Origin of the sequence: Sphaerisporangium sp. NPDC005288, assembly GCF_040607475.1 — a bacterium.
GTDB classification, from domain to species: Bacteria; Actinomycetota; Actinomycetes; order Streptosporangiales; family Streptosporangiaceae; genus Sphaerisporangium; species Sphaerisporangium rhizosphaerae.
Genome location: NZ_JBEXGT010000014.1, coordinates 139,301 through 185,505 on the forward strand (window position 1 = coordinate 139,301; position 46,205 = coordinate 185,505).

General features: G+C 72.2%; 39 protein-coding genes and 1 tRNA gene (1 of these 40 cut by a window edge). 20 read left to right on the forward strand and 20 right to left on the reverse strand.

Annotated elements, in window-relative coordinates; all coding sequences use genetic code 11:
* Together fxsT and ABZU32_RS15845 are read right to left on the reverse strand one after the other, a co-directional pair.
* Positions 1–701: the 5' portion of an FxSxx-COOH system tetratricopeptide repeat protein gene (gene fxsT / locus ABZU32_RS15840; protein WP_354922506.1), read on the reverse strand. 3,214 nt of this gene lie to the left of the window's left edge; 701 of the gene's 3,915 nt are visible here — the first part of the coding sequence; its start codon is at positions 699–701; its stop codon lies off the left edge, out of view.
* A complete protein-coding gene (locus ABZU32_RS15845; RefSeq protein ID WP_354922509.1) occupies positions 694–1,992 on the reverse strand; it encodes a TIR-like protein FxsC in 1,299 nt (432 codons plus the stop codon). Before ABZU32_RS15845 ends, fxsT begins: the two co-directional genes overlap by 8 nt.
* Positions 1,993–2,542: 550 nt before the next feature.
* Here ABZU32_RS15845 and ABZU32_RS15850 point away from each other — a divergent pair.
* The gene (locus ABZU32_RS15850; protein ID WP_354922512.1) at positions 2,543–3,337 is read left to right on the forward strand and encodes an alpha/beta hydrolase; all 795 of its coding nucleotides are present in this window, start codon (positions 2,543–2,545) and stop codon (positions 3,335–3,337) included.
* A gap of 54 nt (positions 3,338–3,391) precedes the next feature.
* Here the strand turns inward: ABZU32_RS15850 and ABZU32_RS15855 are convergent, their stop codons facing one another.
* Positions 3,392–4,555 (reverse strand): TIR-like protein FxsC, encoded by a 1,164-nt coding sequence (locus ABZU32_RS15855; protein WP_354922515.1) that lies wholly within the window; start codon positions 4,553–4,555, stop codon positions 3,392–3,394.
* Positions 4,533–6,938: an FxsB family cyclophane-forming radical SAM/SPASM peptide maturase gene (locus ABZU32_RS15860; protein WP_354922517.1), complete on the reverse strand. Its 2,406-nt coding sequence runs from the start codon at positions 6,936–6,938 to the stop codon at positions 4,533–4,535. The genes ABZU32_RS15855 and ABZU32_RS15860 overlap by 23 nt, the downstream gene beginning before the upstream one ends.
* A 703-nt stretch (positions 6,939–7,641) precedes the next feature.
* Between ABZU32_RS15860 and ABZU32_RS15865 the strand changes: the two genes are divergently transcribed.
* The 4 genes from ABZU32_RS15865 to ABZU32_RS15880 all read left to right on the forward strand — a co-directional run bounded on the left by ABZU32_RS15865 (position 7,642) and on the right by ABZU32_RS15880 (position 10,961).
* A complete protein-coding gene (locus ABZU32_RS15865; RefSeq protein WP_354922520.1) occupies positions 7,642–8,577 on the forward strand; it encodes a DUF4231 domain-containing protein in 936 nt (311 codons plus the stop codon).
* Between the two features lie 109 nt (positions 8,578–8,686).
* Entirely contained in the window at positions 8,687–9,193 is a 507-nt protein-coding gene (locus tag ABZU32_RS15870; protein ID WP_354922523.1) for a hypothetical protein, read from the forward strand.
* A gap of 233 nt (positions 9,194–9,426) precedes the next feature.
* Positions 9,427–9,786 (forward strand): VOC family protein, encoded by a 360-nt coding sequence (locus ABZU32_RS15875; protein ID WP_354922526.1) that lies wholly within the window; start codon positions 9,427–9,429, stop codon positions 9,784–9,786.
* 290 nt (positions 9,787–10,076) lie between these two features.
* On the forward strand, positions 10,077–10,961 hold the full coding sequence (locus tag ABZU32_RS15880) for a DMT family transporter (RefSeq protein ID WP_354922528.1): 885 nt from the start codon (positions 10,077–10,079) through the stop codon (positions 10,959–10,961).
* A gap of 44 nt (positions 10,962–11,005) precedes the next feature.
* Here ABZU32_RS15880 and ABZU32_RS15885 read toward each other — a convergent pair whose 3' ends face one another.
* On the reverse strand, positions 11,006–12,160 hold the full coding sequence (locus ABZU32_RS15885) for an FAD-dependent oxidoreductase (protein WP_354922531.1): 1,155 nt from the start codon (positions 12,158–12,160) through the stop codon (positions 11,006–11,008).
* Positions 12,161–12,215: 55 nt separating this feature from the next.
* Between ABZU32_RS15885 and ABZU32_RS15890 the strand changes: the two genes are divergently transcribed.
* Positions 12,216–12,797 (forward strand): TetR/AcrR family transcriptional regulator, encoded by a 582-nt coding sequence (locus tag ABZU32_RS15890; protein ID WP_354922534.1) that lies wholly within the window; start codon positions 12,216–12,218, stop codon positions 12,795–12,797.
* A 140-nt stretch (positions 12,798–12,937) separates the two neighbouring features.
* On the opposite strand, the gene ABZU32_RS15895 is transcribed toward ABZU32_RS15890, so the two are convergent.
* Positions 12,938–13,531 carry a GNAT family protein gene (locus ABZU32_RS15895; RefSeq protein ID WP_354922537.1) on the reverse strand — a complete coding sequence of 198 codons (594 nt, stop codon included), beginning with the start codon at positions 13,529–13,531 and terminating at the stop codon, positions 12,938–12,940.
* A 229-nt stretch (positions 13,532–13,760) separates the two neighbouring features.
* On the opposite strand from ABZU32_RS15895, the gene ABZU32_RS15900 reads away from it, so the two are divergent.
* The 4 genes from ABZU32_RS15900 to ABZU32_RS15915 all read left to right on the forward strand — a co-directional run bounded on the left by ABZU32_RS15900 (position 13,761) and on the right by ABZU32_RS15915 (position 18,662).
* Positions 13,761–14,753 carry a phosphotransferase family protein gene (locus ABZU32_RS15900; protein WP_354922540.1) on the forward strand — a complete coding sequence of 331 codons (993 nt, stop codon included), beginning with the start codon at positions 13,761–13,763 and terminating at the stop codon, positions 14,751–14,753.
* Positions 14,754–14,806: 53 nt separating this feature from the next.
* Entirely contained in the window at positions 14,807–16,024 is a 1,218-nt protein-coding gene (locus ABZU32_RS15905) for an acyl-CoA dehydrogenase family protein (RefSeq protein ID WP_354848327.1), read from the forward strand.
* A 168-nt stretch (positions 16,025–16,192) separates the two neighbouring features.
* Entirely contained in the window at positions 16,193–17,371 is a 1,179-nt protein-coding gene (locus ABZU32_RS15910; RefSeq protein WP_354848330.1) for an acyl-CoA dehydrogenase family protein, read from the forward strand.
* A gap of 37 nt (positions 17,372–17,408) precedes the next feature.
* Positions 17,409–18,662: an acyl-CoA dehydrogenase family protein gene (locus tag ABZU32_RS15915; protein WP_354922543.1), complete on the forward strand. Its 1,254-nt coding sequence runs from the start codon at positions 17,409–17,411 to the stop codon at positions 18,660–18,662.
* A 440-nt stretch (positions 18,663–19,102) separates the two neighbouring features.
* Here the strand turns inward: ABZU32_RS15915 and ABZU32_RS15920 are convergent, their stop codons facing one another.
* A complete protein-coding gene (locus tag ABZU32_RS15920; RefSeq protein ID WP_354922546.1) occupies positions 19,103–19,741 on the reverse strand; it encodes a TetR/AcrR family transcriptional regulator in 639 nt (212 codons plus the stop codon).
* Between the two features lie 225 nt (positions 19,742–19,966).
* On the opposite strand from ABZU32_RS15920, the gene ABZU32_RS15925 reads away from it, so the two are divergent.
* Complete coding sequence (locus ABZU32_RS15925; protein WP_354848339.1) at positions 19,967–20,731, forward strand: nuclease-related domain-containing protein; 765 nt, start codon at positions 19,967–19,969, stop codon at positions 20,729–20,731.
* A gap of 208 nt (positions 20,732–20,939) precedes the next feature.
* Here the strand turns inward: ABZU32_RS15925 and ABZU32_RS15930 are convergent, their stop codons facing one another.
* Positions 20,940–22,322 (reverse strand): VWA domain-containing protein, encoded by a 1,383-nt coding sequence (locus ABZU32_RS15930; protein ID WP_354922549.1) that lies wholly within the window; start codon positions 22,320–22,322, stop codon positions 20,940–20,942.
* A complete protein-coding gene (locus ABZU32_RS15935; RefSeq protein ID WP_354922552.1) occupies positions 22,319–23,182 on the reverse strand; it encodes a MoxR family ATPase in 864 nt (287 codons plus the stop codon). Before ABZU32_RS15935 ends, ABZU32_RS15930 begins: the two co-directional genes overlap by 4 nt.
* Before the next feature lie 96 nt (positions 23,183–23,278).
* On the opposite strand from ABZU32_RS15935, the gene ABZU32_RS15940 reads away from it, so the two are divergent.
* Positions 23,279–23,355 (forward strand) — tRNA-Lys (locus tag ABZU32_RS15940).
* Positions 23,356–23,547: 192 nt separating this feature from the next.
* Positions 23,548–24,102 carry a sigma-70 family RNA polymerase sigma factor gene (locus tag ABZU32_RS15945; protein ID WP_354922555.1) on the forward strand — a complete coding sequence of 185 codons (555 nt, stop codon included), beginning with the start codon at positions 23,548–23,550 and terminating at the stop codon, positions 24,100–24,102.
* 111 nt (positions 24,103–24,213) lie between these two features.
* Here ABZU32_RS15945 and ABZU32_RS15950 read toward each other — a convergent pair whose 3' ends face one another.
* Positions 24,214–25,311, reverse strand: a complete 1,098-nt coding sequence (locus ABZU32_RS15950) for an alpha-hydroxy acid oxidase (RefSeq protein WP_354922557.1) — start codon at positions 25,309–25,311, stop codon at positions 24,214–24,216.
* Between the two features lie 111 nt (positions 25,312–25,422).
* Here ABZU32_RS15950 and ABZU32_RS15955 point away from each other — a divergent pair, with 111 nt between their 5' ends.
* The 3 genes from ABZU32_RS15955 to ABZU32_RS15965 all read left to right on the forward strand — a co-directional run bounded on the left by ABZU32_RS15955 (position 25,423) and on the right by ABZU32_RS15965 (position 29,257).
* The gene (locus ABZU32_RS15955) at positions 25,423–26,772 is read left to right on the forward strand and encodes a cytochrome P450 (protein WP_354922560.1); all 1,350 of its coding nucleotides are present in this window, start codon (positions 25,423–25,425) and stop codon (positions 26,770–26,772) included.
* A 75-nt stretch (positions 26,773–26,847) separates the two neighbouring features.
* A complete protein-coding gene (locus ABZU32_RS15960; RefSeq protein ID WP_354922563.1) occupies positions 26,848–27,864 on the forward strand; it encodes a hypothetical protein in 1,017 nt (338 codons plus the stop codon).
* A 10-nt stretch (positions 27,865–27,874) separates the two neighbouring features.
* Entirely contained in the window at positions 27,875–29,257 is a 1,383-nt protein-coding gene (locus tag ABZU32_RS15965; RefSeq protein ID WP_354922566.1) for an ABC transporter substrate-binding protein, read from the forward strand.
* Positions 29,258–29,282: 25 nt separating this feature from the next.
* Here ABZU32_RS15965 and ABZU32_RS15970 read toward each other — a convergent pair whose 3' ends face one another.
* Positions 29,283–32,801: a WD40 repeat domain-containing serine/threonine-protein kinase gene (locus tag ABZU32_RS15970; protein ID WP_354922569.1), complete on the reverse strand. Its 3,519-nt coding sequence runs from the start codon at positions 32,799–32,801 to the stop codon at positions 29,283–29,285.
* A gap of 286 nt (positions 32,802–33,087) precedes the next feature.
* Between ABZU32_RS15970 and ABZU32_RS15975 the strand changes: the two genes are divergently transcribed.
* Both ABZU32_RS15975 and ABZU32_RS15980 read left to right on the forward strand, forming a co-directional pair.
* The gene (locus ABZU32_RS15975; protein WP_354922572.1) at positions 33,088–35,340 is read left to right on the forward strand and encodes a SpoIIE family protein phosphatase; all 2,253 of its coding nucleotides are present in this window, start codon (positions 33,088–33,090) and stop codon (positions 35,338–35,340) included.
* Complete coding sequence (locus ABZU32_RS15980) at positions 35,337–35,930, forward strand: DUF5709 domain-containing protein (RefSeq protein ID WP_354848367.1); 594 nt, start codon at positions 35,337–35,339, stop codon at positions 35,928–35,930. The genes ABZU32_RS15975 and ABZU32_RS15980 overlap by 4 nt, the downstream gene beginning before the upstream one ends.
* A gap of 87 nt (positions 35,931–36,017) precedes the next feature.
* On the opposite strand, the gene ABZU32_RS15985 is transcribed toward ABZU32_RS15980, so the two are convergent.
* Positions 36,018–36,260, reverse strand: a complete 243-nt coding sequence (locus tag ABZU32_RS15985) for a hypothetical protein (protein WP_354848369.1) — start codon at positions 36,258–36,260, stop codon at positions 36,018–36,020.
* 270 nt (positions 36,261–36,530) lie between these two features.
* Here ABZU32_RS15985 and ABZU32_RS15990 point away from each other — a divergent pair, with 270 nt between their 5' ends.
* On the forward strand, positions 36,531–37,466 hold the full coding sequence (locus ABZU32_RS15990; protein ID WP_354922574.1) for a PrsW family glutamic-type intramembrane protease: 936 nt from the start codon (positions 36,531–36,533) through the stop codon (positions 37,464–37,466).
* A 48-nt stretch (positions 37,467–37,514) separates the two neighbouring features.
* Positions 37,515–38,864 carry a PP2C family protein-serine/threonine phosphatase gene (locus tag ABZU32_RS15995; RefSeq protein ID WP_354922606.1) on the forward strand — a complete coding sequence of 450 codons (1,350 nt, stop codon included), beginning with the start codon at positions 37,515–37,517 and terminating at the stop codon, positions 38,862–38,864.
* Positions 38,865–38,921: 57 nt separating this feature from the next.
* Here ABZU32_RS15995 and ABZU32_RS16000 read toward each other — a convergent pair whose 3' ends face one another.
* The 8 genes from ABZU32_RS16000 to ABZU32_RS16035 form a co-directional block, all read right to left on the reverse strand.
* A complete protein-coding gene (locus tag ABZU32_RS16000) occupies positions 38,922–39,866 on the reverse strand; it encodes a UDP-glucuronic acid decarboxylase family protein (RefSeq protein ID WP_354922577.1) in 945 nt (314 codons plus the stop codon).
* Positions 39,860–40,804 carry a glycosyltransferase family 9 protein gene (locus ABZU32_RS16005; protein ID WP_354922580.1) on the reverse strand — a complete coding sequence of 315 codons (945 nt, stop codon included), beginning with the start codon at positions 40,802–40,804 and terminating at the stop codon, positions 39,860–39,862. The genes ABZU32_RS16000 and ABZU32_RS16005 overlap by 7 nt, the downstream gene beginning before the upstream one ends.
* A 12-nt stretch (positions 40,805–40,816) precedes the next feature.
* The gene (locus ABZU32_RS16010) at positions 40,817–41,497 is read right to left on the reverse strand and encodes an SDR family oxidoreductase (RefSeq protein ID WP_354922583.1); all 681 of its coding nucleotides are present in this window, start codon (positions 41,495–41,497) and stop codon (positions 40,817–40,819) included.
* A gap of 33 nt (positions 41,498–41,530) precedes the next feature.
* Positions 41,531–43,021, reverse strand: a complete 1,491-nt coding sequence (gene rfaE2, locus ABZU32_RS16015) for a D-glycero-beta-D-manno-heptose 1-phosphate adenylyltransferase (protein ID WP_354922586.1) — start codon at positions 43,019–43,021, stop codon at positions 41,531–41,533.
* Positions 43,018–43,569 (reverse strand): SIS domain-containing protein, encoded by a 552-nt coding sequence (locus ABZU32_RS16020; RefSeq protein ID WP_354922589.1) that lies wholly within the window; start codon positions 43,567–43,569, stop codon positions 43,018–43,020. Before ABZU32_RS16020 ends, rfaE2 begins: the two co-directional genes overlap by 4 nt.
* A gap of 88 nt (positions 43,570–43,657) precedes the next feature.
* A complete protein-coding gene (locus ABZU32_RS16025; RefSeq protein WP_354922592.1) occupies positions 43,658–44,689 on the reverse strand; it encodes a glycosyltransferase family 9 protein in 1,032 nt (343 codons plus the stop codon).
* Entirely contained in the window at positions 44,686–45,666 is a 981-nt protein-coding gene (locus ABZU32_RS16030; RefSeq protein ID WP_354922594.1) for a glycosyltransferase, read from the reverse strand. The genes ABZU32_RS16025 and ABZU32_RS16030 overlap by 4 nt, the downstream gene beginning before the upstream one ends.
* On the reverse strand, positions 45,663–46,205 hold a 543-nt coding region (locus ABZU32_RS16035; RefSeq protein WP_354922597.1), incomplete at its 5' end, for a carbamoyltransferase C-terminal domain-containing protein. The genes ABZU32_RS16035 and ABZU32_RS16030, both read right to left, overlap by 4 nt.

Below are 46,205 nucleotides of genomic sequence, written 5' to 3' on the forward strand. Positions count from 1 at the left end.
AGCTTTTCCTTCTCGCCCTCGTCTATGCGCATGGGGACCGGCAGGATGCGGATGTTCCGGCTGCGGTAACGGTTGTTGATGTGCTGAGCGACCGCCGAGGCGCCCTCGATGCTCTGGTCGCTCATCGTGAAGCACATGACGAGAGTGTCCGGGAATTGAATCGTACAGATGTCCGCGATGTCGCTCAGGCCGGTGCGGCTGTCGATGAGGATGTAGTCATAATGGCGCTTCATGTTGGCGCGCAGGGCATCGAAGAAGTGGCCACCGCCAAGTCGGCCGTAGAAGTTGTCCCAGTCGAAGGTGGCCACGAGCGAGGCGTAGTCGCGATTCTGACGACCCGCCGAGACGAAATCGAGCGTACCCTCGTCGGGAAATCCGTCCCAGTCGAGGGACACCGCGTTGCGCTGTACCGCGGCGTACTGCAGGTGCCAGTCGGGCGGCCGTGGGCCAGCCTGAAGGGTCGCCAGGGCGTACTCATTGATCATATCGATGACGCCGGCGGCGCCGTCTACCCTGTCCGCATCCAGGAAGGGGTGGAAGAACTTGTGCAGGCCGGGCGACTCGAGGTCCCAGTCGAGGGCCAAGACTCTTTTACCGTTGCTCGCCAGAATCCATGCCGTGTTGGCGAGGGCCATGGTCCGGCCGGTGCCCCCCTTGTACGAGTAGAACGTGATGACGTGGCCCTCGGGGGCGTCACTCATTGCCGGGCCTCCGCGTCGTTTCTATGGGGAAGAACTTAGGGCCTTGCAACCTGGGGCGCTCCATGAAGGGGCGCGCTTCAGGCGGGTATGTCGGTGCATGCCGGAGATATCGGCTTACGACTGACCGGGTCACCTCAGGCACTGCTCTGCAGAATCGCTCGAACGTGGCGATGTCATTCGCCGGCGAACGCTGCAAAGGAAGCCCTTCGGCGAGCTTGTCGCCGAGAGCCGTCTGCAGGAGAGTTCTGAGCCGGTATTCGGCCTGCGTGGTCTGCGGGTCGTTCTCGTTTCTCGGGATGATGACGCTGATCCAGGGTTTATCGGCCTGGGCCAGGCGGCGGAGTGGCTCGAGCAACTTCTCCGACATGGCGGCCCAGGTGTCCACCAGGACCAGCCCTGGACTCGTCGGTGGTTCATCACCGAAGAGGTGGTCGTAGTGATCGTCAAGTGATCCGACGTCGGCACGGAAGCCGAGGGTACGCACCAGATCGGCGGCGTACCCGGCCAAGGGCTTGCCGATGTCGGGCCGGTAGGGGTTCCACTCTTGGGCGGTGAGCCCGTAGTGGTAGGGCGTTCGCCCCTCGGGCAGGTTGTGGATGTCGGGTGCGATCACGGTGATCCTGACGCGGTGCCCGCTACGCGAGTTGGAGTCGGGGTAGCCGAAAGCGCTGCGGAGGGAGTCGTAATCGGGCGGCTCGATCGGGGTGAGCTGGGTCGACTGCCCGACCTCGACGATGCGGCGCGCGAGGTTGTAGACCGCCATGTGGTAAGCGCTGCGGTACTGCCGGAGTTTCATGATGCCGTAGAAGCCGTGTTCGATGTACCGGGATCCCAGGCTGGCGTGGTTGAACTGAATGGACCGCGCCACGTCAGGAAGATCTTCCGAGGGTACCGGAACCCAGATGGCCGGGATGATCGTCTCAACCTGCTCCCATTTTCGTGCGCGATGGTACTGAATGCGTCCGGAGAACGCGGTCCATTCTTTCCCGCATTGCTCGCTTTCGAAGTAGCGCCTGGAGTACAACGGGACGAAGACTCTGCAGGTGGCCAAGCCCTCGGCCAGCCGATCAGGCCAGTAGCCGCCTGATTTGAGCTCGCGATCCATGAATCCGGGCAGCGTGCCATGCTCAAGGCCGCTCAAGACCATCACATGGCGGCACAGGTCGGTGAAGAGCTTTTCCACCCATTGGTCCGGATCATGTCGATCGTCTGCGTCGTGCCTGGGGGTATGCGCGTAGCTCAGGAAAAAGTAGGGGCCAGGCTGAGTGGCATCTGACACTTGCAGACGCACCTCCCGCTGATGCCATGGGGTTTCGATTGTAGAACGCCGCGACAGGCTGTATGCCCCCGAAGGGGGAGATGGGAAGGCGAATCCGTCCTTTCGTGATTATACTCTGCACTAAACTGCGGTTTCGGTCCGCATCAATGGTTTGCGTGACCGGCTTCCGGCGCATAGGTTGGCCAGCGAAGGCGGTAAGCGGCGGTTCCATGACAGGTCGGCGGCTGCTGTGGCTACCGGCTGGTGTGAGACGAAGATTCGAGAAACCTCTCTGATGAGTATCCGGAGTAGTGGCGAAAGGATGGAGATGAAACCGTGCTCTCCGCTCTCGTCGCCGCGAGCAATGAATATCGTCCTTCGTCGTCCGCCCCGGCCTGCCGAGTGGTGACATGGTCGGTGTGGTCATCTCGTCCGCGGGAGGCAGACGTTGACGAAGAGCGCGCGTACGATCGATTCTGGGGTACTTGCGGTTCGGGAGAGCGAGGAGCCCGCGAAGGTTGTACGCACCGCTAACGGGAGGCGGCTCGCTGTCGACGAGAGAGGGAAACTCGACGGGGATCCGGTGTTCCTGCTGCATGGCACACCGGGGAGCAGGATCGGGCCATGCCCGCGAGGGGCGGTCCTCTACCGGCTCGGCGTGCGATTGATCACTTTCGACCGTCCTGGTTATGGCCGGTCGGACCGGCTGATCGGACGGTCGGTGGCCGCCGCCGCCGAGGATGTCGAGGCCATCGCCGACGCGCTGGAAATCGACCGGTTCGCCGTGGTGGGCCGCTCGGGTGGCGGCCCACATGCCTTGGCCTGCGCGGCGCTGCTGCCCGCTCGCGTGACCCGTGCCGCGGTTCTCGTGGGTCTCGCACCACATGCCGCTGAAGGGCTCGACTGGTTCGGCGGCATGGCTGCCTCCAATATCACGGAGTACACCGTTGCCCTCGCAGGACGAAGTCGTTTCGCCGACTGGCTCGCTCCGACGGCCCAGGAGATCCGCGCCGACCCAGGGAGCCTGATCGCTGATCTGTACGCCGAATTGCCCGAGGCCGATCGCCGTATGGTCGCGAACCCGGGCGTGCGTGCCATGCTCCTGGCGAACTACGCCGAGGCGCTACGCCACTCTGAGGATGGGTGGGTCGACGACGCGATCGCATTCTGCTCGCCATGGGGCTTCGACCTGACCGTCATTCAAGCACCCACTTTGCTGTGGCATGGCGGGAAGGACCGTTTCTGCCCAGTGGATCACTCACACTGGATGGCCGCCCGCATCCGCACGGCCATCATGCGAGTTGAACCGGAGGCCGCGCATTTCGGCGCGCTGGAGGCGCTCCCCGACCTGTTGCCATGGCTGGCCGGAAAAATGTGAGCCGCTGGACGGAAGCCAGGGACATCCGAGGGCGGGACCGCTTTCTCGTACCATTCAGGCTGGCATGGGGTGTCTCACGGTTCGGTCCCTCACGAAGAACCACGATGGGCCCTGGAGTTTCGGGCGTTCGGTGGAGGACACGCCCTGAGACCGGGGAAGGGGTGGTGCATCTTCACCTGAGAGAGTCGAGCGTACGAGGTGCGGCCGCGCTGTGGCCTCGACACCATGACTCTGCGAAACTCTGAGGGCGGTCCACGGCCTCTCTCGATCGCTGCGGATCGGTAGTCTGATGACGTTCTCGGAGAACACGGCCGCTGCGAGGGACGGCGCCACCGGGGTGAGCGGCTTGTCCGCCTCGAACGGCATGGTGGAGCTTTCTACGCTGCTTGTTGTGGCAGGCGCCTCGGCGTGGCGACGCGTAGGTGTGGCGTAGGGAGGATGTTCGACATCAGACGGTCGAGGCCGGCGCGGCATCTCTGGGAGGCGCTGCCGACGTTGCCGGTCTGACGGGAGTCTGCCGGCCATCCACGCGACCTCGGCCTCATCCGGCAGGTCAAGTGTGCCTGGAGCGGTGAGTGCCGGCCTGAAGGCGTTATCGAAGCACCTGTGGTCGAGTGGTGCTGAGACGCGCAGGGGTGAGCTCTCTCCTGCCCGGACAATACGATTCGCCAAGGTGTAGACGGCGGTCTCGTAATCCTCTTTGAATCGATTGAGCGTCGACAGGCCGTAGAAACCGTGCTCGCGGTACTGCGGGCCGAAGTCGGGGTCGATGAACTGGATATCGCGGGCCACTGCAGGAATAGTGTTCTCGGGTACGGGTACCCAGATGGCGGGTATGATCACCTCCATCTTGCCCGCGCTATTAGGCTGTGCCTGCTCGATTCGGTGCTGGAAGGTACTCCACTGTCTGCCGCACGCGTCGGTGTTGAAATAGTGGGCGGAGTACAAGGGGACGAACACTTTGCAGGCGGCGAGGTTGGTGGCGACATGCTCCGGTCGCCGGGCGCCCGCGCGAAGACGGCGGTCCATGAAGCCGGGTGTTCCTCCATGTCCCATGCCGCTGAGCACGATGACGCATCTGCACAGGTCGGTGAACAGCCTGAATATCCCTTCATCGGGATCGTAGGAATCATCACTGTCGCACGAGGGGGTCGGAGCATGGCTCAGATAGAAGTAGGGCCGGGAATCATCGCTGTCACGTGACGTTATCAATGCCACCTCCGGCCGGTGATACTTCTTGAGTGTAGGACTGCGGGGCGGGGCGGGCAATGAGGGCGCGACCGGGCTGCCTTTGAGCTGTTTCAGGTGACGCCTGAAATGCGACGGGTTCGGACAGCCAGGGCTGTATCGTCTGGCGCATGATGTCGATGAATCGTTCGCCGGTCGCGGTCAACGCACCTGAAGCGGCGAGGGTCTCGATCGCCTCGGTCGTCAAGGAGCGCCAGCGTGTGAACCGCACGGCCGCGCGCCGACCGGCGTCGCCCTGATCGACCATACGACGGACCCGCCAGAAGTCTGTGACGGCCAGATGGGCGTAGGTGCCCTGGAGCAGCCCTTCGAGCGGGCGCGGGTCAGGGCGCCAAGGCGCGTAGTACAGAGCGGTGTTCTCCGGGTCGTACAGGTTGTGTATGTCGAGAATGGCGCCCATCTTGACATGCTGAAACTCGTGGATCAGTAGCAGCGCGAGCGAGGTGGCATCATCGGGCAGCGCCGCGGCCACGGCGCCGAAGGCGTCACGGGCGGTCGAGCTGATCTCGGAGCCGTCGGGACGCGGCGCGAGCGGCATGACGACGCCGAGACCGGCGCTCAGCCCCGGTGCGTACGCCGCGTGGTCGCGCCGGATGAGCGCCCATGCCGCGGCGAACATGGCCTGCCAGCGGGCGAACGACACCTCGCTCAGTCGGTCGGCGGCGGGCCACTGGTGGCAGTCGCGGTAGAGGTCGACGTCATCCAAGGCCACGGTCCAACTGCTGGCCTTCAGACGGCGCACCGGTGACCAGGCGGGCTGGTCGTTTGGAGCATCTAGGTCGATCGACCAGCGGCGGTCCCCGGCCTGAACGGTGAATCGTCGCTCGCCGGTCTCCACCGTGGCCTCGGCCACTTTCCCGGCGTCGAGGCGGCCGAGGGAAGGCAGGCAGAGAGCGCCATCTCGGACGGGTATTCGCAGGACGGCCGGGACGCCGGCGCGGATGGCGGCGGCGGTCGCGATCGAGCGCAGGTGGCCGCCGTCGGCATCACCCTTGAGGCGGCGGACGGCCCACACGCGCACGTACGGGTGTGCCAGCACGGCGTCGAGGGCCGGGCGCGCCTCCCGATCGAGGAGCGTCAGCAGGCGCCAGGCGTCCGTGTCGGCCGACGCGCCGCCTACGCTGGCGATGAGGGTACGGCGAAGGCTCTGTTGGCCCTCGTCGAGTCGTGCGATCGCCTCCGTCCCGCCGTACCCAGAGGCCAACTCGGCGAAATCGGCCCGGGAGAGGGTGTGTTTGGTCTGGGCGATCTCCCGCACCCTGTGCTGAATGTGCATGATGAGCCGCAGTAAGCCGGCGCAGTAGACGCTGGGGTTGAGGAATCCAGAGCCGGTACGGTAGCGGTGCGCGTAGAGGCCACCGCCGCACGAGGAGACGACGGAGCATGCCTGACACTGGTCACTCAAGCCAACCATGCCGATCTGGCGGCTCGTAATGCCGGGGTGGGCGGCGACGACGTCCAGCGAGTGATGCTCGACGTCGAAGCCGGTGGTCGGCGCGCCGTCGTAGGCGGTCTTGAGCGAGTCGGCCTGCTCGTAGGACCCGTCGGTTTCGATCACCACCAGGTCGCTGGGCTCGAGCCCGAGCGACTCGGTGAGACTGCTTCTGTTACGCAGGGTGCGCAGAGCCGACTCGAAGAGGCGTACGCTCATCGGCCTGCCGTCGGTGAGCCATTGGTCGAAGATCTGCGCGAGCCAGTCGCCGTACGCGACCGGATCACCTGCGGGAGGCCGGTCCCAGGTAGCGTGCGGGAGCAGAAAGTCCACCCGAGGCGGATCGAGTTCGGCCAGCGCCTCGTAGACCGTGACGGGATCGTTGGTGATATCGACCGTGCACAGAAGTCCGGAGTACAGATCGGGGCAGCGGTCTTTGAGCAGGGTGACCGCGCGGATCACCTTGTCGTAGCTGCTGCGACCGTCGGCGTACCTGCGGTGGCGGTCGTTGGCGACGCGGTCACCATCAAGCGAGATGCCGATTTCGATGCGGTGAGTGGCGAACAGTTCGCAGAATGCCGCGTCCAACAGGACACCATTAGTGTGGATCTTGAGTGAGAGTTCGCACACGCCGTTAAGCGCGCGGTTCAGTTCGTCTGCGTAGCGGCCGATTCGGTCGGGCCCGGCCAGCAATGGCTCACCACCGTGCAGGATCACATCGACGCGAGGCAGCCCGTGCTGTCGCGCGTGTTCCGCGATCCTGTGGGCGGCCGATGCCATCAAGCGATCGGACAAGAATGTGGGATGTCTCCGCCAGCTTTGATCGGCGTGCTCGTAGATATAGCAGTGATCACACGCGAGGTCGCATCGACCGGAGACCTTGAGCACGAATTGCCGGAACGGCAGGACGGAGACAATCACAGGTGCTCAGACGGAAGAAGCGAACGCAGCGACACTCACCTCGGACGACGCCGACGGAAGGCGCTCGCTATCGACGATGCCTGCCCTGACAAGAGTGCCCAGTGTGCCGAGAGGGAGATCACGCACATCGGCGAGGTCCTGCATGGTCGTAGATCGAGGATCTGCCGCTTTGCCTCTGCTCATGTTGACCACCTACCGGCTTGTCATGGGACTGAGCAATCATCGCTGACTCTGAGAGATCGCGTCGTAACGCTACGTGCCATGTGCTTTCCCGTGCACCCGTGGAAGCAGTATGCAGGTTACGCCTTCGACTGGCGACAATCGCAGGAACTCGCTTTGGGAATTACATCACTCCCGAGGGGTGTCGGAGGAGTCCGGTCGAGGATTCCGTGCCGATTGCGTGTCCCCGAGTTCACATCTCAACGTCTCACGTGGGTGGGCCGATCGCACGTATCGGCCAGATGTCCGTAATGTACGCTTTGGGGTGCTGGGACCCGCCGTTCGTATCTGCGGTCGGCGGCGCGGCGATGGGGATAAGGGGTATGCCCTAATTAGGATATGTGTTGGCGAACAGCGGGTTGATCGATGACCCGTGGTCGATATAGCCGCGGTCGCGCCGTGATCGTCGATAGACAGAATTGTGTGGCGGCTTCGATACGACCACCTCTTGACATGTGGAGGAGTGGCGGGTTCCAGTGAAAGCGTGGTGGCCAGTAACCCGGAGACGGGGTTTCCGGCGCTTTATCGCGCCGCCGATCGAGGTGCCATCGTGGGACAGCGCAGGCTGCTGACCGCGACGGGAGTACGTCTCACATCGTTGGTGGTCGCGGCGGTGTTCGGATCGTTCTCGCTGACGGCCGGGCGGGTCGACGCCGCGGCGCTCGTCGCTGCCGGGGCTCTCGCCACGGCGCTGGTCACCGAGGTGTACCTGCTGACCGCCCGACCCGACCGGCAGTGGTACGAGGCTAGGGCGGCCGCCGAGTCGGCCAAGACGCTCGCCTGGCGTTACCTCGTCGGTGGAGCGCCGTTCGGGCGGGACGGCGATGAGAGGAGCGGCGGCGATAGCGGTGGCTCCGGCGGTAGTCGCTCAGGCGATGGCGAGGTCCATGTGGACCTGCTTCTGCACCAGCGCTTCTCCGAGCTCACGAGAGGTATCCACGGGTTCGCCCCCGTGCCGCCGATGGAGGAGGAGTCCCAGGTCACAACGATGATGCGCGAGATCAGGGCCCTGTCGCTGGAGGAGCGCAAACAGCACTACATGACGGGCCGGATCAACGAGCAGCGCACGTGGTACGGCGCCAAGGCCCGCTACCACGACCGCCGCGCGTCGCAGTGGTCGGTCGCGCTGGCGGCGCTGGAGGCCGTTGGCCTGATCGCCGCCATTCTCAACGCCGACCAGGTGATCGACATGGATCTGCCGGGCATCGTCGGCGCCATCGCCGCTGCCGGCATCGCCTGGCTCCAGACCCGCCAGCACCAGCAGCTCGCCACGTCGTATTCCATAGCCGCCCTGGAACTGAGCGATATCGTGTCGCGGGTGGAGTGGCCTCGGACGGAGACTGAATGGGCCCATTTCGTGGACGAGTCCGAGGAGGCCATCGCCCGTGAACACATGCTGTGGTGGGGCTCGCGGAGCTGAGGAGGATCGTTCGCGGGCGGCCCAACCCGCGGCCGCGGCCGTGCTGGACCAGGGCGGCCTCCACCGTCCCACCCCCCGTCCGCCGGTCAACGGCCGCAGCAGCCCCGCCATGAACCCGTCCGGCGGTGGGGGAGACACGCAGCGGCGCATCGCGATCTCCGGGCATCGGGGGTTGCCGGCGTCCACCGTCACGCTCGTCGAAAAGGCCATTCGCGGCATCCTCGCCCGGCACGCGCCCGAGATCAGAGGGGTGTCCTGCCTGGCGGACGGGGCCGACCAGATCTTCGCGAGGGCGGTCGTGGACCTCGGCGGGACGCTGGAGGCGGTCGTCTGCTCGCAGCGCTATCGCGAGGACCTGCCCCCGGACTCTCTGGACGAGTACGACACGCTCATGGGAGCCGCCGAGAAGGTGCACCGACTGGGGTACGTCGAGTCCACCGGCGAGTCGCACATGGAGGGCAGCAAGCTCATGCTCGACCTGGCCGAGGAACTGTACGCCGTCTGGGACGGCAAGCCGGCCCGCGGCTACGGCGGCACGGCCGATGTGGTCGCCGAGGCGCGCCGGCGTGGCATCGAGGTCCATGTCATCTGGCCCGACGGCGCCCGCCGGGAGTAGCCCATCGTGGGCCGGTGCCGGTGCCGGTGCCGGTGCCGGTGCCTGTGCGGGTGCGGGTGCGGGTGCCTGTGCGGGTGCTGGTGCCGGGGCGCAAGACCGAAGCCGGGGGAGTGGGCCGGTGGCCCGAGGCCATGGGACGGCGGCCCGAGGCCGTGGGACGGGAGCGTCGCGGTGCCGGAACTCGCAATCTGTACCTGACGCTGGATGACAGGTATGCCGTCCACGATGGACCCATGACCACGAAAGCGACTCTCATCGCCACGACCATCGACTGCGCCGAGCCGAAGAAGCTCGCCGAGTTCTATGCCGCGATCACCGGCTTCGAGGTGCAGTACGCCGAGGACGAGTACGCCGGCATCGGGGACGGGACGACGAGCATCTACTTCGGCCGGGTCCCCGAGCGGGAGCCGGCCGCCTGGCCCGGGCCGGGCAAGCAGTTCCACCTGGACTTCCGCGTCCCGGACGTCGGCAAGGCCGTCCAGGAGTACCTCGAACTCGGCGCCACCAAGCCGGACTTCCAGCCCGGTGACGGCTGGGTCGTCCTGGCAGACCCGGAGGGGCACCTGTTCTGCGTCTGCCCCGAGCGCTCCTGAGGCCGCGGCTCGCCGGCCCGTCGCGGGTTCACGGGCGGCGGGCCGGTCGCCCGCTCGTCGGCGGTGATCCGATTACCGGGGCCTTCTTTGGGCAGCGGTAGTCGCCATGTCCGAGAAGCACCATCGGAGCGCCGGGGACGGTGCGGGCGGCGGCCGGGCCACCCCTGTTCATGGGGCAATGGGGCGATCGACAACCGCGTTCCAGGCATTTGTCCTTAAGCTGGCGGGGTGCTCCCTCTGATGACCCCACATGTGCTTCCCGCTGCCCGAGTCCTGCCCGGGGCCGCGTCATGATCTGGCTCGGCGTGTCGATCGCGCTGGTCGGCGCGCTGGGGTACGCGGGAGGCGCGGCCCTGCAGCAGTACGAGGCCGTCCACGGGGGGGCCAACCTCAAGCTCGTCCGCAGGCCCCGCTGGCTGATCGGCGGGGTCATCGGCCTGCTCGGCGCCGGCCTGCACGCCGTGGCGCTGAGCTTCGCCCCGCTCGTGCTGATCCAGCCGGTCAGCGTGGCGACGCTGGTGTTCGCCGTTCCCCTTGCGGCGGTGCTGCACGGCAGACGTCCGCACAAGGCGGAGATCCTCGGCTCGATCGCGGTGGCCGCCGGGCTGCTGGGGCTCATGCTGCTGATCCCGCAGAGCAACACCCGCCCGGTGCTTTCCACCCCGGCGGCGCTGGCCTTCCTGGCGGTGGTGGGCGTGGTGGTCGCGGTGTGCAACTTCGCGGCGCGGCGCGCCAAGGGCGCGTCGAAGGCGCTGCTGCTGTCGGTCGGCGCGGGGTCGGTGACCGCCTCGGTCTCCACGTTCGTCCGCGTCGTGGGCGGGGGGCTGGGCGGCGACCTGTCGCGCCTGGTCCACTGGTTCACGGTCGCGATCCCCGTGCTCCTCGTCTGCGCCATCGTGCTGCTGCAGAGGTCGTACGCGGTGGGGTACTTCGGCATCGCCTACGCCGGGGTGCAGGTGGTGGACCCGATCACCTCGGTGATCGCGGGGGCGGTGCTGCTCGGCGAGCCGCTGCCGACCGGCGTCGGCGACGTCATTCCGGCCGTTCTCTCGGCCGCGGTGCTGATCGCGGGAACGATCACGCTGAGCCGTCTCACGCCCGAGGCCACCCAGGCCGTCACCCCTCCGCACGCCGAACTACCCGTCCCCATCTCCACCCGCGCAGGCGTCCGCTAGAAACTCCATCCCGCCGATGTGCGCCGGCGCTCGGGCTGAGCGGGTCAGGCGGGTGGGCGCCAGGTGAAGACGTCCTGGAACTGGCGCAGGGTGAGGTCGTCGCCGAGGCGTCCGGTCAGGGCCATGGCGGCGTTCCTGGCGCGGACGGCCAGGGGGTTGGACCACCGGGTCACGCGGCAGATGGTGCGCGACCTGCGCATGATGGTGCTGGTGCGGCGCAGCCGGGCCGCGGTGTAGGCGGGGAGGTCGCCCGCGAGGTGGGCCAGGACGACCGCGTCCTCGATCGCCTGGCAGGCGCCCTGGCCGAGGTTCGGGGTCATCGCGTGGGCCGCGTCCCCGAGCAGCGCCACCCTGCCGGAGTGGAAGGCGGGCAGGGGAGCGACCAGGCAGCGGATGTCGTGCCGCAGAATCGTCTCCTCGGGAGCCGCCTCGATCAGCCGGGGAATCGGGTCGTGCCAGTCGCCGAACAGCCTCAGCAGCTCGGCCTTGCGCGTCCCGGCGTCCCCGCCGCCCTTGTCGTGGTGGTTCGCGCTCGTGCCGCTCGGCGGGACGGGGGCGGTGGCGTAGGAGTACACCCGGCCGCCGGCGAGCGGCGTGATGCCGAACACCTGGCCGCGCCCCCACGACTCGCTGCCGCGGAACTCGCCCTCCGGCCGGTCGGCCAGGAGCCGCCAGCTCGTCACACCGGCGTGCACAGCACCGGGGTGCCGGGGGAACAGCGAGCGGCGGACGGCGGAGTCGATGCCGTCGGCCGCCACCACCAGATCGGCCCGCAGGTCGCCGGCGCTGGTGGAGACCCTTCCGTCCTCAGGGCCGACGCCGTGGACGTCGGTGCCCAGGCGCAGCGCGCCGGACGGCAGCCGGCGCGCGAGCAGGTCGACCAGCGTGGCGCGGAGCAGGATCACCGTCGGCTCGCCGAACCGCGCCAGCGCGGCCTCGGCGCTGGTGCGCAGCAACCACCGGCCGTCGGGGGTGCGGATGCCCGCCTCGCCCTGGAACGCCGCCAGCGCGCGCACCTCGTCGCCCACGCCGATCGTGTCCAGGGCCCTGAGCGCGTTGGGCGCGATGGCGAGGCCCGAGCCGACCGGTTCGATCGACGGCGCTCGTTCGCACACCGTGACCGACCAGCCCTTGCGGGCGAGCGCCACGGCGGCGCTCAGGCCGCCGATCCCGCCGCCGATCACTACCGCATGGGACATTTCCCCTCCTTCAACTACACCTGTAGTTACGTTACTACATGTGTAGTCTGGGCCCATGCGCAGGGAGGAACTGATCGCGGAGGCGGCCATAACGCTGCTGGTGGAGCGGGGGATGCGCGGCCTGACGCACCGCGCCGTGGACGAGGCCGCGGGTCTGCCGCTCGGCTCGACGTCCAACCTCGCGCGCACCCGCGCCGCGCTCCTCGCGCTCACCCTCGCCCGGCTGACCGAACTGGAGGAGGGGTACTTCACCGCCGTCCCTCCGGCGACCGACGGGCCTTCGGGCTCCAGTGTGATGGGCTCGCCGGAGGAGCTCGCCGACCTGATGGCGGGCCTGCTCCACCGTCAGCTCACCGAGGGGCGGCGTACGTCGCTCGCCCGCTACGAACTCGCCCTGGAGGCCATCCGCCGTCCTGAACTGCGCCAGGTGTACGACGCGGCGGGGCGCCGTTTCCGCGAGGTGGCCACGGCCGTGCTCGCCGCGGCCGGCTCCCGCGACCCCGTACGGCACGGCGGCCAGCTTGTCGCCTTCGCGGAAGGAGTGCTGTTCGACGCGATCGCGGGCGCCGGAGCCGTCCCCACGCCCGAGGATCTGCGCGCGGGGATGCGGGAGCTGCTCCGCGGCATGCTCGCCTGAGCCCCGGCACAACGTCGGCCCACGGACCCGTACGCATGAGCCCCGGCACGGCGTCGGCCCCGCGGGCGCTCCCGCCTCTGTCGATCTTCGCGTGCCGTCGTTCCCCATGTGGGGCGGCGAGCTGCGGCCCGGGCGGGTCCTCAGGGGCGGTCGAGGGCTTGTTCGAGGCGTTCCCGGTGGGCGGGCCATTCGTCGTCGAGGATGCTGAAATGGACCGTGTCGCGCCAGGTGCCGTCGGGGCGCCGCCGATGCCGGCGCAGCGTGCCCTCGTACACGCCGCCGATGCGCTCGATGGCCCGCTGTGAACGGATGTTGAGGACGTCGGTCTTGAGCAGGACGCGGTTGTGGCCGAGCTTGTCGAAGGCGTGGCCGAGCAGCAGCAACTTGCACTCGGTGTTGACGGCCGTGCGCCAATAGGCTCTTCCGTACCAGGTCCAGCCGATCTCCAGGCTGTCGTCGAATCCCGGCACGTCGCCCAGGGTGGTCGAGCCGATCGGCTCGCCGGTCCGGCGCAGGATGACGGCGAACGGCACGATGCCCGGGTTCTCGATCAAGGACTGCGCGACCCTCAGCATGTCCTGCTCGGTGCGGGGCGTCGCCACCGGCAGCCAGCGCCAGACGTCGTCGTCGCCTCCGCCAGCGGCGTGCAGGCCGGCGATGTGCTCGGGGCCGAGCGGCTCCAGGCGGACGAAACGGCCGGTCAAGGTGGTGGGATCGGGCATTCTCGCGGTCATGCTGTGAAGTGTGGCCGCCGGAGTGGTCTGGCCGACAGGGCCACCGGGGGCGGATTCCCGGAGACCACTTGGCGGCGGGGCGTCTGACTCTAGGCTGAAGGCCGGGACCGGCGGGGCGCGGGCCGTCCGCACGCAGGACGAGGGTCGCGCGCGGCGAGGTCCGGCGAGCGGTCGACAGGCATACCGTCCGGTCGGTACGCTCCAGGCACTGGGACGAGTGGGGAGCGCGATGTCCGCACAGATCGACACCGGCCCGCCGGGTCTGGATCTCGGCCGCCTGCGAGACCATCTCGGCCGGCACGGGCTCGCCGAGGGCGGCCTGGCCGCCGAGGTCATCCACGGAGGCCGGTCGAACCTCACCTATCTCGTGCGCGACGGCGGGCGCCGGTTCGTCGTCCGCCGCCCGCCGCTCGGGCACGTCCTGGCCACGGCGCACGACATGGGCCGGGAGTACCGCGTGATGACCGCGCTCCGCGACACCGGGGTCCCCGTGCCGCGCACGTACCACCTGTGCGAGGACCCCGAGGTGATCGGGGCGCCCTTCTACGTCATGGAGTACGTCGAGGGGGGCCAGCCCCCGGCGACTCCGGCTATCGAGGCCGAGCTGACCGACATCCTGGCCCGGCTGCACGCCCTCGACCCGGCCGCCGTCGGGCTCGCCGACTTCGGCCGCCCCGAGGGCTTCCTGGAGCGCCAGGTCAAGCGGTGGAAGCGGCAGCTCGACGCCTCCCGCAGCCGCGAGATCCCTGGCATCGACGACCTGTACGACCGCCTGGCGGGCGCTGTGCCGCTCACTCAGCGCCACGCGATCGTCCACGGCGACTTCAAGCTGGGCAACACGCTGATCGCCGGCGGCCGGGTGCGGGCCGTGCTCGACTGGGAGATGTCCACCCTCGGCGACCCGCTCACCGACCTGGCCCTGTTCCTGCTGTACGGCGACTTCGCCGCGCTCGACACCGGCGGCCGGCCGGAGGCGGGCACGGCCCTGGTCTCCGCCGCGCCCGCGCTGGCGGAGCGGTACGCGGCCGGCGCGGGCCTGGACGTCACCGGGCTCGGCTGGTACCTGGCCCTGGCCTGCTTCAAGCTCGCGGTGATCGCCGAGGGCATCCACTTCCGCTACACCCAAGGGCTGACCGTCGGAGAGGGCTTCGGCGAGATCGGCGGGCACGTCGCGCCGCTCGCGGCCCACGGGCTGCGCGCGCTCGCGTCCCTGGAAGGCTGAGGTCACGTGCCGCAGATGGACTTCCCGTACGCGCTCACGCCACTGGAGGGCTGATGGACTTCGCCTACGACGACACCACCGAGGACCTGCGCGAACGGCTGCTGGCGTTCATGGACGAATGCGTGTACCCGGCGGAGGAGGCCTTCGAGTGGCAGGCGGCGGAGAGCGGCTGGACCGCTCCGCCCATGCTGGAGGACCTCAAGGACGAGGCGCGCAAGCGGGGCCTGTGGAACCTCTTCCTGCCGGGGGCGCACGGCGCCGGGCTGACCAACCTGCAGTACGCCCCGCTCGCCGAGATCATGGGACGCAGCCCGCGCATCGCCCCGGCGGCCACGAACTGCGCCGCGCCCGACACCGGCAACATGGAGGTCCTCTCCATGTTCGGCAGCGAATGGCAGCGTAAGACCTGGCTCGAGCCGCTGCTCAACGGCGAGATCAGGTCGGCGTTCGCGATGACCGAGCCCGAGGTCGCCTCCTCCGACGCCACCAACATCGCCACCTCCATCGCACGCGACGGTGACGAGTACGTCATCAACGGCCGCAAGTGGTTCGCGTCCGGGGCCATGAACCCGGGCTGCGCCATCTTCATCGTGATGGGCAAGACCTCCGAGGAGGGGCCCGAGCACCGGCGGCAGAGCATGGTGCTCGTGCCCCGCGACACCCCGGGCATCACCGTCAAGCGCGGCATGCACGTCTTCGGCTACACCGACGGCGACCACGGCGGCCACGCCGAGGTGCTGTTCGAGGACGTCCGCGTGCCGGTGGACCACCTGATCGGCGAGGAGGGCGGCGGGTTCGCCATCGCCCAGGCGCGGCTCGGGCCGGGCCGCATCCACCACTGCATGCGCCTGATCGGCATGGCCGAGCGGGCGATCGAGCTGATGTGCCGCCGCGCTCTGTCGCGGGTCGCCTTCGGCAAGCAGGTCGCCCAGCAGGGCGTCGTCCAGGACTGGATCGCCGAGTCGCGGGTCAAGGTGGAGCAACTGCGGCTGCTGGTCCTGAAGACCGCCTGGCTGATGGACACGGTGGGCAACCGGGGCGCGCACACCGAGATCCAGGCCATCAAGATCGCCACACCCCGCGAGGTGGAGTGGATCCTGGACAAGGCCATCCAGGTGCACGGCGCGGGCGGCGTCAGCCAGGACTTCCCGCTGGCCGGCCTGTGGGCGGCGGCCCGCACGCTGCGGCTCGCCGACGGTCCCGACGAGGTGCACAAGCGCTCCCTGGCCCGCCGCGAGCTCAAGAAGCACACCCCGCCCGCCTCTCAGTGACCCGCTGAGTGACCGGCTCACCGACCCGCTGGGCGCCCGGCCGGCTCAGTGACCTGCTGGGCCACCGCCCCACCGCCCCACCGCCCCACCGCCCCACCGACCCACCCACCGACCGACCGACCGGCCGAGCCGACGACGGCTCGGCGACCGACGAAGGGACCTGTCTCAGTGACCGTGGACGAGGCGGCGATCAAGGAACGGGTGCGCGCGTTCCTGTCGCAGAACGACCCGGCCGCGACCGCACCGCCGGACTTCCTGCGGGCGCGGTTCGACGCCGGGCTGGCCTGGGTGCACTTCCCCGAGGGCCTCGGCGGCCTCGGGGCGCGCCGCGAGCTGCAGGCCGTGGTGGAGGCCGAGCTGGCGGGCACCCCGCAGATCGACGTCGGCAAGATGGCCATCGGGCTCGGCATGGCGGCGCCCACGATCCTCGCCTTCGGCACCGAGGAGCAGAAGAAGCGCTTCCTTCGGCCCCTGTGGACCGGCGAGGAGATCTGGTGCCAGCTCTTCAGCGAGCCCGGCGCCGGCTCCGACCTGGCGACCCTGGCCACCCGGGCCGTCCGTGAGGGCGACGAGTGGGTGGTGGACGGGCAGAAGGTCTGGACCTCCGGCGCCCACCACGCCCGCTGGGCCATCATGGTCGCGCGCACCGACCCGGACGTGCCCAAGCACCGGGGCATGACCTACTTCGTGTGCGACATGCACGCCCCCGGCGTCGACGTGCGGCCGCTGCGGCAGATCACCGGCGAGGCCGAGTTCAACGAGGTCTTCCTCACCGGCGTCCGGCTGCCGGACGACCTGCGCCTCGGCGAGGTCGGGGACGGCTGGCGGGTGGCCCAGACGACCCTCATGAACGAGCGCGTCGCCATCGGCGGCTCGCCCGCGCGGCGCGGCGGAGGCGTGGTCGGAGTCGTCGCCGACACCTGGCGGGAGCGTCCTGAGCTGCGCACCCACGACCTGCACCAGCGCCTGCTGCACCTGTGGGTCGAGGCCGAGGTCACCCGGCTGGCCGGGGTGCGGCTGCGTGAACAGCTCGCCGTAGGGACGCCCGGGCCGGAGGGGTCGGGCATGAAGCTCGCCTTCGCCCGCCTCAACCAGGCGCTGTCGGGCCTTGAGGTGGAGATGCTGCGCGAGGAGGGCCTGCTGTACGACGACTGGAGTTTCCGGCGCTCGGAGACGGTGGACTTCTTCGGCCGCGGGCCCGGCTACCGCTACCTGCGCGCCAAGGGCAACTCCATCGAGGGCGGCACCTCCGAGATCCTGCGCAACATCATCGCCGAGCGCGTCCTCGGCCTGCCCTCCGAGCCCCGCGCCGACAAGAACGTGCCCTGGAAGGACCTGCCGCGATGACCGCACGCCCGGCGAACCAGAGGTGGAGAGCGACCCGATGACACTGCTGTACTCCGAGGTCGAGGAGGAGCTGCGGGCGGCCGTCCGCGCCCTGCTGGCCGACCGGCGCCCGCCGTCCGCGGTGCTCGCCCGCGCCGAGAGCGCCCCGGGGCACGACGCCGACCTGTGGAAGGCGCTGGCCCGCGACATCGGCGCCGCCGGGCTGCTCATCCCCGAGGACCTCGGCGGCGCGGGCGCCTCCGCCCGCGAGGCGGCGGTCGTGCTGGAGGAGCTCGGCCGCGCGGTGGCCCCGGTGCCCTTCCTGACCAGCGCCGTCATGGCGACCGGCGCCCTGGTGGCCTCCGGCGCCGGCGAGGCTCGCGACCTGCTCGCCTCCCTCGCGACGGGGGAGAGCACGGCCGCGCTCGCCGTCTCGTTCGCCGCCTCGCCGTACCCGCCGGGCCCGGCCTGGGTGCGGGCCGAGCGGGGGAGGCTGACCGGACGGGTCACCGCGGTCGCGGGGGCCGAGGGCGCCGACGTGCTGGTCGTCCCCGCCTCCGGAGCGCTGTACGCGGTCGACGCGGCGGACGCCGTCGTCGAGCCGGTCACCTCGCTCGACCTCACCCGGCCGGTCGCCACCGTGACCTTCGACGGCGCGCCGGGCCGGCCGGTCGCCGCCGGCCTCGCGCCGCTGCGCGCGGGCCTCGCGCTGGGCGCGGGGCTGCTGGCCTCCGAGCAGCTCGGGGTGGCCGAGTGGTGCCTGGCCACGACCCTCGCCTATGTCAAGGAGCGGCACCAGTTCGCCCGGCCGGTCGGCTCGTTCCAGGCGCTGAAGCACCGGCTCGCCGACCTGTGGATGGAGATCGTGCAGGCACGCGCCGCGGCCCGCAACGCCGCCGACGCGCTCGCGACGCGGGCCGGCGCCGGCGACGACCGGCCCACCCGGCCGCAGGTGACCGGCCCCGGGGCGGCCGGCGCCGCGGAGGCCGCCGGGCAGGACGGGCGGGCCCACGACCAGGCCGTCGAGGCCATGGAAGCCATGGAAGCCATGGAAGCCGTGGACACCGGGGAGGCCGTGGACGCCGAGGTGGCCATGGCGGTCGCGGTGGCGCAGGCGTGGTGCGGGCCGGTGGCCGTGCACGCGGCCGAGGAGTGCCTGCAACTGCACGGAGGCATCGGGATGACCTGGGAGCATCCCCTGCACCTGTACCTCAAGCGCGCCAAGGCGGACCAGATCGCGCTCGGCACTCCCGGCGACCACCGCGACGCCCTCGCCCGCCTCGCCGACCTCCCCGCCCCGCTCGCCGTCTGAGCGTTCAGGAGGAGGGCGCCTGAAGCCGCGAAGGCTGGTGGGCGGCTGTCCGTTGACGGTCGCCGGGCGGGGCGCCGTACGGGCGGCGCCGGCCTCGCCGTACCACGACCCGCCGACCCGGCGCCGATCACATCCAGCACACGTCGGATGGGGATCCGCGCCGTGGCCGCCGCATCGGGGATGGCGGGGGAGTTTGTGGGGGTCAGGGGCGCGGGGAGGCGAGGAGGAGGTCGGCGAAGTGGCCGCCGACCTCGGCCACATGTCGGATGGGGATCCGCGCCGTGGCCGCCGCATCGGGGATGGCGGGGGAGTTTGTGGGGGTCAGGGGCGCGGGGAGGGCAGGAGGAGGTCGGCGAAGTGGCCGCCGACCTCGGCCACATGTCGGATGGGGATCCGCGCCGTGGCCGCCGCGTCAGGGGTGGCGGGGGAGTTTGTGGGGGTCAGGGGCGCAGGGAGGCGAGGAGGAGGTCGGCGAAGTGGCCGCCGACCTCGGCGGCCGACAGTGGGCCGTCGGCGTGGTACCAGGTGCCGAGGTGGTGGACCGAGCCGAAGAAGAAGTCGACCACGAGGTCGGCCGGCACGTCGGCGCGGAAAACGCCGACGCGCCTGCCTTGGTCCACCAGGTCGCGGAAGCGTTCGTGGTAGCGGCGCCGCTCCGCCCGCACGGCCTTCTGGGTCTCGGGCGCGAGCTGGTGCATCGACCGGAAGAAGATCTTGGAGTCGTCGAGGTTCTCGATGCTGGTGGCGACCACGTCGGCCGCGGCGGCGTGCACGCGGTCGGCGATCGGCCCGGGCGCGTCCGCGAACCTGTCGAGCCGTTCCATCTGCAGCCGCAGCACGCGGGCGTAGATCTCCTGGAGCAGGTCATCCTTGGAGGTGAAGTAGTGGTACATCGCCCCCTTGGTGACCCCGGCGGCGGCGACGACCTCCTGCACCGACGTGCTCTCGAACCCCTTCTCGGCGAACAGCCGCGTCGCCTCGGCGATCAGCCGCTGCCGTACGGGCTCGTCCGGCCGGACGCCCTCGCCCGGCCTGTCCTGTGTCGTGGTGGCCGGTCGCCGGGCCCCGTTGCGCGCCATCTCGCACGCCTCCCCTGAATCGCGATGACACCCAGCGTACCGACTGGTCGGTCAACTGATGGGGGACATGGCGTCTTCTGGCGTGCTGATTTACCCGGGTCCGGATAACTTCCGCGTCCATGCTGTGTCGCGGGTGTGCTAATTCCGTTACCTTGGGAAAGTTGGAGCCCCGGGTTGGGTACTCCATAACGTAGTCGACTGAGCCCGAAATCGTGGGGGTTTCCGGTGCCCAATGGGTCCATCTACGTGCCGCAGGACGACAAGTTCAAGTGGGGCACACCTTCGGTGATGTACGAGCTCCGGTGGCGCGAGACCAGGTCGGAGCGCCGCCGCCGGCGCCACTTCATGGCGGGAGCGGGCCTCATCCTGTTCACCGCTCTCGCCTTCTACCGCTCCTTCCCGCTGCCCTTCCTCATCGGGCTGCTCGGCGGCGGCGCGGTATGGGTGGTCGACGCCTTCGTCTCCTGGCGGATGTTCGAGGCCACCGCCGTCTGGCGCGGCAAGCGCAGCGGCGCCGTCCGCACCGGCCGCCTGCTGCGGCGCGGGCTCGGCAAGCACGGGTACCGCGTGCTCGACGGGCGCGCCGTGCCGGGCAAGGCGTCCATCGACCACCTGGTGATCGGCCCGGGCGGGGTGTGGATCGTCGACAACGAGGCGTGGCCCCCCGACACCCACATCGCCGCCTACGGCGGCAAGCTCTTCTTCGGTGAGCGGTCGGGCACCTCGGTCGCCAAGGGACTCGTGGACGCCGCCACGACCATGGCCGAGATGCTGTCGCGCGAGTCGGGCATTCCCATCGCGGTGACGCCCCTGCTGGCCGTCCACGGCGGGCGGGTGAAGCCCCCGTTCGTGAGCGCCGAGGGCCTGACGCTGTTCCTGCCTCGTAAGGCGGCGCGGTGGATCCTCGGCGACGCGCACGTCGACCTGTCGCAGGAGCAGGTCGAGGTCCTCGCCCGCACGGCCGCGCGCATCCTGCGGCGCATGTCCTGACGCGGCGCGGCCGCGGCCGGCTTCCCGACCGAGGCGCGGTTCAGGTGGCTTCCGGACCAAGGCGCCGGTCCAGGCGGCTTCCGACCGAGGCGCCGGTTCAGGGGACTTCCACCAGGAGCGGCGTCCGGTGCGGAGGTCCGGGCCGTCTGCGCGGAGGTCCGGGCCGTCTGCGCGGAGGTCCGGGCCGTCTGCTCGGCGAGGCCGGCGGTTAGGCCAGTTCCTCGATGAAGGCGGTGAGCTGGGCGACGTTGCGGCACTCATGCATGGGCACGACGCCGCCGTAGGCGCCCGCAACCGAGTCGCCGGTGTCCCACTGCGCGCGCGGCTCGGGGTTGAGCCAGTACGCGTGCCGGGCGGCGCCCGCGAGCTCCTTCAGCGCCGGCAGCGCCGGAGACTGGTAGTTCGACCGCGCGTCGCCCAGGATCAGCAGGGACGTCTTGGGGGTGATGGCGTCGGCGTACCGTTCGGCGAACCTCTCCAGCGCCCGCCCGTAGTCGCTGCGCCCGAAGCGGGTGATGTCCGCCTCCCGGGTCATCCGCGTGATCGCCTCCACGACGTCGGCGCCGGGCGCGAAGAAGCGGGTGATCTCGTCGGCCGTGTCCACGAACGCGAACGCGCGCACCTTGGCGAACTGCTCGCGCAGCGCGTAGGTCAGCAGCAGCGTGAAGTGCGAGAAGGCCGACACCGAGTCGCTGGCGTCGCACAGCACCACCAGCTCCGGCTTGTGCGGGCGCCGGGGCCGCATGTGGGTCACGACGGGCACGCCGCCGGTGCTCAGCGACGCCCGCACCGTGCGCCGGAAGTCCAGCCGGCCGCGGTCGCCGTGCCTGTGCTTGATCGTCAGGCGGGTGGCCAGGCGCCGCGCCAGCGGGTGCACCTCGCGCCGCAGCCGGGCGAGGTCGGCCTTGGTGATCCGCAGGAAGTCGATCTGGTCCACCGGCGGCCGCACCGCGGACCTGGCGATCCTGTCGATGCCGGACTCCTCGGCGATTCTGCGGCGCACGTCCGCGGCGACGGCCTCCTCGAAGCCGGCGATGCCGTCCGACAGCCGCCGGCGGGCGAGCTTCTCGGCCAGGCCGCTCCGTTCCTGCCCGCGCAGCAGCCCGGCGAGCATCCCGGCCATCAGCGTGCCGGGGGACAGGGCGCGCAGCACCGAGTAGGAGAACCAGTTCTGCCGGCCCGGCGCGGCCTGCTGGCGCCCGAACCGCTCCACCATGGCCCGGACGAACTCCCCGAAGGCCGGGTCGCCGGTGGCGCCCGCGTCGGCGGCCAGCAGCTCGGCCAGCCGCTCGCGCAGCTCGGGTACCTCGGCCCGCTCCAGGTCAGGGCCGTCGCCGCCCGTCCGGGCGGCGGGGCGCGGGCCGCCGGTGACCGGCGGGAACCACAGGTCGAACAGCGTGTCGAAGGCCGGACGGTACGCCGGGCGCTTGACCAGCGTCGCCGCGTACGCCTCGCGCAGCGCCTCGCGATCGGTCATCTCGATCACCTGGAGGGCGCGGGCCGCGTCCAGTCCTTCGGCGGGGGACACCGGCACCCCGGTCCCGCGCAGCGCCGCGAGGAACCGCACATGCCTGTCCAGCAGCGGCGTCACTCGGTGAGCCCCAGTTCCTTCACCGCGCGGGTCTGGTCGGTGGCGTGTTTGAGCACCACGCCCAGCGTCGCGGCCGTCGTGGCCTCGTCCAGGTCCGCGCGTCCGAGCGCGAGCAGCGTCCGCGCCCAGTCGATGGTCTCGGCGATCGACGGCGACTTCTTCAGCTCCAGGGCGCGCAGCGTGGCGACCGTGCGGGCGAGCTGCTCGGCCAGCGAGGCCGCGATGCCGGGCACCTGCGCGAGCACGATGTCCCGCTCGCGATCGGGCGAGGGGTAGTCCAGGTGCAGGTACAGGCAGCGCCGCTTCAGCGCCTCCGACAGCTCGCGCGTCGCGTTGGAGGTCAGCACGACGAACGGCCTGCGGGTCGCGGCGATCGTCCCGAGCTCGGGGATCGTCACCTGGTAGTCGGACAGGATCTCCAGCAGCAGGCCCTCGACCTCGACGTCGGCCTTGTCGATCTCGTCGATGAGCAGAACGGCCGGTCCGGTGCGCCTGATCGCCTTCAGCAGCGGCCGCTCCAGCAGGAACTCCTCGCTGAAGATGTCGTCGTGGGTGTCCTCCCACGCCTGCCCGCCGGCGGCCTGGATGCGCAGGAGCTGCTTCTTGTAGTTCCACTCGTACAGCGCCCGGGCCTCGTCCAGGCCCTCGTAGCACTGCAGCCGGATCAGCTCGGCCCCGGCAGCCTGGGCGACGGCCTTGGCGAGCTGCGTCTTGCCGACCCCGGCCGGGCCCTCGGCCAGCAGCGGCTTGCCCAGCGCGGCGGCGAGGAAGACCGGCGTCGTGACCTCGTCGCCGGCCAGGTAGTCCGCCGCGGCGAGCCGTTCCCCGGCGTCGGCGGGTGAGGCGAACCACGACGTCATCGGCACTCCCGTCATCGACCCGAATGTTGTTCTACTCTAACCGGTCCCACAGGTACGAAGCGGTCCACAAGGTGCGCTAATCTTGAGCTGCGTTCTGCGCCGCTAGCTCAGTTGGTTAGAGCAGCTGACTCTTAATCAGCGGGTCCGGGGTTCGAGTCCCTGGCGGCGCACCACGGCAATGGCCGGTGGCCTGGGCACTCTCACTTGACGGGGGTGCCCATCGTCATTTCCGGCGCCGTGCTGTTCTGGACGCCGTGCTGTTCTGGACGTGAACCTTTCACCGCGAAAGCCTCGCCCTGCTGGGCCGGGGCCACGCGGGCGGCATGGGGGTGAACCGGCGTGGCCGCGGGCGCGTCGGAGCGATCATGCAGATGTCCGATGAGTCGCTCATCGAGGGCATGGCGTCGGGGGACCAGGACGCGACGGCCGTGTTCGTGCGGAGGTTCCACGCGCGGGTGTACGGGCTGGCGCTCGGGGTGGTGGGCGACCCGGGGCTCGCCGAGGAGGTGGCGCAGGACGCCTTCGTGCGGGCCTGGCGGCACGCGGCCACCTACGACGCGCGGCGCGGGCACGGGGCGACCTGGCTGCTGACGATCACCAGGAACGCGGCGGTGGACGCCGTCCGGCACCGCCGCGACCTGCCGGTCGAGCCCGGGGGCATCGCGGCCCGGCCCCCCGCGACCGCCGAGGCGGCCGACCGCGAAGGGGCCGAGCGGCTGTCGCTGGAGCTGGAAGGGCTTCCGCCCGAGCAGAGCAGGCTGGTCGTGCTGGCGGTGGGCTACGGGTTCACGGCCGCGGAGATCGCCGAGCGCGAGGGGATACCGCTGGGGACGGCGAAGACCCGCATCCGGCGCGGCCTGGCCCGGCTGCGCCGGAGCCTCGCGGTTCCCGGCGAGGACCGGCCGCCGGAGGCGGGATGAGGTCGGCCACTTCAGTTCCACGTGGTCGAGCAGGTCGCCGGTCACTTCCGCCGCGCGCCGTCGAGAAGATCGCCGGTCGCTTCACCTCAATGCCGTCGAGCAGGTCGTCGGTCATTTCAGGTCAACGCCGTCGAGCAGGTCGCCGGTCACGTCGCCGGGGGAGGCCGCGCCGCACAGGGTCAGGGCGTTGGCCAGCTCGTTCCGCAGCAGGGTGAGGACCCGTTCGACGCCGGCCCGGCCCGCGACCGCGAGCCCCCACAGCGCGGGCCGCCCGATCGCCACGGCGTCCGCGCCGAGCGCGAGCGCCTTGACGACGTCGGTGCCGCGCCGCACGCCGCCGTCCAGCAGCAGCGGCACCTGTCCGCGTACGGCGTCGGCGACCAGGGGGAGCCGGTCGAGCGAGGCGGGGACGGTGTCGAGCTGGCGGCCGCCGTGGTTGGACACGACGATCGCGTCCACGCCGTGCTCGACGGCGAGACGCGCGTCCGCCGGGTGGAGCACGCCCTTGAGCACGATCGGCAGCGAGGTCGTCCGGCGCAGCCAGTCGAGGTGCCGGAAGGACAGGTCCGGGGACAGCGCGACCTGCCGCACCTCGTCATCCCGGCCCTGCTGACCCTTCTGGACCATGTTCGCGCAGTACATGCCGGGCGGCAGGTCGTGGAAGCCGTTGCGGTCGCCGCGCTCGTTGCGCCCCAGGGCGGGGGAGTCGGCGGTGACGACGAGCGCGCGGCAGCCCGCGTCCTCCGCCCGCCGGACCAGCGACGTGGTGAAGCCCAGGTCCGGCTGGATGTACAGCTGGAACCACAGCTTCGGCCCGCAGGCGGCGATCTCCTCGATCGTGACCGTGGAGAGCATCGCGGCGATCATGATGACGCCGGCCTCGGCGGCGGCGCGGGCGGTGGCGAGCTCGCCGTCGGGGTGGGCCAGCCGGTGGAAGGCCGTCGGCGCGAGCAGGACGGGCATGGACGCGGTCTCGCCCAGCACGGTGACCTCCAGCCGGGGCGGCCCCTGGCCGCGCAGGACGCGCGGCACCAGAGCGCGGCGGCGGAAGGCGGCCTCGTTGGCGGCCACCGTGATCTCGTCCTGGGCGCCGCCCGCGAAGTAGTCGTAGTGCGCCGGGTCGAGCCGGGCGCGGGCGGCCGGTTCGAACTCGCGGAGGTTCACCGGCGGCGTCTCGCGCGTCACAGCGCCGGTGCCGACATGGTCCATGCCGGTTATACGAGTCCCGGCGCTCGCCAAGATTCACAATTAATGTGAAGATTCAACGAATCTCGCGAATCGGTTGTTTTCGTATAACTGGTCCCGGAGATGAGGAGACCCATGATCGTCGCCATCTCGGTCCTGGTCGTGTTCCTGAGCCTGCCGTACTGGCTGCCCCGCACGGTGGTCGCCCTGCGGGTCTGGATCTTCGCCCGCGTCAACGGGGCCGAGGGGATCACCGTGCCCGGCGGCCGGTTAGGCCCGTCCCGGTTCATGGAGCTCTACTCCCACCCCGCCGCGAACGGCCGCAGCAAGGGCGCGGCGCTGTCGGACCTGTTCTGGTACTGGCTGTCCCCGGGCCCCGAGCTGCACCAGGAGCACCTGGAACCCGGGCCGCGCTACGAGGAGGTCGCCCGCTGCACGCGCCGCATCCTGCGGATGCCCAGCCGGACGGCCGACGACCTGGCCGTCCGGAGCGTGGAGGCGGCGCTGCCCGGCCGGATCGGCCTGGTGCGGCTGCGCGACCTGGTCATGCCCGTCTGGGCGGATCTGTACTACCGGGTGGTCTTCGGACGGGAGTGCCCGGAGCAGGTCCGCCGCATGATCGTGGCCAACGCCGACGACGTCGTGACCGCGCTCAAGTGCTCCGGCCTGCGGCACATGCGGCGCAGGCTCCGCCTGACCGACCACCTCGAAAGCGTGCTGGACGAGGTGCCGCACGAGCTGCCCGGCCCGTTCTCCCGCCGGGAGCGGGCGCTGTACCTGCACGGGACGTTCTTCACCACCGCCGTCGTGCAGAGCTCGGAGGCGACGGCGCACGTGCTGATGATGCTCGCGCGGCACCGGGAGATCCAGGAACAGGCGGTGACCGACGAGAAGCTGCTGGCCCACGTCATCGAGGAGACCTTCCGGATCTTCCCCCTCTTCGGGATCGCCCACCGCGTCACCTCGGCCGACATCACGCTGGACGACCCCACGATCCCGGTGATCCCGGCGGGGTCGGTGCTGTGCTTCGACTACCTGCGCTACCAGCGCTCGGGATACCCCGACCCGGACACCTTCGACCCGTGGCGGGAGGAGCGCCCGACCTACATCCCGTTCGGGGTGGCGGCGAACCGCCCCTGCCCCGCCTGGCACCTGGCGCCGCTGACCGTGCAGGGCGTGGTCAGGGAGCTGCTCGGCCGCTACGCGTTCGCGACCTCGGCCGGCCACACCCGGTCGCTGCCGAACCGCGGTCCCTGCCTGGTCACCCCGCGGGCGGCGTCACCGTCGCGGCCGCGCCCGGCCCTCATGGCCGCCATGCGGGTGCGCGACCGCTGGGAGGACGTGGGGCGCAGCGTCGTCCAGCTCTTCCTCGGCACCTTCATGGTCTGGCACGCCCGCCGCCTGCGGCTGTGCGCCCGGTACTTCGCCGCCGAGGAGAGCCGGGCGCAGCCCGCCGGACGACCCGCCGGACGACCCGCCGGATGACCTACGTGCCCGCGGCCGCCGCCCATCGCGGCGTTCGGGTTGTGCGCCGAAGTGGATCAGGTGCAGGGTGTCGGGATGGGCGACACCTATCGGCGATTACGGCGGATGGTCACGCTGACCCTCGTGCTCACCGCCGCGGTCTGGCTGGCGGCGACGACACTGCTGCTCGGCAGCCGGGCGACGATCGCCTCGGCCGCCGAGGAGGCCAACCCCGCGCTGCTGGCCTCCCTGGCCGCCCACGCCGCGCTGTCGGACACCGACCGCGCCGCCTGGCAGAGCTTCCGCGGCGGGGAGGTCAAGCTCACCGGTCCCGGCCGGCGGTACCGGGACGACATCACGACCGCTGGTGAGAACCTCGTCCGCCTCGCCGAGCTGGACACGACCGGGACGGCGGGCCGCCAGGCGCTTCTCGCGGTCAACGGCCAACTGGTGACCTACCAGGGCCTGGTGGAGCAGGCCGACGCCAGTTACCGGCAGGGCGCCGACGACCTCGGGTACGCCTATCTCACCTACTCCTCCAACCTGCTGCACGGCCCCGGCGGGCTTCTGTCGCGCATCGAGGACATGGCGGAACTCAACCGCCGCGCCATCGAGCGGAGCCACACCTCGCCGTGGGTGGACCCCGGCACGCCGCTGGTGGCCCTGCTGGCGGCCGGCGTGCTCCTGGGGCACCTGCTCCGCGTCCAGGTCTTCCTGTCCCGCGCGTTCCGGCGGACGATCAACCCGCCGCTGCTGGCCGCCACCCTGGTCCTGTGCGTTCTGGCGATCTGGACGACCCTCGCCCTGAACGGCGGCCACCAGGCGTTCAGGTCCGCCGAACGGCAGGCACTGCCGGCGCTGAGCCAGGTCTGGCAGACCCAGATCCGGCGGGCGGACCTCGGAACGGCCGCCCTGCGGGCGAACGCCTCCCGCGTCGCCTCCGCCGAACCGGACCTGACGGCCGCCGAGCCCGCCCGGGCGCGGCTCGACACACTGATGGCGCGGGCGCTGGACTCGGGCGGGCTGATGGCGGGCCTGCCGATCGGCGCCGTCGCCGTCGCCGTGCTCGCCACCGCCGGGCTGCGGCTGCGGCTCAACGAGTTCCGAGGCTGAGGAGGCCGGGATGATCAGGCGATTAGGACCGGCGCTGGTGCTCCTCTGCTGCCTGTCGGCCCTCTCCTGCGGCCGGTCCGGCGGCGGCGAGTCGATCTCGGTGCTCGGCCCGTGGACCGGCCAGGAGGAGCAGGCGTTCCGCGCCATGTTCGCCGGCTTCGAGCAGGCCACCGGGATCCACGTCGACTACACCGGCACGCGCGACGCGAGGTCCGTCCTCGGCAGCGAGATCCACAACGGCAATCCCCCCGACCTCGCCGTGCTGGCGACGCCCGGCGAGCTGCGCGACTACGCCGCGGCGGGGGTGCTGCGTCCTGTCGACGACGCGCTGAAGGCGTCCGATCTGCGCGGCCAGTACGGCGCCGGAGTCGGCGACCTCACCGTCGTCCCCGGCCCGACGGGCGAACGGCACTCCTACGCGGTCATCGTCAAGGCGGCTCTGAAGAGCATCATCTGGTACGCCCCCGGGAAGCTGCCCGCGGACGCCCGTATCCGGCTGACCACGCCCGGCCTGACCTGGAAGGAGCTGACCCGGGTCGCGTCCGGCCTGGGGTCCTCCGGCGGGCGGCCCTGGTGCATGGGGGTGGAGGACACCGCCAACTCCGGCTGGCCGGGCACCGACTGGATCGAGGACCTCCTGCTCCACCGGTCGGGGCCGGGGGTGTACGACCAGTGGGTCGCGGGGACGCTGCCGTGGACCTCCGCGCCCGTGAGACAGGCCTGGCAGGCGTTCGGGTCGGTCGTGGCCCAGTCCGGCGACCGCGGACGCATCCTGCTCACCAACTTCGGGCGGGCCGGGACGCGGATGTTCGTCACGCCCCCGGAATGCTTCCTCGACCACCAGGGGTCGTTCATCACGGCGTTCTACGGCCAGGCCCTCGGCAGGGGGAACGCCTCGCCGGGTCCGGAGCCCGACTTCGACTTCATCCCCTTCCCTTCGGGTGACGAGCGGAACGGATCCCCCGCCGACGGCGAGGACGGCGACGGGCAGGGGGATGGGCAGGGCGACGGCGGGCGAAGCGGTGCGGGCCAGGGACGGGCGGAGGAGGTGGCGGCGGACCTGCTCGGCATGTTCCGCGACACCCCCGCCGCCCGCAGGTTCCTCGCCCATCTGACGACGCGAGCCGCCCAGGAGACGTGGATCCGGCGCCCGGCGAGCGGCGCGATCTCGCTCAACCGGTCGGTCCCGGTCGACGCCTATCCCGACGCCCTCTCCCGCCGGATCGCCGAGACGCTCACCGCCGCCGGCGCCGTGCGCTTCGACGCCTCCGACTCCATGCCGCAGACCATGGCCGCCGCCTTCGACCACGCGGTCCTGGCCTACATCGCCGACCCGGGGCGGCTGGACGCCCTCCTCGCCGACCTCGACCAAGTGCGCCGAGCGCCCCACTGACCACGCCTCCTCGGCGGGGGCCGGCTCAGCGCGGGGACGCGGCGGACGGGCAGGTGGGGCGGTAAGGGAGGCCAGGGAGCTGGGCGGCCCATTCTCCGGGCGTCAGGTCGCGGCCCGCGCGGGCGCAGGCGGCCGCCGCCAGCGCATCGGGCGCGATGGGCTGGACCGCGAAGCCGCCCTGGTCGTCCAGGACCATCAGCCGGCGCCCGTCGGCGGAGAAGGCGACCTCCCTGACGGCGTTGATCCGCTCGACGACGGGGCGGCCGAGCAGCACCCCGGTCGCGCGGTCCCACAGGGCCACCGAACCCGTTCGGCCTCCCTGCACCGTGGCGATCAGGCGACCGTCCGGGCTGGCCGCGACGGCGGTCACATCGCGCGTGGGCCCCTGCAGGATCAGCTTCGCCGGGCCGCCGGAACCGGGCGTCCACAGCGTCAGCCGCCCCTCGGCGTCGCCGAGCGCGTACAGGGCGCCGCCCCCGGTGAGCCGGGTCTGGCGGGCGTCGTCCCCCAGGGTGACGGGCCCCGCCGGGCGGCCGGTCGCGACGTCGACGGCGCGGGCGTCCTCGGCGCGCAGCACGACGGCCCTGCCGTCCGGCGTGAAGCCGATCTCGGCCGCCGATTGGCGGTCCAGCCGCCACAGCCGTCGGCCGTCGCGCAGGTCCCACAGCATGATCTGGTCACCGGTCCGCGGCTCACCGGTACGCACCAGGGCGGCCAGGTGGCGGCCGTCGGGGGCGAACGCCATCGCGTCCGGGTAGGACGCAAGCCCGGTCAGCCGGGCGCGGCGGGCCCGGGTGGCGGTGTCCCAGACGGTGATCCCGGAATCGTCGGGGTCGTCGCCGCCCACCGCGAGAAGCCGCCCGTCCCGGCTGAAGGCGGTGCCGAGGGTGTAGAGCCCTCCGGGGCGCGTCGAGAACAGCCGCCGGCCGGCGGGTCCGCCGGTGTCGGCCCGGGCGAGGCCGAACTCTCCCGTGGCCGAATCGCGGTAGGCCAGCATCCGCGCGTCGGAGCTCATCGCGGCCCAGTGACCGGTGGTGGCGCCGGACAGACCTGTCAGGTCCAGGCTGACGACGGTGTCGCCGTCCAGGTAGCGCAGCGTGCGCCCGTCGGGATCGAACGCGAGCCGGGCCCCGTCCGTCGCGACCACGTGCTCCATGACCAGGGCGCGGTCCGCGACCCGGTAGACCTGGACGCCGGCCGGGGCGACCGAGGCGAGCAGCGTCCCGTCATGGGAGAAGCGCAGATCGCCTCCGTTCCAGCCCTCCATGATCAGGTCGTGCTGCGCGCCCGTCACCGGGTCGTGAAGGCCGATGGCGCCGTTGTTCCCTATCGCGAGCGTCCGGCCGTCCTCGCTGAGCGCCGGCCGGTACCAGCACTGCGGGCACGAGGCCATCAGGGTGGTGCCCCGCCCGCCCGGCACCGTGGTGCGAACGACGGGAGTGCTCTGCGGGCCCGCGCTGATCACGGCCGTGCCGTCGGGGGTGGCGATCGCGCCGCAGCACATCCCGCCCGCCGACGTGCGGCCGGTGGCGGTGTTCCACACCGTCTCGCCCTCGCCGAGCGAGACGGCCAGCAGGTGCTCGGACCGGCCGTAGGTCAGGGTGACGCCCAGGTGGGTGCTCGCGGCGCCGAGCGGGTAGGTATGGGGGAGCGCGTGCCCGGTCCGCAGATCCCACAGCCGTACGTCGCGTCCCTCGATGGCGACCGCGAGCACCCTGCCGCGCGGGCTGACCGCGGCGTCCATGATCCGCCCGTCGGCCTCGCCGATCTTGACGACCGCGCCGGCCGGGGCGCCGGTGCGGACGTCCGAGGCCCGGGCCACGCCGCGCGAGATGCTGACCAGCACCCGGCCGTCGTCGCTGAGGCGGCGGACCGCGTCCGCGGCCGGGTCCTGGAAGACCCGCACCTCGCGCTGGGCGAGCGAGCCGGTCAGCGCGGCCCTCGCCTCGGGAACCGGGCTGAGCTTCCAGGCCGCCACGCTGAGCAGCATCGCCTGCACGGGATCGGTGCCGCGCAGCCCTTCGGAGACCACGGCGATCCGGCGTGCCTCGGCCTCGTCGCGCTGGGCCGCGGCCACTCTGATCTGCCACACCGCGACCGTGGTCGCCGCCAGGGCGATGACGAGCAGCACGGCCATCACGGCCGTCACGACTCTGCCGCGCCGGGCCCTGCGCCGGGTCAGCGCCGCCCCCGCGTCCAGGAAGTCGCGTTCGACGGGAGTGAGGGTGATGTGGCGGCGACCGGTGGCCGCCCAGCCCAGCGCGCGCTCCAGGGACCCGCCCTGCATCAGCTCGCCCTCCTTGCGCCCCTGCAGGTGCCACCGCCGCGCGGCCGTGGCGATCTCACGGTGCGCGGGCAGGCCGTCGCGGTCGGCCCTGACCCAGCCGCGCATGCGCGGCCAGGCGTGCGGCAGGGCGGGACGGGTGAAGGCCACCTCCTCGGCGCCCGCGCGCACCAGATAGGAGAACGCGCCCAGCACGCGCTCGACCGCCTCGGCCTCCGGAGCCGGACGCCCGCCGATGATCTCCTCGCGCGGGACCCGCCGCGCGAGGAGCTCGCCGTCGTCGCCGACGGTGACCAGGCGCAGGAAGATCTCCGGGACGAGCTCGCGGTCGGCCGGGCTGAGCGTCTCGTAGGTCTCCTCGGCGATGGTGCCGAGCGAGGGGTCCCCGGCAGGCCGCCGGGACATGCCGCCGGCGGTGCGCGTGCCCTCCACCAGCAGCCGGGCCATGTCCAGCCGCCCGTCCCCGCTGACCAGCGCGAGCAACAGCTCGGGCGCGGTCGGCCGGGCGGTGGGGTCCTTGGCCAGGGCGGCGCCCACCAGCCCGCGCAGCGACGGAGGGAGCACGTCCAGGTCGGGATGGATCGACAGGACCCGGTGCATGACCGCGCCGATGTTGTCGGCCATGAACGGATCGGCGCCGGTCGCGGCGAACAGCACGATCGCCCCCCAGGCGAACACGTCGGCCGGCATCCCGGCGCGCGTCCCCCCGAACACCTCCGGCGCCATGTACGTCGGGGTGCCGGCGGTCTGGCCGGTGGCGGTCAGCGACATGTCCAGGGTGCGGGCGATGCCGAAGTCGATGACCCGGGGCCCGTCCGGGCCGAGCAGCACGTTGTCCGGCTTGAGGTCGCGGTGCACGACGCCCGCCTCGTGGATCGCCGCCAGCGCCGTGGCGATCGCGGTGGCCAGCCGGTGCAGGTCGCCCCCGGCGAACCGGCGGCCCCGGGCGAGGGCCCTGCGCAGGTCGGGGCCCTCGACGTACTCACTGACGATGTAGGGCCGCTCGCCCGCGATGTCGGCCGCCAGCACGCGGGCGGTGCAGAACGAGGCGACCCGCTGCGCCGCGGCCGTCTCCCTGCGCATCCGCTCGCGCGAGTCCGCGTCGTCGGCGGAGTGGCCGTGCAGCACCTTGATCGCCACCCGGGAGCCCTCGGCGTCGTAGGCCTCGTACACCACGCCCTGCCCGCCCGCCCCGAGCCGGCCGGCCAGCCAGTATCCGCCCACCCTCTGCGGATCGCCGTTCACGAGCCCCTGCGCCATGGTGTCCTCTCGCCGTCCGTACAGGGCGTTGGACGCGTCGCATCGCGACGTGGTTCGCCGCCTTCGCAGCAGGTGCGCTGTGGGGTGTCTGACCTGCGCCGATAGAGTGTGGTTTGTACGCCCGGCGGGAACGCGGAACCGGGGCACGACCGCCCGCGGGACCGGATCGCGCCAGAGCACCGACCAGGCGCGGGCGTCCTCGCGCAGCAGAGCAAGGGAGCGGGCCACGCTCGAAGACCGCAGGCACGTCCCTCATGTCCCGCCGACGGCCGGCACCGGGCGGGACGTGCTGATCGGCGCGGCCCTGAGCCGGGCGGTGCGTGACATGGACGCCTACTCGGGGGCGGTCTACCTGCCCGACGACGAGGGGCGGCACCTGGCGGCGACCGTGATCTGCGGCGCCCCTCCCGCGATCTTCACCATGCCCGACCGGATGTCGGTGGACGGGCCGTACGCCACGGCGATGGCCTACCGCACCGGGCGGCCGGTGAGCGTGGGCGCCACGGACGCGAGCTTCCCCGCCGCGCGGCTGCTGCCGCTGGTCCCCTTCGCCTACTCGGTGGTCGCGGTCCCGCTCATCGCCGAGGAGGGCCCGATCGGGACGCTCACCGTGGCGTGGGTGCCTCCTCGCCGGCATGGGCTCCCCGACGCCGAGATGCTCCGCCTGAGGGGCATGGGCGCCTCGCTGAGCCGCGACCTGGCCCGCCTGGGCGAGCGGGGCGCGTCCATCAGGGCCAACCGCCCCCCGGTGGTCATGCCGCTGTACGACGGCGTCGCACAGGAGCGGGAGTGGGGCCTGCCCGGCATCCCCGGCTCGTTCGGCATGTCGCTGATGTACCAGGTGTACAAGCTCTCGGCGATGCTGAACGAGGCCAGGGGCCTGCCGGAGATCATCCACGCGGCCGAGCAGCGGGTGATGGCGCCCTTCGGCGCCTGCTGCTTCGCCCTGGCCACGATCGCGGAGGGCCGGCTGCGGCTGGCCGGGCAGACGGGCTGCCAGATGGATCTGACGGAGGAGATCCACGACGTCCCCCTCACCCGGTCCACTCCTTACACCGACGTGATCCGCAACCGCGACCCGCTGTTCTTCACCGGTGACGACGTCCTGAGCTCCGACTATCCGTCCACGACCGCCGGCGGCCTGCAGTCCCTTGCCGTGCTGCCGATCGGCCCGAGCGCCGCGCCGGTCGGCACCTTCATCCTCGGTTTCGACCGGCCCCGGCGGTTCGGGGCCGGTGAGCGCGCCGTCCTGCTGATGATGACCAGTCAACTCGGCCTGGCGGCGGAGCGGGCGCGGCTCGGCGAGAACGAGCGGGCCCTGGCCCAGGGGCTGCAGAAGAGGCTGCTGCCGCGCACGCTGGCCGAGCTGCCGCAGGTGGTCACGACCGCCCGCTACCTGTCGGCCCCCACCTCCGCCGGGGTCGGCGGCGACTGGTACGACGCCTTCTGCCTCCCCGGCGGCCGCATCGCCCTGATCGTGGGCGACGTCGAGGGGCACAACATCGACAGCGCCGTGATCATGGGCCAGCTGCGCAGCGCGTTGCGCGCCTACGCGGCCGAGGGGCACAGCCCGGCCGGGGTGCTCGCCAGATCCAGCGACCTGCTCGCCGACCTCGACACCGACCTGCTGGCCACCTGCTGCGTCGTGCGCATCGACCCGGAGACCGGCGTCGCGGAGGTGGCGCTCGCCGGCCACCCCGTGCCGCTGGTCTGCGGGCCGGACGGCGTGGTCACGGTGCCCGACGTCCCCCCCAACGTGCCGCTGGGGGTCCCGCTCGACGGGGCGCACCGCACGGCCGAGATCCCCCTGACCCAGGGCTCGCTGCTGATGCTCTACACCGACGGCCTCGCGCAGTCGGCCACCGGCGACCCGGTGCTCGGGGCCCGCGACCTGCTCGCATCGGTCGAGGAGCCCGGTGACGCCTCCCTGGAGCGGCTCGCCGACCGTCTCATCGCCGTCGCGCCGGACCACGAGGTGCGCCGCGACGACATCGCCGTCCTGCTCGCCCGCTACGAGGGCGACCCGTGCGGCGAGCGCCGCCGCATCGACCGCATGGCCATCCAGCGGCACGATCTGCAGGGCGTCGGGGCCGCCCGCAGGTTCGTCCGGCGCCACCTGCGCGAATGGGGCCTGGACGAGCTGTCCGACGACCTGGAGGTGATGGCCTCGGAGATGGTGACCAACGCGCTGATCCACGCCGACAGCGACGTGGAGGTGCGGCTGCGCGAGTACCCCGACCGAGTCCACCTGGAGGTCCGCGACACCGACCCCCACCCCGCCGTGCCCGCGCCGATCACCGCCTCCGAGGAGACCAACGCGGTCGCCGAGCACGGCCGCGGCCTGATCATCGTCGGGCGGCTCGCCACGACGTGGGGCAACTCGCCGAGCGGCCGCGGCAAGACGGTCTGGCTGGACCTGGACACCGGTCACGGGTCCGGGTCGCCATGTTTCGGGCCGCGGAGGCGGGTAGGGCCGGATGCGGCAGATGATGATCGCCGGCAGGTGACCCGGCCAGGGGGAGAGGGGGCGCGGTCGTGAACGCACGTGACCCGCATTCACGGTTCGAGGACGAGGGGATCCCCGACCTGCAGGACGGCACCCCGCAGCAGCAGTGGGCGGTCGATCCCCAGGAGGCGCCGCTGCCGGGGGACCGGCCGATCGGGGTGGACGACTTCGGCACCACGATGGAGGAGCAGAGCCAGGGCGAGTCCCTGGAGGGCCGGTTGCGGCGCGAGGTCCCCGAAGAGGAGCCGGTGTTCGGCGTCGGCGAGCAGGAGGCCGCGACGGGCACGCGAGGCGTGGACGAGCGCGGCCTGGACGAGCGCGGTCTGGATCCGGAGATCCCCGACGGCCCGCCGTCCGATGAGGACGCCGAGAACGGCCTCGGGGTCGGCTCCGACCTCGACACGCGCTTCGAGCCCGACGACGACCTCGACGACGACTGGTCCGCCCAGCCCGAGGAGCCGTCCGGGACGGTGTGGGACGAGCCGCGGCGCGCGGGCCGCCTGGTCGAGCCGGACGAGGGCGTCCGGGGCGACACCGAGGCCGAGCTGATCGCGGAGGAGGTGGGCCCGGACGGCGGCGGCTACACCGCCGAGGAGGCCGCGATGCGGGTGGAGCCCGAGTGACCCCCCACCGGCCCGGGTCCGAACCAGGACGAGCACCGGACGTGGTGCACTAGGGGAGAAGGCGGTGCCTTCTCGCCCAGGGCTGGGTCATTCGAAGTCGTCCGGGTTGAGTTCCTTGAGGCGTTCCCGTTCGGCGTCGCTGATCTCCGTCTCGCCCTCGCTCGCGCGAGAGCCGAAGGGCATCCCATGCGGGACGCCGCCGGCCGCCGCGGAGCCTTCCTCGGCGGGTGTGGACGGCGCGCCGGACGCCCCGCCGGTGTCGCGCTCGACGTGCCCGGACTCCTCCTGCTCGAGGTGCCCGGACCGCTCCTTGCCGGATGATGTGCTCATGTCGTCCCCCGTACATCCACGGCGGGCTCCGGCCCTTTTCCGGCCGGGACGACTGCCGGCGTCGCCGCCGTGGACCCTGTGTGCCGGGCGGGCGCGGTGCGGGCCGTGGAATCGTCGCGTGAACCCCCTCTTTGCCTACCCCCGGGACGCGCGGCTACACTGCGCAGCCCCTTCTACCTGCGGTTTCATCGCCAGAGGCCAGCGGTTGGCGCCTCCAGGGCAGGGTAGAGGCCGACCCTGGGACGCTCCGGTCCTGCTGGAGGAGGAGCCATGATGGCAGCCCGTGCCGAGGCGAGGACGTCCGCGCGCCGGCCATGGGTGCGCATTCTGCTGACCGGGCTGGTGCTGTGGCTGCTGACGGTGGCGATCACCTTCCTCACCGGGAACCCGAACCTGATCCCCACCCTCGTGCTGCTCGGCAGCTTCCTGGTGCCGGTGACCTTCGTCGTGTGGGCCTTCGAGCGCCGTGACACCGGGGAGCTGACCCCGACGCTGGTGTTCAGCACCTTCCTCACCGGGGGTGTGCTCGGCGTGCTCGGGGCCTCGGTGCTGGAGTCCTACCTGCTGCGCCCCTCGGCATGGCTGTTCGCGGGGGTCGGGTTGATCGAGGAGGCCGTGAAGCTGTTCGCCCTCGCCTTCCTCACCCGCCGCCTGGCCGTCAAGTCCGTGCGGGACGGCATGATCCTCGGCGCGGCGGTCGGGTTCGGGTTCGCCGCCTTCGAGTCGGCCGGGTACGCCTTCACCGCGCTGTTCACGGTCAAGGGATTGTCGCTGATGCAGCTCGTGCAGACCGAGGTGCTGCGTGGGCTGCTCGCCCCCGTCGGGCACGGGCTGTGGACGGCGATCCTCGGCGGCGTGCTGTTCAGCGCGAGCACCAGGGACCACTTCCTGATCACCGGCCGACTGGTGCTCACCTACCTGGGCGTCTCGGCGCTGCACGCGCTGTGGGACTCGATGCACTCCATCGCCCTGATCGTCACGCTGGTGCTCACCAGCACGCCCGGCGAGCTGGTGCTGCTCACCCGGGGCTTCATCCCCGACCCGAGCGAGGCGCAGTTGCGGTCGTTCACCATCGTGTACTGGGCCGGTCTGGCCGTGGTGGCGCTGGCCGGCGTCGGCTGGCTGCTCGGCCTGTGGCGCTCGACCCGCCGCCCGGGCCGCGTCCCGCCGGCCTTCCGCGTCCCCACGGGGTCTCCGCCGAGATGACCCGCTCACCGGAGCGGCGCGCCGGCGCCTGATACGGTCGGTCGCGTGATGGAACGGCGCGACGGCACGGCGGAGATGCTGGTCCGCCTGCTCGACGACGCCCATTTCGCCGCCCTGGAACAGATTCCGGCCCTGGTGGCCGAGCACGCCGCGCGCGCGGGTTTGCACGACGTGCGCATCTATCTGGCCGACCTGCAGCAGAACGTGCTGCGCCCGCTCACCGCCCTCGACGAGATCGCCGCCAAGGACAAGGCCGATACCGGCGACACGGCCGGCGGGCAGATGTTCGCCGGCGAGCCGGGCACCGAGGAGGTCACCGAGCTGAGCGTCGAGGGGACGCTGGCGGGCCGGGTCTTCCAGGAGACGCGGATACTGTCGTCCGCCGCGCCCGGCGGCGGCACGATCCTCTGGGTGCCCATGCTGGACGGCGTCGAGCGTCTCGGGGTGTTCCGGGCCGCCACGCGCGATCCCCAGGACGCCCCGTCTCACGGTGAAGAGGTCACGGACGCCGCCGCCGAGGAGATCCCGCGCGAGACCGGGTTCGCCTACCGCGAGGCCGTCGAGTCCCTGGCGTCGCTGGTCGCGCTCCTGGTGATCAGCAAGCGGCCCTACAGCGACTCCTACGCCCGGCTGGTGCGGAGGAAGCCGATGAACGTGGCCGCCGAGATGCAGTGGAACCTCACGCCGCCGCTCACGTTCGCCAACGAGACCATGGTGATCGGCGCCGTCCTGGAGCCCGCGTACGAGATCGGCGGCGACGCGTTCGACTACGCCATCGCGGGCGACGTCGTGCACCTGGCCATCTTCGACGCGATGGGCCATGACACCTCCGCCGGGCTCACCGCCAACCTTGCCGTGGCCGCCTGCCGCAACCACCGCCGCCAGGGCGCGGGGCTCGTCGAGACCAGCGAGAACGTCGAGCGCGTCCTGATCGAGGAGTTCGGCAGGGGCGTCCGCTTCGTCACCGCGATCATGGCGCATCTCGACCTGACGACCGGCCTGCTGACGTGGGTCAACCGGGGGCACCACCCTCCTGTGGTGATCAGGGACGGACGCTGGACCTCCACCCTGGAGTGCCCGCCGTCCCACCCTCTCGGCCTTGACCTCGGCATTCCCGTCACCCTGTGCCGGGAGCAGCTGGAGCCGGGCGACCGGCTGCTGCTCTACACCGACGGCATCACCGAGGCCCGCAACCGGCACGGGCAGGAGTTCGGGTTGCACCACTTCGTCGACTTCATCATCCGGCACAACGCCGCCGGCCTCGCCGTCCCCGAGACCCTGCGCCGCCTGATCCGCAACGTGCTCGACTACCACAGCGGCGAGTTGCAGGACGACGCCACGGTGCTGCTGGCCGAATGGCGCGGCGGCGGCGCCCGCCGGCTCGTACCGCGCGCCTGACAGGCGCCCACCGGCCGCACCGCGCGTTCGAGCGCCGCGGCCGGGGCGCGCGGCAGGTCAGCGGGTGCCGATGAGGCGCTCGGCGAACCAGTCGATGGTGCGGCGCAGCCCGGTGGTCACCTCCACCTCCGGCCGCCAGCCGAGGCGCTCGGCCGCCAGCGAGGTGTCCGGGCGCCGGACGCCGGGGTCGTCCACCGGCCGGTCGACGAAGTCGATCGGCGAGGAGGAACCCGCCAGGTCGCGGATGGTCCGGGCCAGTTCCAGCACGGACATCTCCGTGGGGTTGCCGATGTTGACCGGTCCGGCGAAGTCGCTGTCGGCCAGGGTGAGGATGCCCTCCACCGTGTCGTCCACGTAGCAGACCGAACGGGTCTGCCGTCCGTCCCCGGCCACGGTGATCGGCTCGCCGGTGAGGGCCTGGCGGATGAACGTGGGGATGGCCCGGCCGTCGTGGGGCCGCATGCGGGGGCCGTAGGTGTTGAAGATGCGCACGATGGCGGTGTCGGTGCCGTAGGAGTTGCGGTAGGCCGTGGTGAGCGACTCGGAGAAGCGTTTGGCCTCGTCGTACACGCTGCGCGGGCCGACCGGGTTGACGTTGCCCCAGTACGTCTCGCGTTGCGGGTGTTCCAGGGGGTCGCCGTACACCTCGCTGGTGGAGGCCAGCACGAACCGGGCGCCCTTCTCCCGGGCGAGGCCGAGGGCGTGCAGGGTGCCGAGGCTGCCCACCTTGAGCGTCTCGATCGGATGGCGCAGGTAGTCGATGGGCGAGGCCGCAGAGGCGAAGTGCAGCACCTGGTCCACCTGGCCGCTCACGTGGACGAACTCGGTCAGATCGCACTCCACCAGCCGGAACGCGGGGCGTTCCAGCAGGTGCGCGACGTTCTCCGGGGAGCCGGTCAGGAAGTTGTCCATGCACACGACGGCGTCACCCCGCTCCAGGAGCCGCTCACACAGATAGGAGCCGAGGAATCCGGCGCCTCCGGTCACGACGGTTCTCACCATGGATGTCCCTTCAGCAAGGTCGCGATGGCGTCGAGGACGTCCCGGACGTTGATGCGCAGCAGGCCCGGGTCGGGCGTGCCGCCGTGCGGATCCCCGGACCGGCCGGCCCACAGCGGGATGTGCGGCCCGCCCTCGGGCGGCCCCCACAGCCGGGGCGGCGTCGGCCCGAAGAGCACGACCGACGGGGTGGCGTACGCGGTGGCCAGGTGCGCCACGCCGGTGTCGCCGCAGACCACCAGGCGCGCCGACGCGACCAGGGCCGCCAGGTCGCCGATGTTCGTACGGCCGGCCACGACCCGCCGCTCCGGGATCCCGGCGAGGGCCGCGACCCGCAGGGCCAGGTCCCGTTCCGCGTCACCCCCGGTGATGAGCACCCGGTGCCCGGCCCGGTGCAGCCATGCCGCGACCTCGGCGAACCGGTCCGGGGGCCACCGCCTGGCCGGGAAGGCCGCCCCGGGATGGACCACCGCGTACCCGTCCGCCTCGTCCGGGCGCACCATCGGAGGGCGGGACGGCGGGGGGAGCGCCAGGTCGCCCGGGTCGGCGGGCAGGCCGTACCAGCCGAGCAGGGCGCACCACCGGACCACCTCGTGGACGTCGTGCCGCCACGGCGGGCCCTGCACCTGCGGCAGGTCGGGGTGGGCGTGGCAGAGCAGGCGTCCAGGGGAGGTCGCGAGCAGCGCGGCGGTGCTCTGCGGGCCGCTGCCGTGCAGGTTGACGGCGATGTCGGGCGCGCGGACGGGGACCGGGCCGGTGCCGGAGACGTCCACTGAATCGTCCACGGCGTCGATCGTGCGCACCAGCTCCGCCAGCGGCGCGGGCGTCGCCAGGACGATGCGATGCCCGGGGTAGGCGCGCCGCAGCCCGCGCAGGGCGGGCACCGCCGTGAGCAGATCACCCAGTCCCAGCCCGCGCAGGGCCACCAGCACCGGTGCCATCCCGCCCGCCGCTCAGGGCCAGGAGGTCTCGGTGGAGGAGCAGACGACCAGCTCGCGCAGCTCGCAGCCCGCTGGCCGGGTCAGGGCGAACACCACGGTGGCGGCCACCTCCTCGGGGTCGTTCAGCCGGGCGTCCGGCCCCGGCTTGTACTGCTCGTCGCGGTCGTCGAAGAAGTGGGTGTGCATGCCGCCGGGCACCAGCAGCGTGACGCCGACCTCCCCGGCCAGCTCGGCGGCGAGCGCCCGGGTGAAGCCGACGACGCCGAACTTGGCGGCGCAGTAGGCCGTCGCGTCGCTCACGGCGCGCAGGCCGAGGGTGGAGGCGACGGTCACCACGCGGCCCTTCGAGCGCCGCAGGTGCGGCAGGGCGGCCCGCACGACCGAGGCGGTGCCGAGCAGGTTGACCGCGATGACCCGCTCCCAGCGGTCGGCGGCCACGTCCGAGAGCCGCCCGCAGGCGTCGATGCCGGCCGCCGTGAAGACCCCGTCGATGCCGCCGGCCCGCTCGGCCAGCTCGCCGACCGCGCGCTCCGCCTGCGCGCGGTCGGCGAGGTCGGCGATCGCGTGGTCGACGCCGCTGTCGGGGGCGTTGACGTCCACGACCAGCGGCCGCCCGCCCGCCTTGGCGACGGCCTCGGCGGTCGCGCGTCCGAGCCCGGACGCCCCTCCGGTGATCAAGATGTTTCCCAGCACCAGGTCCTCCTCGATGATCGGGTCGTTCGGGCTCTAGGAGGCCGCGCGCACGGCGGCGATGAGGCCGGTGGTGGAGCGGCCGGGGACCAGGGGAAGGATCACGATCTCGCCGCCGGCGCGGTGCACGGCGGCGGCTTCGGGCAGGTCGTGCCCCCGGTAGTCACCGCCCTTGACCCACACGGCGGGCCGCAGGCGCTCGATGGCGGCGACCGGGGTCTCCTCGTCGAAGACCAGGACGGCGTCCACGCACCCCAGGGCCCGCAGCACCTCCACGCGGTCGGTCTCGGCGACCACCGGCCGGTCCGGGCCCTTCACCCGCCTGATCGACGCGTCGGAGTTCAGGCAGACGACCAGCGCGTCGCCGAGGGCGCGGGCGCGGCGCAGCAGGCTGACGTGCCCGGCGTGCAGCAGGTCGAAGCAGCCGCCGGTGGCGACGACCGTCCCGCCCGCCGCCCGCACCCGCGCCGCCACCGCCTCGGCCTCCATCCCGGCCTCGCCGGCGGCCACGGTCATGCGGACCCGAGGGGCCGGGAGGCGGATCGCCGACGCGCCGCCCTGTCCGACGAAAGCGGTGGCGGCGGCGACCGCGGCCGTGACCGCCTCCCGGACCGTCGCGCCATCCGCCATGGCGGCCGCCGCGGCCGCCGCGAACCTGTCGCCGGCCCCGCAGGAGTCCTGGCCGGTGACCGTCCTGGGCGAGGGCACCTGGACGGCCGGTCCGCCGCGCGCGGCCAGCACCGCGCCCCTGCCGCTCAGCGTCACGGCAACCGCCGCCGCCCCGAACCGCTCGGCCAGGTCGCGCGCGGCCTGCCCGGGCGAGGAGTACGGCCGCTCGCACAGGACGCGGGACTCGGCCTCGCTCGGCGTGACCAGCGCGCATCCCCGCGCCGGAGGGCCGCCGCGCGGGTGGGGGTCCCAGATGACGGGCGCGGCCAGGGTGGACAGGACGTCCCTGTACAGATCGGTGACCCCGCGCCCGTAGTCGGACGCCAGCACGGCACGCGCCCCCCGCAGCACGGCGGCGACGCGGTCATCCGGCAGGTCACCCAGCAGGTCATCCGGCAGATCGTGTGGCAGGTCGTGCGGCGTGGCGGCGACGCGGCCGCCCAGCGGGTCACGAAGCACGGCGGCGACGCGGCCGTCCGGCGCGCCGGCCTCGGCGGGACGGCAGGGCGCGCGGCCGTCGCCCGTGTCCAGCCTGACCATGGTCTGGCCGCGGCCCCGCACCCGCGTCTTGCACGGGGTGGCGCCGCGCAGCGGCAGCGGCAGCACCTCGACGTGGCCGGCGAGCAGACCCCTCAGACGGCGGCCCGCCGGGTCGTCGCCGATCGCGGTGACCAGGACGACCTCGGCGCCGTCGCGGGCGGCGAGCAGGGCGGCCAGCCCGGCGCCGCCGGGCCTGGCGTGCTCGGCGGTCACCTCGACGACCGGCGCCGGCGCGTCCGGGCAGAGCCGCTCCACCTCGCCCTCGATGTCCACGTCCAGCAGCGAGTCGCCGATGACGACGATGGGACCCCGGCTCACGCGCACGCCTCTTCCAGCACGGCGCACAGCATGTGGATCACCGCGAGGTGCACCTCCTGGACGGTGGCGGTGTCCTCGGCCGGCACCGCGAGGGCGTCGTCGCACAGTCCGGCCAACGGGTTCGGCGCGGGGCCGGTCAGCGCCCAGGTGGTGAGACCGCAATGCCGCCCGGCCTCGGCGGCCCGCAGGATGTTGGGGCTGCTTCCGCTGGTGGACAGGCATATCAGGACGTCCCCGGGCCTGCCGTGCCCCCGCACCTGCCGTGCGTACACCTCATCGGCCCCGAAGTCGTTGGCGATCGCGGTGATCGTGGAGGTGTCGCAGTGCAGCGGAAGGGCCGCGTAGGGGCGGCGATCGTCGCGATAGCGCCCGACCAGCTCGGCGGTCAGGTGCTGCGCCTCGGCCGCCGATCCGCCGTTGCCGCAGGCCAGCAGCCGCCCGCCGTCGGCCAGCACCCCGGCGAGCTTGCTGCCCCAAGTATGGATCTTCGTGGCCTGGTCGTCGACGGCGGCCAGCGCCGTGCTGAGGCGCAGCAGGTGTGGATGCATGACTAGCCTTCCGCGACGAGGCGGCCGAGCCGGCCACCGATCAGAGCCCGGCCGGCCGACTCGGTCGCGGCGGCGGTCAGTGCGTTCTTCATCGGACCCTCTGTCCCGCCGCGGTCAGGCCGTGTACCGCGCCGAGGACGTGCTCGGGGGTGACCGACGACAGGCAGGGATGCCCAGGGACGGGGCAAACCCGGGCCCGGCTGGCGCGGCAGGGAGCGTTCTGGTCGCCGAGCAGCACCGACGGCACCCGGTACGGCGCCCACCGCGTGGCCGGGACGACCGGCGCGAACAGGCTGACGACCGGCGTGCCGACCGCCGCCGCCAGGTGGGCGGGGCCGGTGTTGGCGACGACGACGGCGCGGGCGCCCGCCAGCACGGCGGCCAGTTCGGCGAAGGTGGTGGCGCCGCCGAGGTCGCGGGCGTCGTCCCCGGCGACCCGGGCGGTCAGATGGCGCTCGCCCCGGGCGCCGGTGACCACGACGCGGTGGCCCGCGCGGGCCAGCGCTTCGACGGCTCGCGCGCAGTGCTCGGCGGGCCAGGCCCGCGCGGGCGCCGTGGCGCCGGGATGCAGGACCACGTAGCCGGGCGGGCCGGTGAGCCGGTCGACCGGCGGCAGCGGCCGGCGCACCGCGAGCGCTCCATCGTCGCCAGGGGGTGGCTCGAACCCGGCGGCCCGGACGAGGCCGAGCATGCGTTCGGCCTCGGGCACGTCCACCGTCTCGTCCACGACGTGGCGGACGTCGAGCAGCGACCCGGGGTAGTCGCCGCTGATCGCGGCGACGCGCGGCACGCCCGCCATCCGCAGCAGCAGCGCCATGGGGAGCGGCGACTGGTGGAAGGAGGTGAGGATCAGCGCCTGAGCCGGGGCCGCCGCGCGGACCGCGCCGACCAGCCGCGCCGTGTGCTCCTCGGTCGCGGGCGGGGGATCGGCGGAGATCCACGGGACGTCCCACTCCAGCACCTCGTCCACGCCGGGCAGCAGCTCCCCGGCGGCGCGGCCCTGGGGGCCGGTGAGCAGGACGACGCGGCGCGCCCTGGCGGCGACGGCTCGGACGGCCGGGCCGGCGAGCAGGACGTCGCCCGCGTTGTCGGACCGCACGACCAGGGCCGTGCCGGTCACCGCCGCACGCTCAGTTCGCCCCGCAGGCGGTGGGCGCAGGCCAGCGGAGGGATGGCGACGCTGGTGACGACCATGCGGGTGATCTCCCTGGGAGTGCGCGGGCCAGGGGAGACGCGCGCCCAGGCGAACTCGGCGGTCATGGCGGCCCACCCCGCCCCCGCCACCACGGCCGCCGTCCCCAGCCGGCGACCCCGCCCGAACAGGCCGCCCGGCCCCGTGGCGCGGCGCGGGACGGCCGCCGTGGCCAGGACCAGGGACAGTACGCCGAGGAAGGTCGTGACGGCATGGCGGCGCAGCCGGCCGGGGGCGCCGCCGATGGCCGAGCGCCAGCCCGGGCCGTGCAGCCGGCGCATGAGGGCGTCGTCGGCGTTGCCCCTCTGGAAGCGCGCGCTGGCCCAGAAACCGTCGTCGCGGACCGGGTGACGGGTGACCCGTTCGCCCTTGACCAGCCGCGATCCCGCCGCACGCACGCGCAGCGCGAGGTCGGCGTCCTCGCGGTAGGCGCGGGGGAACCGCTCGTCGAAACCACCGGTGGCCTCCAGCGCCGCACGCCGGTAGGCGATGTCCGCGGTGATCCACTCGGCGCCGGCCAGGCCCGCGGTGTTGCGCTCGGCGTCGGTGGGACGCCTGTGGGCCGGCAGCGGCACCTCAAGGCGCGCCTGGCTCGCTCCGACGTCGGCGGGAAGGCCGGCGAGGTCCGCGCGCAGGGCCTCGCCCCAGCCGTCCGACGGCACCACGTCGTCGTCCAGGAAGACGACCCACGGGGTGGTGGCCGCGCGCCAGCCGGTGTTGCGGGCCGCGGCGGGGCCCCGGCCGCCCGACCGCAGCATCCGCACGCCCGGCCGCGTCCGGAGCGGCTCGGCCCCGGACGTCAGCGGGCGATCGTCCACCACGATGACCGGAAGGTCCGCATCGACCGCCGCCAGCGTGGCCGCGAGCGAGGCGCGGCCCACGGTGGGCACGACGACCGTGATCACGAGGCGAACACCCCGCTCCTGCGGATGAGGTAAGGGCCGAGGACCAGCACGTCCACCGGGGCGGAGCCGAAGCACTCCAGCGCGTCGCGCGGGTCGTCCACCATGGGACGGCCCGCGGTGTTCAGGCTGGTGTTGACCACCACCGGCACGCCGGTGCGGGCATCGAACTCCGTCAGCAGCCGCGCGAGCAGCGGATCGCGGGTGCGGTCGACGGTCTGGATGCGCGCGGTGCCGTCCACGTGGACGACGGCGGGGATGCGGTCGCGCCATTCGGGGCGCACGTCGTGGACGAACAGCATGTACGGGCTCGCCATCGGGCCACGGGTGAAGATCTCGTGGGCGCGGTCGGCGAGGACCATGGGGGCGATGGGGCGGAACTGTTCGCGGCCTTTGACGGCGTTGAGGCGTTCGGTGTTGCCGGGTCGTCCGGGGTGGGCGAGCAGTGAGCGGCGGCCGAGGGCGCGCGGGCCGTACTCCGAGCGGCCCTGGAACCAGGCCACGATGCGGTCGGCGGCCAGCTCGGCGGCGACGGCGGCGGC

Bases quoted from the DNA above. Each gene is read 5' to 3' on its own strand.
- ABZU32_RS15870 (WP_354922523.1), top strand. From the start codon at position 8,687: ATGAACCCGTCCGGCGGTGGGGGAGACACGCAGCGGCGCATCGCGATC.
- ABZU32_RS15875 (WP_354922526.1), top strand. From the start codon at position 9,427: ATGACCACGAAAGCGACTCTCATCGCCACGACCATCGACTGCGCCGAG.
- ABZU32_RS15880 (WP_354922528.1), top strand. From the start codon at position 10,077: ATGATCTGGCTCGGCGTGTCGATCGCGCTGGTCGGCGCGCTGGGGTAC.
- ABZU32_RS15885 (WP_354922531.1), bottom strand. From the start codon at position 12,160: ATGTCCCATGCGGTAGTGATCGGCGGCGGGATCGGCGGCCTGAGCGCC.
- ABZU32_RS15890 (WP_354922534.1), top strand. From the start codon at position 12,216: ATGCGCAGGGAGGAACTGATCGCGGAGGCGGCCATAACGCTGCTGGTG.
- ABZU32_RS15895 (WP_354922537.1), bottom strand. From the start codon at position 13,531: ATGACCGCGAGAATGCCCGATCCCACCACCTTGACCGGCCGTTTCGTC.
- ABZU32_RS15900 (WP_354922540.1), top strand. From the start codon at position 13,761: ATGTCCGCACAGATCGACACCGGCCCGCCGGGTCTGGATCTCGGCCGC.
- ABZU32_RS15905 (WP_354848327.1), top strand. From the start codon at position 14,807: ATGGACTTCGCCTACGACGACACCACCGAGGACCTGCGCGAACGGCTG.
- ABZU32_RS15915 (WP_354922543.1), top strand. From the start codon at position 17,409: ATGACACTGCTGTACTCCGAGGTCGAGGAGGAGCTGCGGGCGGCCGTC.
- ABZU32_RS15920 (WP_354922546.1), bottom strand. From the start codon at position 19,741: ATGGCGCGCAACGGGGCCCGGCGACCGGCCACCACGACACAGGACAGG.
- ABZU32_RS15935 (WP_354922552.1), bottom strand. From the start codon at position 23,182: ATGACGTCGTGGTTCGCCTCACCCGCCGACGCCGGGGAACGGCTCGCC.
- ABZU32_RS15945 (WP_354922555.1), top strand. From the start codon at position 23,548: ATGCAGATGTCCGATGAGTCGCTCATCGAGGGCATGGCGTCGGGGGAC.
- ABZU32_RS15950 (WP_354922557.1), bottom strand. From the start codon at position 25,311: ATGGACCATGTCGGCACCGGCGCTGTGACGCGCGAGACGCCGCCGGTG.
- ABZU32_RS15955 (WP_354922560.1), top strand. From the start codon at position 25,423: ATGATCGTCGCCATCTCGGTCCTGGTCGTGTTCCTGAGCCTGCCGTAC.
- ABZU32_RS15960 (WP_354922563.1), top strand. From the start codon at position 26,848: ATGGGCGACACCTATCGGCGATTACGGCGGATGGTCACGCTGACCCTC.
- ABZU32_RS15965 (WP_354922566.1), top strand. From the start codon at position 27,875: ATGATCAGGCGATTAGGACCGGCGCTGGTGCTCCTCTGCTGCCTGTCG.
- ABZU32_RS15970 (WP_354922569.1), bottom strand. From the start codon at position 32,801: ATGGCGCAGGGGCTCGTGAACGGCGATCCGCAGAGGGTGGGCGGATAC.
- ABZU32_RS15985 (WP_354848369.1), bottom strand. From the start codon at position 36,260: ATGAGCACATCATCCGGCAAGGAGCGGTCCGGGCACCTCGAGCAGGAG.
- ABZU32_RS15990 (WP_354922574.1), top strand. From the start codon at position 36,531: ATGATGGCAGCCCGTGCCGAGGCGAGGACGTCCGCGCGCCGGCCATGG.
- ABZU32_RS15995 (WP_354922606.1), top strand. From the start codon at position 37,515: ATGGAACGGCGCGACGGCACGGCGGAGATGCTGGTCCGCCTGCTCGAC.
- ABZU32_RS16000 (WP_354922577.1), bottom strand. From the start codon at position 39,866: ATGGTGAGAACCGTCGTGACCGGAGGCGCCGGATTCCTCGGCTCCTAT.
- ABZU32_RS16005 (WP_354922580.1), bottom strand. From the start codon at position 40,804: ATGGCACCGGTGCTGGTGGCCCTGCGCGGGCTGGGACTGGGTGATCTG.
- ABZU32_RS16020 (WP_354922589.1), bottom strand. From the start codon at position 43,569: ATGCATCCACACCTGCTGCGCCTCAGCACGGCGCTGGCCGCCGTCGAC.